This is a genomic window from Vibrio mexicanus (genome assembly GCF_001012815.1).
GTDB lineage: Bacteria > Pseudomonadota > Gammaproteobacteria > Enterobacterales > Vibrionaceae > Vibrio > Vibrio mexicanus.
The window spans coordinates 1-57,671 of the sequence record NZ_JYJP01000090.1 but is presented as its reverse complement, the minus strand read 5'-3'; the positions used below and the strand labels follow the sequence as shown (position 1 = coordinate 57,671).

Below are 57,671 nucleotides of genomic sequence, written 5' to 3'. Positions count from 1 at the left end.
CTAGTGTCGCCGTCATGATGCCGTAACCAACGATCGCAGCTAGACCTGCAACACCGTCGTTATTTGTAAAGCCAAGTGCTACACCTACAGCGAATAGTAGCGCCATTTGACCGAATACTGAACCACCCGCTTGTTCCATTAGGTTTGAAACAATTTCTGGGATAAAGCCAAGGTCCGCCGCACCTACACCAAGTAGGATACCTGCAACAGGTAGAACGGACACTGGCAGCATCAGCGATTTACCTACTTTCTGCAGGTTAGCAAAAAGGTTCTTAAACATGTTTATGCTCCTGATAAATTTATAAGAATTCTCGGGTTCTAACGGCACACCCCCGTAGCCTAAATGTTAGCACCCAATGAAAATGTAACCACATATTGCATTATATTTTCGAGATACAAATATATCTTGACGTCTCTCTAACTTTCTAGCGGCACGCGAAATTAAGTTTCAAAACCCTAGATAGATCACAGTAAACATACCGCCTTGAAATGCTTTACATTAACCCTATCTCATTGTTAATAAAGCTCTTTATCACTTTATCAATTAATTTCGACCCGTAAATAAAAAACATCTACTTGTTATTTCATGTAACAAAATTACATTAGACGCTTTTTAACCACCCATCTTCAACAAATTTAGTAAACACTAAAATTAAAGCAACATCCGGTGATTTGAAGCACAAAAAAAGGGCTTTTCGCCCTTTTTCTCTTAGTTGAAACATTTTTTATCGAAAAAAAAGTTTTCGGTAATTTTCCGTTGTTTTTTTCGCCACTTCGCTCAAAGCAACACCCTTCAGCTGAGCTATGTACGCAGCAACCTCTACTACATAAGCTGGCTGGTTCTGTTTACCGCGATGAGGAACTGGTGCAAGGTATGGCGAATCTGTCTCAATGAGCAGTCTTTCAAGTGGCACTTGCTTCACCACTTCTTTAAGCTCAGTGGCCTGTCTGAATGTGACAATACCAGATATAGAAATGTAAAAGCCCAGCTCCATTGCCGCTTCTGCAAATTCCAAATCTTCAGTGAAACAGTGAATCACGCCACCACATTTTTCCGCATGGTTTTCACGTAAAATACGCAAGGTATCTTCACGGGCATTACGAGTATGAATAATCAATGGCTTGTTTAGTTCAACGGCTAACTTAACATGCTGTTCAAATCTTAATTTCTGTAAGTCAGCAGTTTCAGGTTGATAGTGGTAATCAAGTCCAGTCTCACCTATCGCAACAACTTTTGAGTGCGTTGCGTATTTTTGCAAAACGTCTAACGCGAACTCACTCTCCACATCAAGAGGGTGGACGCCACAGGAAGCATGCACGTTATCAAACGGCGCTATCATCTCAATCATGTTTGGAAAAGCATCAAGCGTCACACCAATCGACAGTAGCTCTGTCACCTTGGCTTGCGCGGCTTTTTCGATTACGTCAGCCACACCATTGTGCAGATCGTTATAATCGAGTTTGTCTAAATGACAATGGGAATCTACGAACATAAATCCTCAGATAAATGATTAAGCCATTGCATGACCATCAGTTCACTATTCAAACCAGTGAAATCGCGCATTTGGCTGATAAGTTCGACTAACTGCTCTGTGTGTTTATGCAGTAAGTCATACTCTACTAGCTTAGCAATAACCTTTGCACCCGGCTGCATGAAGTCATTTTGCAGTCTGAAATGAACTTTCTGGGCATCCACAAGGATCATCCACAACCAACTCAATCTGCGTATCGGCGCTTCGCTAATAAGTTTGGCCAAATCCATTGACGCTAAAAGATCTTGCCTCAATGTCGAAACAAACAGCTTGGTCAATTCTTGATATTTTTCCGCTTCCTTTTCTTCAATGAAAGCGAGTGTCTTGAGTGGTGCATTGCCATTGAGTGGTGCAAGGTACTTAGCGACAGTTTGACTGGTTTCCGCTTCAACCCAACTCACGACAGTTTCACTAGACGGCGCAACCACGTTCCATTGCTGACATCGGCTCACAATGGTTGGAAGCAGTTGGCTTGATTGTTCTGCCACTAACAAGAAAAGACATTTTTCGCCCGGTGACTCCAATGTTTTTAGCAAGGCATTGGAAGCCGCCTCGTTCATTCTATGTGCTTGGCGAATCACGATGAGTCGATACCCAGAAAGCTGTGAAGACTCTAGGGCGAAATGATTACACTGGCGAATCATATCGACAGTGATTGCTTTTCCCTCTTGCTCAGGGGCAATAACGTGATAATCGGGATGGTTTGAGGACTTCATCAAGTCACAGCTATGACAAAAGCCACAAGGCTCTGATCCTTGGTCACGGCACATAAGCGCTTTAGCAAAATGATCGACAAGCGTCTCAACACCCAAGCCATCTTCTGCAACCAACAAAGTGGCGTTAGCAAAACGATCCGCTTCGATATTCTCAGCCCAACGCTGCCATACCGAGCTTAACCATGGATAGGGTTTAGCAAACATATTATTTGCCTAACCAACGTACAAGAGCGTTTTGAATATCTAAAGCCACTTGCTCAATGCTTTGCTCAGCTTTAATGGTAATAACGCTCTCATCGCTAGCAGCAAGCTCTTGGTAGCGTGCTCGGGTGCGTTCAAAAAAGCTGATATCCATTTTTTCGATGCGATCGAGTTCCCCACGACCACGAGCTCTTTCTAAACCAACTTTAGGATCAATATCTAGATAGAGGGTCAAATCGGGTTTGAAGTCGCCCAAAGTCGTCTCTTTAAGCGAAGACATTGTTTTAGCAGACAACTGACGACCGCCCCCTGATAAGCTTGAGATGACATATCGTGACGATCCCCGACCACCCAAGTGCCATCAGCGAGAGCCGGTTTGATTACGTTCTCAACTAGTTGAACACGTGCGGCGTACATCAAAAGAAGCTCTGTCATATCTTGCAGTACTTCACCTTCATGTTCTTCTTTGACTAGGGAACGCATTTTCTCAGCTAGGACCGTACCACCAGGCTCGCGAGTGTTCTTAATCTTGTCGATGCCATTTTGTGCTAGAGTTTCAAGCACCGCTTTAATCGCGGTACTTTTCCCCGCACCTTCTAACCCTTCTACAACGATAAACTTTGCTTGGCTCATTAGTTACTTCTTATATGTTTTAAATAGGCTCTTACTGCTCGGTTGTGATCAGCAAGATTTTTTGAAAATACGTGACCACCTTTCCCGCTTGCAACAAAATACAGATAGTCACTGTCTTCTGGGTTCAGTGCGGCTAAGACCGACGCTCTGCCCGGCATAGCGATAGGCGTTGGCGGCAGCCTCTAATAATATAGGTATTGTATGGGGTTGGTGTGTCTAAACCTTTACGGCCGATGTGGCTTGGTACTTATCGCCCATGCCATAAATCACCGTTGGGTCGGTTTGTAAACGCATCCCTTTATTGAGTCGATTCACGAACACCGCGGCCACACGCTCTCGCTCTTGGGCAACAGCAGTCTCTTTTTCAATGATCGACGCGAGAATTAATGCTTCATAAGGCGAGTCTAAAGGTAAGTTGGCCTGCTTCGCTTCCCAAGCTTTAGTCAGAATCGTATCTAACTGCTTATAAGCGCGAGAGAGTATTTCAAGGTCCGATGTGCCCGCCGTGTAATGATAGGTCTCAGCTAGGAACAAACCTTCGAGTTTCTCGTTCTCAATCCCCAACTTTTCAGCAATCTGCTCTTCGGTCAGGTCCTGAGTAAGATTCTCAAGTTGAGGGGCTTTGCTTAATGCTTCGAGCCACTCGTCAAAGCGGCTGCCCTCAACAAAGGTGATCGAGAATTGATGCTCTTTACCTTCAACAATCTTTTCAACGACTTGGTAAAGCGTTTGAGAAGGTTCGATAACATAAGTACCCGCTTTTACCTGAGTCAGCTCTGGATAGAATCGTCGTAGTAGTCTACTGCTCAGCTCGTCGTCTTCAAACCAGCCTTTATCTGTGAGTTGATTAATCACTGAGGTCAGACTCGCCCCTGTACGAATGGTAACTACTTCTTGTTGCCCTATCTGAATAGGCTGACCTACGTAGCTGTCAACTTGCTTTGCTACGTAGAAAAAACCACCCGCTGCAAGTGCAGCTAATACAAACAGCAGCGATATAAGTTTTTTAATCACGTGTTCACTTTCTCCTGATAACGCTTGGTCAATGGTCCTATTTTAAATTCTTGGTCTGCAATTCTTGTCACAGGAACAATGCCCATTAAAGAATTACAAATGAAAACTTCGTCTGCTTTCATTAAGGCCTCAAGCCGATACTGACCCACTTCTACGGCTTGGGAAGTTTTTTCTGCAACTTCAAGAACACTTCTTCGAGCAACACCGGCAACACCACTCAAAGTCAAATCGGGCGTATACAAAGTGTCACCGATCACCCAAAAGATATTGGCAATCGTCGATTCTATAACATTGCCATTGATATCCAGCACGATACCATCGACAAGTGACTGTTTTTCGATATCGGCTTTCGCAAGCACTTGCTCGAGTCTATTGTTGTGCTTGTGCCCAGCAAGTATTGGGTTAAGACCAAGCTTTACTTGGCTGACGCCTAACTTAACCCCTTCCTTGCGCCATGCACTGTACTGTTCGGGAAGCGCAAAAGTGCTAATGGTAACATTGGAAGGGCCAACTTGAGTAGGGCTGTAGCCTCGGCCACCCTCTCCGCGGCTAATGTGAACTTTTACCCCCGCTTTCCCACTAGGCAAAGCCGCCTGCTCAATCCATTGAAGAAGCAAGCTCCAATCGGGGTGTTCAATTCCCAATACATTTAAACACGCTTCGATACGTTCTTGGTGCATCATCCACAATAACGGCTTCCCTTCCTCAGTCATTAAAGTTGTGAAACAACCATCGCCATACTGAAAGGAACGATCCGTCAAAGAGATCATATCTTGTTTAACGCCATTGACCCAAAACATGCGCTTTCCCTGAAAATAAAAAAACGGCTTAATGCTATGCATCAAGCCGTTCTATGACAAGTCTTTATCTGAAGATATCGAATCAGCTAGATCTTTTTAAAGATCAAACAGCCGTTCGTGCCGCCGAAACCAAATGAGTTACAAGCAGCGTACTCCATATCTACTTTACGAGCAGTATGAGGTACAAGGTCGATATCCAGTCCCTCTTCAGGGTCATCAAGGTTGATCGTTGGTGGAACAATTTGGTCAACCAATGACATCGCTGTAATGATTGCTTCAGCCGAACCTGCTGCACCTAGTAGGTGACCAGTCATTGACTTCGTTGAAGAAACAAGAACTTGCTTAGCACCAGCTTCACCAAGTGCACGTTTAATGCCTTTGATTTCCGCTACGTCACCTGCAGGTGTTGATGTACCGTGAGCGTTCACATAACCCACTTGTTCACCAGTGATACCAGCATCACGCATAGCCGCTTCCATCGCTAGTGCACCACCAGAACCATCTTCACTTGGAGAGGTCATATGGTAAGCATCACCAGACATACCGAAGCCAACTAGCTCACAGTAGATCTTAGCGCCGCGTGCTTTCGCGTGCTCATATTCTTCAAGAACCATGATGCCAGCGCCATCGCCAAGAACAAAACCATCACGGCCTTTGTCCCAAGGGCGAGAAGCTTTTTGTGGCTCATCGTTACGAGTAGACAAAGCTTTTGCTGCGCCGAAGCCAGCCATACCAAGTGGTGTCGATGCTTTTTCAGAACCGCCAGCTACCATCGCTTCCGCGTCGCCGTATGCGATCATACGCGCCGCGTGGCCGATATTGTGAAGGCCTGTCGTACACGCAGTTGAAATAGCGATGTTAGGACCACGAAGTCCACGCATTATAGATAGGTTACCTGCAACCATGTTTACGATGGTTGATGGTACGAAGAAAGGGCTCACCTTACGTGGACCTTTTTCTACCAAAGCAGAGTGACCTTTTTCGATAAGATCCAGACCACCAATACCTGAGCCAATCGCAACACCTACACGTGGCGCGTTTTCTTCGGTAATTTGAAGGCCAGAATCGTCTAAAGCTTGAATGCCCGCTGCTACGCCGTATTGGATAAATAGATCCATTTTACGAGCGTCTTTTTTAGACATGTACTCTTCGCAGTTAAAGTCTTTAACTAAACCTGCAAAGCGAGTTGAGAAATTGGTTGCGTCAAAGTGATCGATATTAACGATACCGCTTTGACCTTCAAGCAGGGCTTTCCAAGATGATTCTACAGTGTTGCCTACCGGTGACAACATACCCATGCCAGTGACAACAACACGACGCTTGGACACGATCTTATTCTCCGGAATTGAAATGATTCTATGAGAGGTATAGAAGGGTTAGATAAAACACAGGCGGCCAGAGGGCCGCCTGGGAGAGATAATTACTGAGCGCTGTTTACGTAGTCGATTGCAGCTTGAACAGTAGTGATCTTCTCAGCTTCTTCGTCTGGAATCTCAGTGTCGAATTCTTCTTCTAGAGCCATTACTAGCTCAACAGTGTCTAGAGAATCAGCACCTAGATCATCAACAAATGAAGCTTCGTTTTTAACTTCTGCTTCGTCCACACCTAGCTGTTCAACAATGATTTTCTTTACGCGTTCTTCGATGTTGCTCATTTTTCTTTTCCTTTACAGATGTCGCCTAATGCGATGTTTCCGTAGTTTATTCGAACTATTGAAAGTTGCAAGGGGGTCCTTGCTGGTCAAACCACAAATTTAGCGATTTTAACCGAAATTCAACTCATTTTAGCCTTAATTCATGCATAAATGTTGCGCAGACGCACACATTTCAGACCAGAAATCCAGCAATTCATTAACATTTAAACCGCATTAAACTTCTGGTTTGTGCATTAAACCATATACATGCCACCATTTACATGCAAAGTTTCACCCGTGATGTAAGCACCTTCTGGTGATGCTAAAAATGCGACCGCAGCGGCAATTTCACGTGGATCACCTAAACGGCCAGCAGGTACGTTTGCAAGTGTTGCCGCACGTTGCTCATCATTTAACGCTTTAGTCATGTCAGTTTCAATGAAACCAGGGGCTACCGTGTTTACTGTTACACCACGAGACGCGACTTCGCGTGCCATAGACTTAGTGAAACCAATCACGCCCGCTTTAGCCGCTGCGTAGTTAGTTTGGCCAGCGTTGCCCATAGTACCTACAACAGAACCCACGTTGATGATGCGACCTTCGCGCTTTTTCATCATACCGCGTAGTACCGCTTTAGACATACGGTAGATCGGAGTCAAATTAGTATCGATGATGTCGCTCCACTCGTCGTCTTTCATACGCATAAGTAGGTTATCGCGAGTAATACCAGCATTGTTTACTAAGATATCAATAACGCCGTATTCGTCGTTGATTGTCTTCAAAGTTGCCGCGATTGAGTCTACATCAGTCACATTGAGTGCAAGACCTTTGCCGTTATCGCCTAGGTACTCGCTGATAGCAGCAGCGCCGCCCTCAGACGTTGCTGTACCAATAACAGTAGCGCCGCGTTCTACAAGAAGTTCAGCGATAGCGCGGCCAATACCACGGCTAGCGCCTGTAACTAGGGCAATTTTGCCTTCTAGATTCATCATTTGTCAGATTCCTTTTACCAGCAATTATTTTGCTGCTTCTAAAGATGCTGCATCATTAACCGCTGCAGCTGTCATCGTTTTTACAATACGTTTCGTTAGGCCAGTCAAAACTTTACCCGGGCCTAGCTCTAGTAATTTCTCTACACCTTGCTCGTTCATAGCCTGAACACTTTCGGTCCAGCGAACTGGGCTGTATAGCTGGCGAACCAGTGCATTCTTGATCGCCGCAGGATCTGTCTCGGCTGCTACGTCAACGTTGTTGATAACAGGCAGTGCAGGTGCGTTAAACTGGATGTCCTCAAGAGCCACTGCAAGTTTGTCTGCTGCTGGCTTCATCAGTGCACAGTGAGATGGTACTGATACAGGCAATGGAAGCGCGCGTTTAGCGCCAGCTTCTTTACATAGTGCACCTGCTCGCTCAACCGCTGCTTTGCTACCTGCGATCACAACTTGACCTGGCGAGTTGAAATTAACTGGAGAAACCACTTCACCTTGCGCTGCGTCTTCACATGCTTTTGCGATCGCATCGTCATCTAGGCCAATGATTGCATACATTGCACCCGTACCTGCAGGAACTGCTTCTTGCATTAATCGACCACGAAGCTCAACCAGTTTAATTGCTTCTTTAAAATCGATAACACCTGCACAAACCAAAGCAGAATATTCACCAAGGCTGTGACCCGCTAGGTTAGCAGGTTGCTCTAGGCCAAGCTCTTGCCATACACGCCATATAGCCACAGAAGAAGCTAGTAGTGCAGGTTGAGTACGGAAAGTTTCGTTAAGGTCTTCCGCTGGGCCATTTTGAACGAGTGCCCATAAGTCGTAACCTAAAGCGTCAGACGCTTCAGCAAATGTGTTTTTTACAACATCGTACTGTTCGCCTAGTTCACTAAGCATACCAACAGCTTGTGAGCCTTGGCCCGGAAATACAATTGCAAACTTGCTCATTTTCTTATCCTTAAAGCAAACGAAAAGTGAAGCAGTTTCCTGCTCCACTCTAATCTAAAAATTCTTATTAAAACTTAACGAGTGCAGAGCCCCAAGTAAACCCACCACCAAATGCTTCAAGTAGCAGTGTTTGGCCTCGTTGGATTCTGCCATCACGCACCGCTTCGTCTAGCGCAGTCGGAACCGTTGCTGCCGACGTATTACCATGACGGTCTAATGTGACAACCACTTGATCCATAGACATTGAAAGTTTCTTAGCGGTTGCAGAAATGATGCGCAAATTCGCCTGATGTGGCACTAGCCAGTCAAGTTCTGACTTATCCATACCGTTTTCTTTCAGCGTTTCTTTTACTAGGCGAGACAGTTGAGTTACAGCAACTTTGAATACTTCGTTACCCGCCATGTGTAGCCAACTGTTAATGTCATCGCTATGCTCAGACTCACTTGGCACTTTTTCACGGCGATTAGGGAATTTAAGGCTCAGTAGCTCACCGAATCGACCATCGGCATTGATGGTTGTCGACAGAATACCCGGCTCTTCACTTGCCCCTACCACCACGGCACCTGCAGCATCACCGAACAAGATGATTGTAGAACGATCATTTGGATCACACGTTTTAGACAGTGCATCTGCGCCAATCACGAGAATATTCTTACAGTGGCCTGTTTTAATGTATTGATCAGCAACCGATAGTGCGTAAACAAAACCAGAACACGCCGCCGCCATATCAAAAGCTGGGCAGTGTTTAATACCCAAAAGCGCTTGAACTTGACACGCCGCAGAAGGAAAAGCGTGTGAGCCGCTGGTTGTTGCCACAAGAATCATATCAATATCGTTTTTATCGATACCGGCCATCTCGATAGCATTTTTCGCCGCTTGATAACCCATATCTGCCACTGTTTCATTCTCAGCAGCAATACGACGCTCTTTAATACCCGTGCGAGTAACAATCCACTCATCACTAGTATCTACCATTTTCTCTAAGTCTGCGTTTGAACGCACCTGAGATGGCAGGTAGCTGCCAGTACCTAAAATTTTGCTATACATGAAGACTAATAATGCCTCTCGAGTAGAACCGCTTCCAAGCGATCGCTTATACGGCTGGGTACTTGTCGCTTGACTTCGTGTAGCGCCTCGCCAATCGCATTGACGACTGCATCTACATCAGACTTCCGTGACTTTTTATTACAATGCCGCGCAATCCTAGCAAACTTGCGCCATTATACTGGTCGGGGTTCAGTGTTTTTAGCTCATCAAACAGACCAGAGAAGAGTTTTCGCGCAATCCATCCTTTGATTGAAGATGACGCAAAGTATGCTCTGAGTTTCTCGATGAACAATTGCGCGGTCCCCTCACAGGTTTTTAAACAGACGTTCCCGACAAAACCGTCACAGACAACTACATCAGCATTATCTGTTAACAGCTGATTGCCTTCTATATAACCTGTAAAGTTCACTGATTTGGTTTGAGACAACATTTCTGAGCAACGTTTCACAAGATCGTTGCCTTTAATCTCTTCGGCGCCGATATTGAGGATGGCTACTTTGGCTGGTCGCTCTAGATACTGCTCTGCAAGTGCACTGCCCATGACGGCAAACTGAAACAGCGAATCGGCGTCACTGGATACGTTCGCACCAAGATCTAACATCCACGTTTTTCCACCGGATGCTGTTGGCAACGCGGAAATCAATGCAGGTCTTTCTATGCCTGGGAGAAGTTTAAGACGAAAACGCGACAATGCCATTAGAGCGCCAGTATTGCCGCCACTCACACACGCATCCGCAGAATTATTGGCAACATGATCAATTGCCATGCCCATGGAACTGCCGTGGCTGTTGCGAAGCGCTAAGGATGGTTTTTCTGAATTCGAAATGGTTCGGTCGCTATGTTCGACGACGAGTCGGTCATTCGCTTGAATACCGAGTTGGGATAATTGCGTTGTGATCGAGGTCCGATCACCGATTAGGATAACTTTCAGCTCTGGGAAATACGACAGTGCCTGCACGGCGGCAGGCACTGTAACACGAGGACCGAAGTCCCCGCCCATTGCATCAAGCGCAACGGTAATAGTTTGCAAAGGTCAACCTTACTTGTTGATAACCTTTTTGCCGCGGTAGTAACCTTCGGCAGTCACGTTGTGACGTAGGTGAGTTTCACCTGAAGTTGCGTCTACAGATAGTGCAGCTGTAGTTAGGGCATCGTGTGAACGACGCATGCCACGCATTGAACGTGATTTCTTGCTCTTTTGTACGGCCATTGACCCTACTCCTATGTTAATTCTTAATATAGCTACTTTAGAAAAAGTTACTTCTTTAAGCTTTTTAAAACATCGAATGGATTCGGCTTTTCTTCCACAATTTCTTCTGGAATTTCACCAAACACCAAATTGTCTGATTTAACGCTACAATCCGCTTCGTCGTGCATAGCAATTTGAGGCAATGCTAAGATGAACTCGTCTTCAACTAATTGAATGAGGTCTAACTCACCGTACTCGTTCAGATCTACCAAATCGTACTCTTCCGGTGCTTCCTCTTCACTTTTCTCGCTATAAATAGGAGTACAAGTAAATTGGACATCACACAAATGTGTGAAAACTTCATTACAGCGTTGACACTCTAAGTCGACTTCGATGTTAGCTTTACCAGAGATAACAACAAGTCGCTGCTCATCAAGCCCAAATGATATTGAGACTTCTGCGTCGCGTTTAACGCCTTCGACTGAGTCAGCTAAGCGCTTAAAAAGACTGACTTGGATGATGCCATCGAAGTCGAGACGTTTCTGAGCGGTTTTGGCTGGATCAACCGTTCGCGGTATTTTTACCTTTTGCATAGGGCGCGAATTCTATCTTCCTAATTGTTTAGAGTCAAAGGAAAAGGGCAAAAAGTTAGACTTTTTTTCCTTCCAACGAACTGGGCTAGTATTGGATACATAATATGAATTAAGCTTTCTCTAACCCATGATTAGATTGTAAATATTAATGCAAGATTACCAATTAGTATTGGCTTCTACCTCACCATATAGGCAGCAACTGCTCAATAAACTCGCAATTCCGTTTGTCACGGCTTCTCCCGACTTTGATGAAACACCATTAAGCAATGAAAGTCCGACTCAGCTCGTAACACGCTTAGCTGAAGGCAAAGCGCGCTCTTGTACCATCGACAAGCCAAGCCTTGTCATTGGAAGTGACCAAGTCTGCGTCATCGACAACATGATCATTGGCAAACCGCTTACTCGTGAAAATGCGATTGCTCAACTTACCCAGCAAAGCGGCCGCTCCATCACTTTTTATACGGGTCTTGCGGTGCATAATACTGCGTCAAACGAAACTCAAACTCGCGTTGACACCTTCACGGTGCATTTTAGAACGCTTACCCAACAGCAGATCGAAAACTACGTCGACAAAGAGCAGCCTTTTTACTGTGCTGGGAGTTTCAAAAGTGAAGGACTTGGAATTTCACTGTTTGAACGGTTAGAAGGTAAAGATCCGAATACCCTAGTTGGACTTCCGCTTATCGATTTAATCGATATGTTAGCCGAACAAGGCCTGTACATCCTCTAGGAGAGTCCTTCTAGAGTCTTATTGAACTGTGAAAACGCTTGTACGATAAAAACGAGAAAAGATTTGGAGTACCATCCAAACCTTTTTGTCTAAAATCTATCGAAGTTATAAGGCTCTCAAGCCTTTCAGCGCTTTCTCTAGCCTATTTTCCATCGGAGCATTAATTTCCATCCATTCGTCATTAGATGGGTGTTGGAACTTAATATTCGCGGCATGGAGGAACAATCGGTCCAAACCAACCTTGCCAGTATAAGCATCAAATCGACGATCTCCATAACGATCATCCCATGCAATTGGATGCCCGGTATATTGGGTATGGACACGGATCTGGTGAGTGCGGCCAGTGATTGGGCTTGCCTGAATCAACGTCGCATCTGCGAATTTTTCAATAATCTTAAAACGCGTTTCAGACGGTTTACCCTTGGGGTTTACTCGCACAATACTATTGACTTCGTTTTTCAGCAGGGGCGCGTTAACGACTTTACAGCTTGGCTTCCACTGCCCCATCACAAGAGCAAAGTAGAACTTCTTCACTGTTTTTTCGCGAAACTGCGCTTGTAGGTGCCTTAACGCCGATCGTTTCTTAGCCACCAAAAGGATACCTGAGGTGTCACGGTCAATACGATGAACAAGTTCCAAAAAGCGCGCTTCTGGTCTTAACGCTCTAAGAGCTTCAATTGCACCAAACTTTAAACCACTACCGCCGTGTACCGCAGTACCTGATGGTTTATTGAGAATAAGCATATGATCATCTTCATAGATAATTTTATTCTCAAGCTCGGAAACCTTGTTTAATTTAACGCTTGGCGCGACCTCTTCAGGTTTTTCCTCTACCGTAACTGGCGGGATACGAACCAAATCGCCCGCTTTGAGTTTGTATTCAGCTTTGATGCGCTTTTTGTTTACGCGCACCTCCCCCTTACGCACGATTCGATAGATCATGCTCTTTGGGATGTTCTTGAGTTGGTTGCGTAAGAAGTTATCTATACGCTGTCCAGCCATGTCTTCATCAATGTCGACAAACTGAACTTTTGTTCTGATTTCGTTCATTTCGCGATTGTATCATCCAAAGTGATTCTATTTCACATTTTCTTGATGCAGATTTGCATCTTTTAACAAAACTAAGTTTATCAAAGTGTTTTTTTAATGAGCTGTGGATAACAAACAACCACTTCGGAGAAAACACATCAAAAATCAATTATAAACAAACACTTAACTCAGCCACACTAACACTTGTACCGTTTTTTTTTGCCTGTTTATAACAAAGCAGATTGCTGACTTTACCCTGCACTGCTATAGTTCACAGCTGCGATAAGTGTTTTGGTTGAATTTTATACAAAACCCAATCACTTTAGAGCAATAAAATGAGTAGGTTACCCAGAATCATCGTGCTGCATATGGCGTAAGACACCATTGAGCTGGGTTGTCTTGTTACTCTACTCATCGTCAATCATGTTTGAGTATTTACCGCCAGACTGCGGCTTACAGGCGATACAGAAATACGTTTGTAAGGACTGAAGTGCCCCAAGAGCATCCCCTCCAGCCGGGAGGCTGCAAATTATAGCCATGGGATCAGGCACCGTGACAACGACAACAAGTAGCAAGAGCAATTAAAACAAAGAATATATAACGAGATTTCTAATGAAAAGAATGTTAATCAACGCAACTCAGAAAGAAGAGTTGCGTGTCGCTTTGGTTGATGGCCAGCGATTGTTCGATCTTGATATCGAAAGTCCAGGTCACGAATCTAAAAAAGCGAATATCTACAAAGGACGTATCACCCGTATTGAACCTAGCTTAGAAGCTGCTTTTGTTGACTACGGTGCTGAAAGACACGGTTTCCTCCCTCTCAAAGAAATTGCCCGCGAATACTTCCCTGAAGGTTACACATACCAAGGCCGTCCAAGCATTAAAGAAGTGCTTAAAGAAGGCCAGGAAGTCATCATCCAAGTTGAAAAAGAAGAACGTGGTAACAAAGGCGCCGCCTTAACTACCTTCATTTCACTTGCGGGTAGCTACCTTGTACTGATGCCTAATAACCCTCGTGCTGGCGGAATTTCTCGCCGCATCGAAGGTGATGAGCGCACTCAACTCAAGGCAGCTCTAGACACGCTTGAACTACCAAAAGGTATGGGACTGATTGTTCGTACTGCTGGTGTTGGTAAGAGTGCAGAAGAGCTAGAGTGGGATTTGAATGTACTTCTCAACCACTGGGGAGCAATCAAACAAGCGTCTGACGCAAACCCTGCGCCTTTCCTTATCCACCAAGAAAGTAACGTAATTGTTCGTGCTATTCGTGACTATCTACGTCGTGATATTGGTGAGATTCTTATCGATAGCAACACAATCTATGAGCGCGCACTAAACCACATCCGTTTAGTACGTCCTGATTTTGTTAATCGCGTTAAGAAGTACGATGGCGAAGTGCCACTGTTTAGCCACTACCAAATTGAAAGCCAGATTGAATCTGCTTTCCAACGTGAAGTACGCCTTCCATCTGGTGGTTCCATCGTAATCGACCCTACAGAAGCGTTAACCTCAATTGATATCAACTCTGCCCGCGCAACAAAGGGTGGCGATATCGAAGAGACAGCACTCAACACCAACTTAGAAGCTGCAGAAGAAATTGCCCGTCAATTACGTCTGCGCGACCTAGGTGGCCTTGTCGTTATCGACTTTATTGATATGACGCCAGTTCGTCACCAACGTGAAGTAGAAAATCGCCTAAAGGACTCTGTTCGTCTAGACCGTGCTCGCGTTCAAATTGGCCGTATTTCACGCTTCGGTCTTCTAGAGATGTCTCGCCAACGCTTGAGTCCGTCTCTTGCAGAAGCGAGCCACCATATCTGTCCTCGCTGTTCAGGTACGGGTGTTGTCCGTGACAATGAATCACTGGCACTTTCTGTTCTACGTTTGATCGAAGAAGAAGCGCTGAAAGACAATACGGCTCAAGTACTTGCTGTTGTTCCTGTTCCGATTGCTTCTTACCTTCTTAACGAAAAACGTCGTTCTGTTAACCACATTGAGCGTATTCAAGAAGTTAAGATTACTGTCGTTCCAAATTCAGACATGGAAACCCCTCATTTCGAGGTAATTCGTGTTCGTGAAGGTGAAGAGTTCGATCTGCTATCTTACCTACTTCCTAAGAAGCTAGATGCGCTGAAAGAAGCAGAAAGCAAAGAGCCAGCAGAGCAAGATATCAAGCCTAAGAAACTTGAAGAACCCGCTCTTAAAGGCTTTGCAGCACCTGCTCAAAATGCACCGACGCCTGCTCCTCAGCCGAAGCCAGTTACGAAGCCACAGGGTAAAACCGAAGAAGGTGCCTCTGAGCAACCTGGCCTTGTTAGCCGCATTCTAAAAGCTCTAGGCAATCTGTTCTTTGGCTCTGCTGAAGAAGAGAAGAAAGAAGTAGAGAAGAAAGAAGAAGAGAAGCCGAAGCAAAATCGCAACAACCGTCAACGTCGCAACCGTAACGATAATCGCCGTCGCAATAATCGAGACAACCGCGATAATCGTGACAGCCGCGATAAGAATCGTCGCAACAAGCCAGCTCGCGATGAGCAAGCTTCTCAAGAGAATGGTTCAAATAACCAAGAGCGTAAGCAAAGCCGTAAGCCACGCCAAGACCGTCGCAATAAGCGCGATGACGCTAAGCAAAACAAGCTAGCAGAAGAAGGTCAACAACTGGCTGCTGAAGCGCAATCAACTAAGTCTGAAGCGCCAGCTGAAGAGAAGGCAGCTAAGGTACGTGAACGTCGTCAACGCCGTAAGCTCAACAAGCAAGTTCGCGTAAAGGATCAGCAAGCAAACGCAGACGAAGAAGCAAAAGCATCTCAAGCTAAGCAGGCCGTTGAGAAAGCCAAAGCTGCAGAAGCACCAGAAGCTGCTGATTCAGAAGAGCCTAAACAGCGTCGTAACCGTCGTTCACCACGTCACCTAAGAGCAAGTGGTCAACGCCGTCGCCGCGGACGTGATCGTCGCCCTAACCCATTCCGCCTTCGCAAAGGTGGCGTAGCGTCACCAGAGATGGCAATGGGTAAAGTGATGCCTCGTTACGATATTCAGAAAGGTAAACCTAAGCGCGAACAAAAACCTGTAGAGCAAGTTGAAGTAAATGCAGCTTTAGCTCCTGCACTGCCGGGTTGTGCATTCCCAGAAATGGCAATGGGTAAAGTGATCATCCGCAAAGAAGAAGCTATCGCTCCAGTTGAAACTGCACCTGTCGTTGAAGAAGTAGCACAAACGCCAACTCAAGCTGAATCAACTAACGTTGAATCAAACACTGTAGATACAACAGCTGCTGCGCAAGAAGTTGTTGCTGAGAAGCCTGTAACTGAAGCACCTGTTGTTGAAGCTCCTGTTGTTAAAGAAGCAGTGGCACCTGAAGCTAAGGTTGAAGCTGAAGTCAAAGTTGAAGCACCTACTACGAAAGAAGTCGAAGCGACAACTGATGCAGTAGCAACTTACAAAGGCCACGCTACTGCACCGATGGCAAAAGCGGCTGGACCAGAAGAACTGAAGGAAATCTCTGTTGTAGCGGCACCATTCCGCACAGAGCGTTATCAGCCAAAAGGCGCAGGTAGCCAAGTTGCGACTAGCCAAGCTGGCGCAGCAATGGCTTCCCCATCCGCTAACTAAGCTTTGACTTGGATTATCATCCATACTGCAAAATGCCGCTGACTATCAGCGGCATTTTTTATTCATTCATATTTATATTGATGAAGGACTGTTTCATTATTGAACTTAATCACACTTTTCTGTAGCATTCGGCTCTCGATCTGAACATCTCTACACATTTTAATGCGCTAAAATGGCTAGAGTGAGCAAATTGACTTATGTTTCTTTTCTACTCGCACCTAACAACAAGCTTACGCTTCGTTCAATCGCTAAGTAGTCACTACAGTCACATGGAAGTTAATCAATCATTTCTCTATTGCTAACAGCAATTTTTTCAGCGCTTTTGTGTTTTATTGTCCAGAATAAATACATTACTTACTAGCACTGAGCACCCATGTTCGAATTTCCTCAATTTTCTAAGCACTCAGTTAAAAACGACGTTCTTTCTGGTTTAACTGTTGCTTTAGCCCTTGTTCCAGAAGCGGTAGCTTTTGCCTTCGTTGCCGGCGTAGACCCAATGGTGGGTTTATACGCGGCATTCATCGTTGGCTTAATTACATCCATCTTTGGCGGCCGTCCTGGCATGATCTCCGGCGCAACTGGCGCAATGGCCGTTGTTATGGTGAGCTTGGTATCCGTTCATGGTGTTCAGTACCTCTTTGCCGCTATCTTACTGGCCGGTATCCTGCAAATCACAGCCGGTATCTTTAAACTGGGTAAGTTCATTCGTATGGTGCCACATCCGGTTATGATCGGCTTTGTAAATGGCCTTGCGATTGTTATTTTCTTAGCACAATTGGGCCAGTTCAAAGCCCCAGACGCCAATGGTGTTATGACTTGGTTGCAAGGTGCAGACCTATGGCTAATGCTAGGTTTAGTAGCAATTACCATGGCAATTATCCACTTCTTACCTAAGTTGACGACGGCCGTACCCTCTTCGCTTGTAGCGATTGTTTCAATCACATTAGTTGTACAGCTAATGGGCCTCGATACCAATACAGTTGTCGACTTCCTTCGCACTATGTCTGGTAACCCAGAAGCGACACTGGCAGGTACTTTACCGACTTTCGCAGTACCGATGGTTCCATTCACCTTTGAAACACTAGAAATCATCCTTCCGTATGCGATTATCCTAGCGGCGATTGGTCTGATTGAATCTTTGTTGACACTCACCGTGCTGGACGAAATGACCAATACTCGCGGTCAATCAAACCGTGAATGTGTTGGCCAAGGTATGGCGAACGTAACATGTTCAATGTTTGGTGCAATGGGTGGTTGTGCGATGATCGGCCAGTCAATGATCAACGTAAACTCTGGTGGCCGTGGCCGTCTATCAGGTATCGTTGCAGCCGTTGCCCTACTGTTCTTTATTTTGTTCGCATCTTCACTGATCGAGATGATTCCACTGGCGGCACTAATTGGTGTTATGTTCATGGTGGTTATTGGTACGTTTGAGTGGGCGACCTTTAAACTGGCACGTCGCGTACCAAAGCAAGATTTCTTTGTGATCGTACTTGTGACGGTGGTGACAGTACTAACCGATTTAGCGGTAGCGGTAGCGGTTGGTGTGATTGTTTCTGCACTGATGTTTGCTTGGGAGCACGCAAAACACATCTACGCGAGCAGCAAAGTTAACGAAGAAGGCTCGAAAGAGTACCATGTCAATGGCCCTATCTTCTTTGGCTCGGCGGCAAACTTCCTTGAGCTGTTCGATGCTCAGAATGATCCAGAAGACGTGATTGTCGACTTCGCGAACTCTCGCGTTGCTGACCACTCCGCCATTGAAGCGATTGAAACGTTGGCAGAACGTTACTCTTCTGCAGGTAAGACATTGCACCTTCGCCATTTGAGTCCTGACTGTCGTAAGTTACTCGATAAAGCGGGCAGCCTTATCGAAATCAACGTAAAGGAAGACCCAAGCTACAAGGTTGCAACTGACGTGCTTGCTTAACATACTAACTGTTTTAGAAAAGGGCTTGAATTTGTTCAAGCCTTTTTTTTATGGATTCTTTAGTCTAATTCAGAACGGTATACCCGCGGTTAGTCATACAATTGCGCATGACCTGATGTACTTGGGCTTCGTAATCTGCTTGGTTCGCTCGTCGGTCACGGCTTCCACCGACGACCCCAACAGCGCCACCCACTGCCGCGCCTGTCTTCGCTCCTTGAGAACCAGAACCACCCGCAATTGCACTCCCTGCTGCACCAACCGCCGCACCTCTTAACGCACCTCCTAGCGCACCACGCGAGCGCGTGTCTTTCTGTACTTGGCTAGCCATTTCTTCACACTGATGCATGTCGTAAACAAAGTCTTTTTCATCGACACCTGACTTGTCGACGATGAGATTTGCGCTCGCACCAAATGAGAACGCCATTGCGATAGAAAAAACAGTCACATGTTTCATTGTTTTAACTTCCTATTGAACAGTCTCTAAGCAAGTGATTATAGGGAGTCATAAAAACTATCTTGGAATATTACAAATTCCAGAGACATGCTTAGATCCACACACTGTTTATGTGCCTAACCACTATCTAAAGCTCATTGCTGGTCGCCGAGTTCAAAAAAAAAGCCCCAACCTTTCGGTTGGGGCCTGGTTCTTTAGGATGTTTTCCCGCTAGCGAAAACTATCCCATAACTTAAGCTTGATTAAGCGTCCGCTTTCTCTTTCTTCGCTTTAGCTGGTTTTGCTACTTGGTCAGCTTTCTTCTTGATTACAGTAGTGCCTTCGAAAGTTTCACCTTCAACGAATGCTTTACCGTAGTAAGAAGCCAGTAGAACTTCTTTCAGCTCAGTGATTAGAGGGTAACGTGGGTTCGCACCAGTACATTGGTCATCGAACGCTTCAACTGCTAATTCATCTAGTTTCGCGATGAAGTCAGCTTCAGATACACCCGCAGCTTGGATAGAAGTTGGGATGTCTAGGTTGCCTTTCAGCTCTTCTAGCCACGCTAGTAGACGCTCGATCTTCTGAGCAGTGCGGTCACCTTCTTGGCTTAGGCTAGGTGGTCAGCAACCTCAGCGTAACGACGACGTGCTTGTGGACGGTCGTATTGAGAGAATGCAGTCTGCTTAGTTGGGTTGTCATTCGCGTTGTAACGTACAACGTTCGAGATTAGTAGTGCGTTCGCCAGACCGTGTGGTAGGTGGAACTCAGCACCAATCTTGTGCGCCATAGAGTGACAAACACCTAGGAATGCGTTCGCGAATGCTACACCAGCGATAGTTGCTGCGTTGTGTACTTTTTCACGAGCGATTGGGTCGTTTGCACCGTTCGCGTAGCTTGATGGTAGGTACTCTTTAAGCATCTTAAGCGCTTGTAGAGCTTGACCATCAGAGTACTCGTTCGCAAGAACAGATACGTAAGCTTCTAGAGCGTGAGTTACTGCATCGTAACCACCGAATGCTGTTAAAGACTTAGGCATGTTCATTACTAGGTTAGCATCAACGATAGCCATGTTTGGCGTGATTTCGTAGTCAGCTAGTGGGTACTTAGCACCAGTCTTGTCGTCTGTAACAACCGCAAATGGAGTAACTTCTGAACCTGTACCTGAAGTTGTAGTGATACATACAAGCTCAGCTTTTTGACCCATTTTAGGGAACTTGTAGATACGCTTACGGATATCCATAAAGCGCATCGCTAGTTCTGCGAAGTGCGTTTCTGGGTGCTCGTACATTACCCACATGATCTTAGCTGCATCCATTGGAGAACCGCCACCTAGAGCTAGGATAACGTCTGGCTGGAAGCTCTTCATTGCTTCTGCACCTTTCTCAACAACAGATAGTGTTGGATCCGCTTCTACGTCGAAGAATACTTGAACTTCGATGCCTTGAGCTTTAAGTAGTTGAACTACGTCGTCCGCGTAACCGTTGTTGAATAGGAAACGGTCAGTTACTAGGAATGCGCGTTTCTTACCTTCTAGGTCGCCAAGAGCGATTGGAAGGCTACCACGACGGAAGTAGATAGACTTAGGTAGTTTGTGCCACAACATGTTTTCAGCTCGCTTCGCTACAGTTTTCTTGTTGATTAGGTGCTTAGGACCTACGTTCTCAGAGATAGAGTTACCACCCCATGAACCACAACCTAGAGTTAGAGAAGGTGCAACGTTGAAGTTGTACAGGTCACCGATACCACCGTGAGTAGTCGGGATGTTGATCAGGATACGTGCAGTCTTCATCTTGTCACCGAAGTAACGGATGCGGTCAGCGTTAGTATCTTGGTTAGTGTAAAGACCAGAAGTATGGCCGATACCACCGATTTCAACCATAGTTACCGCTTGAGCAACAGCGTCTTCGAAGTTGTCAGCACGGAATAGACCTAAAGTTGGAGATAGTTTCTCGTGTGCGAATGCGTCGTCGTAAGACACTTTACCTAGGCCTTCACCTACAAGTACTTTAGTGTCAGCTGGAACTTTAACGCCCGCTAGTTCAGCGATAGCTGGAGCTGGTTGACCAACGATTTTCGCGTTAAGCGCGCCGTCGATAAGTAGTACTTTACGTACTTTGTCAGCTTCTGCTTTAGATAGAACGTAAGCTTTGTGAGATGCGAAACGCTCTTTCACTTCGTCGTACACTTCGTCAACAACGATTGCAGCCTGCTCAGAAGCACATACTACGCCGTTATCGAACGTCTTAGACATTAGGATAGAAGCAACTGCACGTTTCACGTCAGCAGTTTCGTCGATTACGACAGGAACGTTACCTGCACCTACACCGATTGCTGGCTTACCAGAAGAGTAAGCAGCTTTAACCATGCCTGGACCACCAGTTGCAAGGATAAGAGCGATGTCGTCGTGCTTCATTAGAGCGTTAGAAAGCTCTACAGATGGTTGATCGATCCAGCCGATGATGTCTTTTGGTGCGCCCGCTGCTACTGCTGCGTCTAGAACAAGTTTTGCTGCGTCGTTAGTAGAGTTTTTAGCACGTGGGTGTGGCGAGAAGATGATGCCGTTACGTGTTTTAAGAGAGATTAGAGATTTGAAGATTGCTGTAGAAGTTGGGTTAGTCGTTGGTACGATACCACAGATGATACCTACAGGCTCAGCGATAGTCATTGTGCCTAGTTGTCGTCTTCTTCTAGGATGCCACAAGTTTTCTCGTCTTTATATTTGTTGTAAATGAACTCTGAAGCAAAGTGGTTCTTGATAACTTTGTCTTCAACAATACCCATACCAGACTCTTCAACCGCTTGTTGAGCTAGCGGGATACGAGCGTGGTTAGCTGCTAAAGATGCTGCGCGGAAAATTGCGTCTACTTTCTCTTGAGAAAAAGTTGCGAACTCTGCTTGAGCCGCTTTAACGCGTGCTACCATTGCATCTAGTTCAGCCAGATTAGTTACAGGCATAGTGAATCTCCTAAAATAAATAAATATTAAAAACTTTTTACTAAGGCTGCTGCTTGTCGTTTTAACTATTTGTTAGCAAATTATCAGCAATCATACTTAGTAAACCGCTTTCAGGACTGAGTATAATATTTCATGCTATGAAAAAAATTGACTTGGATCAGTTCTCGCACGCGAAATAACCCTTTAGTAGTGGTTTACCACAACAACAATCATAACCAACTGATTTTAATGAGTTTATTTCTGGTGATAATTTTGTTCAAAAAAAGAGCAAACAGTTATAGTGAATAAATTAACAACAACATTCTGTAATAAAGTTTCATTTTTATACTAAAAACACCACACTATCTGTGTTTTTACGTGCTACTAATACTATACACCTCTCACAAAAAATCACGCGAATTCAATCAAATTTTCATTAAATTTGCGTAACGATTTGCAAACATTGATAAGCAATCACTATTACATGACTACTATACGTAACAAAACTTCAAAATGGTCCAACCTTAAGGTCCAAAAGATTAGATTTTCTCACTTGTGACACCTTTTCGTGTTAGTTTTTTTCATTCGATTTGTCCCCTCTTTTCCACTACATTAGCGCGGTTAAAAACTACCCTACCTCTGTTTGTTTCTTTGCTTAGGACAATCGCTATGCAAACTATTGAGTTCGCTATTTTTCTGCAGTTCTTTCTTGGTCTTGTGGCCGCCGTCAACCCTGTCGGTATTATGCCTATCTTTGTATCTTTAACCGGTCATATGACGCTTGAAGAAAAACATAAGACAGCGACGACTGCCAACATCGCCGTTGCAACGATTCTTATTGTTTCGCTACTGGCCGGTCAGGTACTGCTGGACATGTTCAGCATCTCGCTAGACTCGTTTCGTGTCGCAGGTGGTCTTCTTTTACTTAGCATCGCTTTTTCGATGATGAGCGGTAAGCTAGGTGAAGATAAACAAAACAAGCAGGAAAAGTCAGAATACGTCAGCAAAGAGCAAATTGGTGTGGTACCACTTGCGATGCCACTCATGGCTGGCCCCGGTGCAATCAGCTCAACCATCGTCTATGGCGCTCGCTACCCGAGTACATTAGATACAATGGGTATTATCTTGACCATCATTGCTTTTGCTTTGTGCTCTTGGCTACTGTTTCGCTCTGCACCTTTGATTGTTCGCTTCCTAGGCCAAACGGGCATCAACGTGATTACTCGTATCATGGGCCTGATCTTGGGTGCGCTAGGTATTGAGTTTATAGCTAACGGTCTAAGGAACCTATTCCCTGGTTTAAGCTAGTCGAAGTTTGGTCAATCAAACTTTCTCGTTAAGTTCTTTCTCGTTATGATATGGCGACGTGTATTAATCGTCGTTATATCATGCATAAACCCCCTCTCAAGCATCATCTCTATATCATTATCTTTGGCACCCACACCCGTGGCGGGCGCATTTTTGATATTGGCCTTATCATCGCAATTATGCTGTCTTTAATCGTACTCATACTTGAGTCATTGCCAGCCGTATTCTCTCGTTGGGGTGAGCCTTTAAGATATGTCGAGTACACCTTCACTGCGATATTTACCATTGAGTACTTGTTGAGGCTGTATTGCTCTCCGAAACCAGCAGCCTACGCGAGAAGCTTCTATGGCGTGGTTGATCTGTTAGCGATTCTCCCCACCTATCTCGCTCTGTTCTTCCCGGGCGCTTCATTTATGGGCGTAATTCGTTTGCTACGGGTAATGCGTATTTTCCGCATACTCAAACTGGTGAGGTTCTTACAAGACTCCAACATCTTGTTGCGCTCTCTTCTCATGGCGAAGCGTAAGATCTTTATATTTTTCAGTACGGTCGCGATTCTAGTCACCATTTTTGGTGCGCTTATCTTTGTTATTGAAGGGCCCGAGCATGGCTTTACCAGTATTCCACAAAGCATTTATTGGGCAATTGTGACCATTACAACCGTTGGGTATGGCGATTTAGTGCCACAAACTTCGATTGGTAAAGCGATTGCTTCCATGACCATGCTACTTGGTTATTCAATACTCGCGGTTCCGACTGGCATTATTACCGCCGAGCTCAACCAAGAGATGAGTTCACATAAGTCTCTGGTTAAGTGCCCTAACTGTTCTAAAGCAGGCCATGAGTCGGATGCGATGTATTGCAAACATTGCGGTAGCGAACTTGCTGATCCTGATAATCGAGTCGTCACACCGGAAGAGTAAGCCTACTTTTTTAAGTCACATGCTTAGGAAACAAGGTTAAGCAATCCGGTTAAATAATATAGCTAAGTAGCCAGCTGCAGCTTAACCACGTTGCTGAGCGCGGAATGAGGACACAGCTTGTTAACTAAGGCTTCCGCTTGCAACGGTTTAGTCAGATAAAACCCTTGGCCTGTGGTGCAGCCCATCTCATAGAGATCCGACTGATGCTGCACCGTCTCCACCCCTTCTGCGACGACAGACACTCCCAGTTCACTGCCTAATTGAATAATAGATTTAAGCAAAACTTGAGACGTATTGCTGGTTGCATAATCCATCACAAAGCTGCGGTCGATCTTGATGGTTTGGAAATCAAAATCTTTTAAGTAAGAGAGAGAAGAGAACCCTGTACCAAAGTCGTCTAGCGCGATACGCACCCCGAGCTGTTTAAGCTCTGCAAAGATCACTTGAGCGACTTTTATATTTTCAACCATAACGGTTTCAGTAATCTCAATTTCAAGCTTGCTCGTCGGTACATCAGAGTTAACAATAATTTGTTTCAAACGCTCGAAAAAGTCAGGGTGTTTAAGGCTGCTTGCAGAGATATTAATACCGACAATACCTAAGTCGATGCCTTGTTTGATCCAAGTTCTCTGTTGAGAAAGCGCTTTTCTCGCGATGAGCAAGTCTAGCTGTTGAATTTGACCTGTAGACTCAGCCACTGGAATAAAGTCATTAGGGTACAACAATCCTTTCTGCGGATGACGCCAACGCACTAACGCTTCCACACCTTCGATGTGCTCTGTTTTGAGATTCCACTTCGGTAAATAGTGAAGCTCAAACTCATCACGGTCGATGGCCACAGCCAAAGCATTCTCTGTATGCTTGTGCGACATTGCGATGCGATTGAGCTCTTTCGAGTAAAACTGGAAGTTGTTTTTGCCCATCTTCTTAGCGTGGTACATGGCATTGTCAGCATAGCGAATCAAAGTATCTTGGCTCGCGCTATCTTCCGGATAGATAGAAACACCAATACTTGCCGAAACATTCACACTGACTCGCTCCAATTGGAAAGGCCGAGACAGCGATCGTGTCAGCTTAGATGCGATCTTACTTGCAACATTAATCGCACTGCTAACATCTTGAATATGTCCAAGCACCACTACGAACTCATCCCCGCTGAATCGTGCCGAAAGATCCGTGACTCGAATGCATTGATTAATACGTTTAGCGACCTGCTTTAACAGCATATCCCCCATGTCATGACCATGTTGGTCATTCACATCTTTAAAATGGTCAAGGTCGATAAAGAGCAACGCAAAGGATTTTTTAGATCGTTCTGCATTCAATATCGACTGATTGAGCCGATCAAGAAATAGAGTTCGATTGGGGAGATTAGTTAAGGGATCAAAGTAGGCTTGATTGTGAAGTTGGTTATTCTTTTCTTCAATCGCGGTTTTAGCATCTGTTAATGATTTTAGTAATAGGTCCCGACTTAGTTCATGCTTGTGTTGAAGACGTATAGAATAAGCCGCAATCACCATTACAGCGACGATTAGAGTTATACTTGTGGTGGTGTAACTTTGAATACCCGAGTCATAACTCGCTTTAATCACTCGCTGAATATCGTCTGCCTTGCTGGCAAACTCGAGAAATTGCTCGTCTCGACCAACCGCATTCACCGCATACGCTCGATCCGATAAGATATGCTGATAATTGGATTCCGCGGTGACTCGAAATTGCGCTAATATCTCCCGGAGCTCAACAAGACGCTCTCGAATTTCAGGATCATCCACTGGCTGATAGTTGCCCATGATGCTTTCTCCCCCTTCGAGAAGCGCAACCACGTGCCAATCAGCAATTTCCAAGTAATACCACACTTCTTGAATAGATTGCGCAGTATCTCCGGACATAATCTCATCGAACCACAAGTAGGCTAATGTTCCATTCACTTTGATCTCCGCTGCCGCCTCAGCCAAAGGGGACTTCTTGACTAATAGGTGAGTCGACTGAGAAACCAACACCGTTGTTATCGATATAACGAGAAGTGCTAGTAGGGAGGTGAATAGGAACTTACGCTTCATAAATATTCGGTTCTTAAGTGAAATCTTTGTTATCTACTTTTCTAAAGTCGACAACCTTAACTGATAATTATTTCAGCAATATGAAAGAGATAACTATTGATTACCGTTATGAAATTTTGATGAATTTTGCTGCACCTGCGTTGTATCAATTCACTTTATGATTTAGTTTTTGCCTTTATACGAACCATATGTCCACATCCTATATTGATAAGTGCTACGCCGTCTAAACTATGCATAAACTGATTCTGCCAATCACATACTTTCTACTTTCACTCGCGCCAGTAGCGGCTTGGGCAAAAGATCTGATCAAGGTGGAAGGCTCAAGCACGGTTTATCCGATTACCTATCAGATTGCCCAGCAGTTTATGCTCGCAGAGGGATCGCAAACACAAGTCGTGGTCGGGATTACTGGCACTGGTGGCGGTTTTAGAAAGTTCTGTCGTGGGCGAACCGATCTTTCAAACGCATCCAGACCAATAAAAAAAGCAGAGAAAGAGCTGTGCTTAGCAAATGGAATCGAGTTTTTGGAGCTACCGATTGCTTTAGATGCCATCACTGTCGTCGTTAACAAAAACAATGAATGGTTAGACTCACTGTCGCTTGATGAGCTCAACAAAATTTGGCGCTTTGAGTCAGAAGGTAAACTCAATACTTGGAATAAGGTTTCCGAAACCTTTCAGACGACTCCCTTAACTTTGCATGGGCCCGGCCCAGACTCCGGCACCTATGATTATTTTGTCAACGTTGTATTAAACAAAGAAGACAGTCGCAGAGACTATGCCGCGAATGAAGACGATACGGCAATGGCGGCAGAAGTTGCTGCAGATGAAACTGCCTTAGCGTTTCTCGGTTACGCATATTACGTCAAAAACAAAAATCAGCTCAAAGCGCTTGCCATCTCAAACGAAGACAACGAACCCGTTCTCCCAAGCGCTGACAATGTCACCAGCGGGCAGTATAGCGCCCTTTCCCGCCCTCTCTTTATTTACGTTAATAAGTCTGCACTCAATAAACGCGCCTCAGTCAAACGATTCGTTAACCACTATTTGCAACCACACAACATACGTTTGTCGGTCATCCGATCGGGCTACATACCGCTTTCACCAGACATGTATACGGTAGCCCGAAGTATTCTACTCCAAGGTAAATCAGGTTCGGTGTTCGATAGTGATGATTTAAGTGCAAACTTTGAACGGTTTTTATATCAGCAGCAATAACGATATCTATTGGAAACACGTTGCCGCTCCCGATACTTACTCCCGATACATAAAAGTACTGACATAAAAAAAAGCGCCGGAAGGCGCTTTTTTAGACTCAATGCTGACTATCAATTCATTACTGCTTTTCAGCAAGAATGATACGCAATGTGCGACGTAGAGGCTCAGCAGCACCCCACAGTAGTTGGTCACCCACTGTAAATGCGTTTAGGAAGTCATCGCCCATTGCCATCTTGCGCAAGCGACCTACAGGAATTGACAATGTGCCTGTCACTTTAGCCGGAGTTAACTCTTGAGCAGTGATGTCGCGATCGTTTGGAATCACTTTAACCCAATCGTTATGAGTTGCGATCATCTCTTCAATCTCATCCATTGGTACATTCTGCTTAAGCTTAATCGTTAGAGCTTGAGAGTGACAACGCATCGCACCGATACGAACGCAAGTACCATCAATTGGCACTGGTGCATCTTGGAAGCCCAAAATCTTGTTAGCTTCTACGCCCGCTTTCCACTCTTCTTTGCTTTGGCCGTTTTCACGCTTCACGTCAATCCACGGGATAAGGGAGCCCGCCAAAGGAACACCAAATTTGTCCGTAGGGAATGAACCACTGCGCATTGTATCAGCCACTTTCTTATCGATATCAAGAATAGAGCTCGCAGGGTTAGCAAGCTCAGTGCTTACCGCGTCGTTAATCACACCCATTTGAGAAATTAGCTCACGCATGTTCTGTGCACCGGCACCTGAAGCCGCTTGGTACGTCATTGCGCTCGTCCATTCCACTAGGCCTTTCTCAAACAAACCACCTAGACCCATCAGCATCAAACTTACTGTACAGTTACCGCCAACGAACGTATTCGTGCCGCCATGGATGCCTTGCTGAATTTGGGTTAGGTTGACAGGGTCAAGCGTGATGATTGAATCTTCAGCCATACGCAATGTTGAAGCTGCATCAATCCAGTAGCCTTTCCAACCAGCTTGACGAAGTGCTGGGTAAACTTTCTCCGTGTAACCACCGCCTTGACAAGTAATCACCGCATCAAGTTGCTTTAGACTTTCGAGGTCAAATGCGTCTTGCAGCATGCCCGCGTCTTTACCAAGGTTAGGCGCTGGAATACCGACTTGTGATGTACTGTAGAAAACAGGCTCGATCAAATCGAAATCTTTCTCTTCAACCATACGCTGCATTAGGACTGAACCTACCATGCCACGCCAACCAACTAGACCTACTCTCATCATGTACTCTCCATGTAATCTTTAAAAAAGTGAATACGCCATATTTGAATTTTCACACAAAAATCTCAAGCGAAAATTGGTCAAACCTGTAACTTTTTCTTGCGACAAACTCCAAAACCTAGTTAAAACGGCTCTAACTCGCTAAAATTAATAACTTTCGCGAACCTGAATACGAAAAAAGCGCCTCGAAGGGCGCTTGTTCCACAATGTTAACTTTGCAGTCTACGGTTTGTTGGCAGAACGTTTACCTAACGCATAACCCAACAGCAATGGCGCAAAGAAAATGACCAGAATAAACAGAACGAAATAGATAATGGTGCTCTTAATTAACTCCACCAACTTATCCATTGCTAATGACACAACATCTTGAGAAAGCTGATCCATCTCTAACGTAAACTGCCTGCGCTCATGAGAAACAATCTCTGACAACGCAGTACGCTCTCGCTCGATCATATTGATTAACTCAATGCGTTCACGAGCCACCATGTCTTCAAGGGCTTGGCGTTCAACGCCAAGCTGCTGCAACCTCTCTCCCGTTTTCGCGTCGATGTCGTTAACCAACGGCTGCAATTTCACTGCCATCTGGGCGGCAAGGTTTTCCATATATTCAGGGTTGTTGGCAATAAAATCTTGCAGAGCAATTGACGTTCTTTGCAAGCTCTCAAGAGTCTGAGTCAGTTGCTCTCCGCTCAATGTGCTGTTCAAAGCCACCACTTGCGCCTTCCACTTCATTAGCTTTGGAGTCTGCTCAGACACAAGACTTAATCGGTCAGAAATATCGCCCAATGCTTCAGGCATAGTACCCATGGTAGTGACGGCTTCATCGATACTAATATTGTTCGCCTCTAACCAAGCCATATAGGCTGGCGTCCTTGTAAAGGAAAGGTCGACAAATGGGTTAGCTTTGGAGAATTCGACGACAAATGATTGAGAAGATGAGAAAGCGCTCGATTTTAAAATCGCTTTCGCTAATTCATCAATTTGAGCGACCAGTTGTTCCGAAGCCTCAAGTGGCAAAGAAGAGTCGAATAGCACCTTGCCCTGATCAGATTCAAAAAAGTTTCGCATTTGATAAGTGAACACCCACGTTTCTATTAAACCAGCCATCGGAGATGATTGATAAGCGGCGCTTTGCAGACCTTGATGAGCGTTAATTTTCCAAAGTAATGCGTAGGATTGGTGAAGCGTGTCTTCTGGTGGATAGGATGCGGCGACCTCATCGGCAGTCTGTTCGACTTTAATAAAAAACTGCTGCGCATACTCTCGAGTGAGCACTCGCATATTTAATTCTTGCTGGGTTAGCGGCGTAGTTTGGCTGTCGATTTTTAACTCTAGTAAAGAGCAACCAGAAAGAAACATGGCTGCGAAAGTGAGTAAAACACCGATAGCTTTTTTAAAGTACATGAAAACCTCTTATTGTCGAACGCTGTACGGGCGCATTCTAACGATAGGAGCATGATGTTGCGAGATAAAGATAAGTCACTCAGTTAATAATTAGCTGAAAACTAACAATTAAGACAATCCAATCCGTAAGAAATAAAAGACCAACTCTATCATGCTCCCTGAGCTAAGTGAGACTTCGCCTCTGCGATGGTTTTTGCCAACACGGACGCGAGCTCCTCTATCGTACTATCATCGACTTTCTCACCAGCTTTAAGAGGCGCTTCAACCTGAAGAGCTAATGAGCTCAATCGCTCTGAACCAATACTGCCACCTACCCCTTTTAGACTATGAGCAATTCGGCAGGCTAACTCATGATCCTCTTCCATTGCTTTATGCAAGCGCTCAATATCAGCCTCGTGATCTTGAACAAAAACAGACAACAGAAGTTGCACCGATTCCTGGTCATCATTTAGAGCATCAAGCATCTTATTCATGTCTATCATTTTGCCATCCATAACAGGATTCTCTTTTACCACTTTTTCAACCACCTTAGCGGCATCACCGCTTGATCCAGCTTTCACAGACACGAGGTCCGTCTCCATCGCAGGCTGGCTGATTTCTCTATTTTCTTTAGCTACCAGATTGTCTTCGGCAACAGGGCTTTCCTCAGCCACTTGAAAATTCTGCTCTTCTTGCTTCTGAACTGGCTGCATAACAGTGCGTCTTGGTAAGTTTAGTAGCGCCAGTATCATTAACCCAACTGCGCTTATCACCATTGCAAGATAAAGGTGCTTATTGACGAGCGAGATGCACTGACTCTCGTAGCGGATCATCTCTTCATGAATAGGGTGAGTAACCAGTTTATCAATTAGATGACTGCCTTCAGCATAAGTGCTTAACACAGAAGAAGCTTCGCCCAATTGCTGCTGCAGCTCTTTCTTTTGCGTATCAGCTAGTGTTTCAGAAATCAGATACAGTCGGTCGAGTGCTCGGTAAACTTCAGGGCTTTTGGGAGATGAACTGAAAAGCGCCTCGAATACTTGGGCACTCAATTGATTGTAAAGGCCCAGCTCGAAGTCATCCACTTCGTATTTAGAACGAATAAAAGCAATCTCATCTAAAAAATTCACCAACGGCACTTCTGCGCTAGGTAAGCTTTTGCTTGATCGATAAACTGATCGGTCGTGAACAACAATTGATAGATATCGGGCGTTAACCAACGACTTTGATGATTGGCTTCAAGTTGAATTCTCAAGGAGTACACTATTTGTAACTTAAGCTCTTGAGCATCGAGATAATTACTTCGGAAAGGAACATTAAGTTGCAGCGCATTGCGCATATCTTGAATCGAGTGATTCAACTCTTGAACGGCTTCTAGTGTTGTCTGATTACGTTGATTGCTTACCACTAAGCTGACATGCACGCCAACCACACCACAAACACCGCACTCGCCCACTTCCATTGAATTCGCATTAAAAGATCCGTTTAACTCTCTAAATCCATTAACTCTTAGCATATAACAAAATCGGTCAAATACATGACCTTAAACGAAAAAGAGAGCCATACGGCTCTCTTTTTTAACTATTTCGTGACAGCTGATCACGCAAGTTAGGTGGTGTACCTTTAATGGTTAAGGTATCCGTTTCTGGATCGTAGAAAACACGCTCACCAAGTAATAAGCTATCAAAACTCACATTCAGACCGCCGCCTGCGCCAACAAACTTAGTCAATTTACGTACAGTTGAGCGATCCGCTGGAAAACTTTCCTCTAACTCATAACCTTGCTCGTTAGTGTAGTCGAGGAAGCTTGTCCCATCTTGGCTCGGAGGCAACTCACCCGACAACTCGCGAACTTGAACTTCTTCACCCGCTTTAATCTGCTCATTACAATAGTCATAAACCTGCTTCTTGTAATTTGTTGACTCTTCTTTGTCCAGCTTCGAGTCTGAGCAGAAGTCTTCTACCGCCTGCATCAGTACTTGGTTTTGCTGTTTGGTATCTAGACCAACTTCCGCTTGCAAGAAGTCCAAGAAAAAGTCCGCGACTTTGCGGCCAACGCGACCCTTAATGTAGGTTAAGTAACGATTAGACTCTTTATCTGTCTCGTAGCTAGAAAGGTCAATACGAGCAGCAATATCCATCTTCGAGATATCTAGGTAATCCGTTGCGCCAATACCCAGACCTTCTGTCACTTTAAGGCTAACGTTTGACGGCAATAGGCCGATAAACAGATAGTCGGTTGCAAGAGACTGATACTCTGCAAGCACTAAAATGCCTTCATCTGCAAATGGATACTTGGCAAGCTCATCTTTAAGACGAGTCGCACTCATTTGTGAGAAATCGTAAAATGGACGCTCATTGTTGCGAAGTTCATGCAACCAGATTTGAAATTCGCTGTCAGACTTAAAGGCACCGAAGCCTTTTCCCGCTTTAGAGTTGAAAACTCGGTGGAGTTCGGCCACTAAATTTTCACTTGAAGCGTCGTTTTCTAGTGCTTCTGGTCTAAAGTTAACTTTAAGCTCTTCTTGTTCATTTTTAACAAGTTGATGCAATATAACGTTGGAAAGATGAAGGCTCATAATGAATTTATGTTCGTTCTAGGTTTCAGTTGTTTGGCATTGTAGGTTATCATAAGCCGCTTTTACTATCATTATTAGAGTCTTTATGCCGATTACATCTAAATACAGTGACGACCAAGTAGAATCAATCTTAGCGGAAGTTGCTGCTGTGCTTGAAAAACACCAAGCAACTCCAGAGTTATCACTGATGATCGCTGGTAATATCGCAACCAATGTCTTAAATCAGAACGTCGCTGCTTCACAACGCAAGGCAATTGCGGAAAAATTTGCTCAAGCATTGATCTCGTCACTCGATGAGAACATTCATTAATTTGTAATGGATAATAGAACTTTACATGGTAGATAAAGGAAATACATACGGCGAACGTGTATCGCGTTTGGTGGGCTGGGGCCACTGGTTTGCTTTCTTCAATATCATTGCAGCCATGCTCATTGGTACTCGCTACATCGTGCAGTCACCATGGCCGGAATCATTGCTTGGCCAGTTTTACTTAGCCCTGTCTTGGGTTGGCCACTTTGGCTTTCTTGTATTTGCTTTATACCTGTTGGTTCTATTTCCGTTAACTTTCTTGGTGCCCTCAAGGAAGTTGTTCCGCTTACTCGCGGTCATATTCGCGACAGCCGGATTAACCGTCCTGCTGATCGACACTCAAGCGTATCAAACCATCGGACTTCACCTCACTCCTGTTGTGTGGGAGGTTCTATTTAACGATGGGACCAATGCCATCAGTGCCGATCTTCAGCACTTATTCATTGTTCTACCTCTTATATTCTTACTTCAACTTGGATTATCCGAGTGGGTATGGCGTAAGCAACGTCGCTTATCACATAAACATGTTGGCCGCCCGATAACGGCAGTATTCTTTATCAGCTTTATTGCCTCGCACCTGATTTATGTTTGGTCAGATGCCTATCTCTATGGCCCAGTGACGTCTCAGAAAGCTAACTTCCCACTCTCCTACCCGATGACCGCTAAGTCGTTCATGGAGAAACATGGTCTGTTGGATCGTGAAGAATATCAGAAGCGTCAAGCTGAGCTAGCTGGGTCAGAGAACATTCTTAGTTACCCTTTAGAAACATTGGAATTTAGTCGTCGCGCTAATCCTCTTAACGTTCTGGTTGTAAGCGTCAACAGCTTACGCGCGGACTCTCTAAACGCATCGTTGATGCCAGAAACCAACCAGTTCGCTTCAAAAAGTCTTAACTTCACCAATCATTACAGCTCAAGTAACGACATGTTTGGGCTATTTGGATTGTTCTACGGCCTACCAAGCAGCTATGCCGATAGCATCAAAGCTCAGAGCTCTTTGCCGGTACTCGTGACATCCTTGAAAGATCAAGACTATCAGTTTGGTTTGTTCAGTAGCGATAACTTCGAAGACAACCTATACGCGGAATCTATATTCCGAGGACAGAGCTTTACGGGCATCGCTTTTGATGAAAGCCGCAGCGTAGACTCTCAAACCATTGAGCGCTGGGAAGAATGGGTGAAACTCAACCCAGATGGTACACCTTGGTTTAGCTTCATTGAATTGGTCACCGTTGCCAATGCATCTAGCCTAGATGGCGGCGAAGGCACAGCGGAACAGAAACTTCGCAACGCCTACAATAAAGCGGTTAATGTTGCTGATACTGAGCTAAGTGCGCTGTATCAAAAACTTGAAGAATTAGAAATGACAGACAATACCGTCGTCATTATAACCTCCAATCATGGTACTGAGTTTAATGAAACTAAAACCAACAGTTGGGGCGCGAATTCAAACTACAGCAAGTACCAATTACAAGTCCCGCTGATCATTCATTGGCCTGGTAAACTTGCCGTTGAATATACGCATCGCTCAAGCCATCTCGATTTCTCTGTGACGATTTTACAAGATTTACTCGGTGTTTCTTCAAACCCGACAGAGTTTAGTAGTGGCCGAAATCTGTTCGACGAAAGAAAGCGTAAATGGATTTTAGCAGGCGATGCGAGAGAGCTTGCCCTGATTACCGATAAACGAACAACTGTGGTTGATAAGTTTGGTAACTACAAGGTATACGATGCTCAGTACCGCCGGGTGAAAGATGAAAATCCATCACTGCCAATTCTAATGCAGGGCCTAACCGAGCTTCAGCGCTTTTATAGCCGCAACAACTAATACAAATTTATTCGGACTGTAGCGCAGCCTGGTAGCGCACCGTCATGGGGTGTCGGGGGTCGCTGGTTCAAATCCAGTCAGTCCGACCATACCTATAAAAGAGAGCTTCGGCTCTCTTTTTGCTTTTCTTGGACTACCCTCTTTGAAAAGTGACATCTGTTGTGATTTTCAATGATAAACATATACCCATCGCCCTCGCCTGCACTCTGAATTGATCTTTTCTTGTACCAAACCAAACTAGTGACATCGCTTTTTAGTGGCAAAATCGACTGAATGAAAAACCTGACACAACTCAAAAGTCTTTACTGCTCTGAAAACTTAAGTTCATCTGCCCTTATCTTACTCACCGCCATCCCGGTAAGCTTTCTTGCCGAATACTGGTTTAACTTAAGTTTGAGCAGTCGCCTTTCCAGTCATGAGTATGGAGATTATAAGGTCGCCTATTCCTACGCTGCTTTAGCCTCAATGTTAATTTTACTTGGAGGCGATAGAGTCGCGCCCAAACTACTTTCGGCAGAGCTAAGTCAAGGCAACAATAAATCGGTATGGAGCTTTGTCCGTTTTTACTTACTGATTGCCACGGGCCTATCCTTTCTGCTTGTTGCCGCGACTTATGCAGTCAGTTACCTTCACCTATTTATGAACGACCACGACGAGCATCATCCATTGGTGCTGATGTCCTTTGTCCTTCCCTTGATCGCGGCAGCGGCGCTGCTGAGCCGCATACTGCAATCTGGCAAGCAGCTGATTCTCGCAAACTTACCTTGCGAATCGGCCTGCCAGCAATGAAAACACTGTTTGTTATCACGCTGTTTGGGTTACTAGGGAGCATTGAACTTTGGCAAGTCATAGCTTGTGGGGCTCTATCGGTACTTATTTTGGTTAGTTGGCAATGGTATAAGTTGCGCAAACTCAATCTTATCTCCATTTCTGATCAATTGACTCCTATCGATCGCATCCAAGTACTCAAGCAGTCGATTCCAATGATGGCTGCTGTGTTAGTTACCTTAGCATTGAACCAAATCGACTTATTCATGTTGGAATGGTTAGCCTCGGATCAAGAAGTGGGATACTTCGCTGCAGCTACCACCATCGCTCATATTCTTCCCACCGCCCAAGCCACAATTGCGGGCCTGTTTCTCCCAATACTTGGTATCGCGGTCAGCCAAGGAAGCGACCAGTGCCTACCGGTATTTAAACGAGCTCAGAAGGCGATATGCGTTGTCATAGGAACACTATTCCTAGTGCTTATGTTATTCCATCATCAGCTACTAGCGATGTTTGATCCGGAGTACGGGCAAGCAGCTACCTCATTGACTCTATTATGCGGAACTTATGGCATCTGGGCTCTCGCTGCATTTTCTTCAACGTGGCTGCAGTATCTCAAGAAAGGCACCAAGGTGGTTTGGATAGGGTTGTCCGCTTTAACTTAGGACTTTGGCCTAAACCTTTGGTTAATACCCCTATATGGTATAGAAGGTGCAGCACTAGCCACTCTAATGACAATGTCGACTTGTAGCCTAATGCTATGCCTTTACCAACATCATGTTTCGAAAGGCCTAACCCGAATAGAAGTCGTTGAGTAAGAACCTAAATGTAACGACTCATGCGCCTCACAAAGGGCAGAAAACCGACCTTTGACAAGTTTTTTATCTTCAAGCGCTCATTATTAAAGCAAACAGCAAAATTAGGGGTTTACAAGTTTTCTCAACCTCTATATTATTCGCTGCACCAACGGAGAGATGGCTGAGTGGTTGAAAGCACCGGTCTTGAAAACCGGCATACGTTAATAGCGTATCTAGGGTTCAAATCCCTATCTCTCCGCCACATTTAGAAAAAGCCCACTAAGAAATTAGTGGGCTTTTTTGCGTCTGTGCATTCAAAGGGATTTGTACAAATCCCTCCTTGGATGCAAGCCCAGTTGAGTGCAAGCCCAGCACTCCGCCACATTCAGAAAGCTCGCACTTGTTGCGAGCTTTCGTCGTTTTAGGGAAATGCAGTTTAAAACGAAATTTTAAATCCCTATTTGAGTGCAACCCGAACTAGGCGTCCCCGCACTCAGCCACAAATATAGAAAGTTAACCTAAGAGCAATTACATTTTCTTCTCTAGCTGAAGCAAATAAACATTATCCACTTCAATATTACGCTCATAAGATTAATAGACTACATTTAAATATATAATTAACTATAGTTAGATTAATCACTAAATCATTACGCTTTTACACGTCAAAATATATATATCATTTTCATTATTTCAAACTTTATTTGAGATCCACTTCCTTATTACAATCCTGATAAACCAAGAATTTTCGACGTAAATTCAAGCTTATGACTTCCACTCTTGAGGAAATGTAACTGCAAAGAGTAATGTAAAAATAATGATTATTAAACTTGCGATACTGTCTATTCTATAAATAAACCATCACCTTTTAATATTACGCAAGGTGATTACCCAGTATTGCATCAATAACATACTTTTGCCGTATTTAAAGAAACCCAAACAGATCAAAGGATATTGAAATGTCATTAAATGAAGTAAGCGAAATTCTTGTAGAAGTTCTTGGCGTTGAGCCAGAAGAAGTAACAGTAGATGCAAACCTAGTCGATGACCTAGCAGCTGAGTCAATCGATTTTGTCGACATTATTTATTCAATTGAACAACAATATCAATTAAAGATCTCAGCCGGAGATATATTCCCAGCTTTCTTACAAGAAGAAAGCTTTTTAGACGCCAAAGGTAAGGTTTCGCAAGAAGTCGTTTCTCGCCTTGAAACTGAATATCCTCACCTTTCATCAGAAACTATTAATGAGTTTATCGATAACCAAGCAGCAGAAGTATTTTTCAAGGTAAGCTCTTTGGTTAATTTCATCGATCATAAACAAGCTCAGGCTGCTTAATATGCGTGAGAAAGATGTCGTTATTACCGGTTTAGGGGTATTTTCTTCTTTGGGTAACAATGTTGACTCCGTCTGGGAAGATATATTGGCAAACCAATCCGGAGTTAAACTGATCCCTCATGACTCTTGGCTTTCCGGTCATGGCGTACATCTTTTATCTCAAGCCGTGCCTTCATCTGATTTTTCACAGTTTTACTCTCGTTGGAATGTGAATAAAAAGGTTGTAAGAAACATGAGTAGAGCAAGCAACATGTTTTGCTACTCTGCTTTATGTGCTCTGGAGCACGCCGGCTTTGCCTCACCCTCTGATTTACCTGAGACACGTTCCGGCATTATTATTGGAACGGGCACGTCGTTGTGTGATGAGCACCAATCAACGCCGACTCAAGATCGTAATCCCACTTGGTTTTTGGATACTTATCCGAACATTACCCTCGGCCAAACTTCTCTAATTACCGGAATTACTGGTTTTGGCACGACGATCGTTAACGCATGTACCAGTGCAAGTTTAGCGATTGGCCAAGCCTACCGAATGCTAAGAAATGGTGAATCGGACGTAATGTTAGTCGGTGGCAGTGATAGCCGACTTTCCCCTTCGTTCTTGTCAGGATTCAGCCAACTTAACATGCACACGAGAAGTGATGATGCAGACCGAGCGATGCGTCCATTCGACAAGCTGAGAAGCGGATTTGTTTTAGGTGAAGGCGCAGCAGCGCTCGTTTTAGAAAGTCGTGAACACGCAGAGCGTAGAGGCGCAACTATTTTAGCCAGTATCTGTGGTTTTGCTTCGTCTATGGACGCCTATCGTATGACAGACCCTTGCCCGAAAGGCAAAGAAAAGGCCATGCGTTGGGCCCTTGAAGATGCAAAGCTGTCTGCTCAAGATATTGATTATATCAATGCTCACGGCACCTCAACGTTAGCCAATGATCGAGAGGAAGCCATCGCGACCCAACGTGTATTTGGCCCAAATACCCCGTTAACTAACAGCAGTAAGACTATGTTTGGGCACACATTGGCTGCCAGCGGCGCTATCGAGTCGATTGTTTGCATCCAAAGCCTCTTATCCCAGACCTTACATGCCAACCCAAACTATGAGCACCTCGATCCCGCGTGCGATATCAATCTTGTTGGGAAAAAGCCGATGAGTACAGCGGTTCGGTACTGCATGAACAATTCCAGCGGAATTGGGGGCACCAATACGTCACTGATCTTTAAAGCCGAGAACACTGCTTAGGCAACCTTCTTGCGCTTCATCATTTGAACAAAACTTAAATAAGGAAATTTTAATGTCTACACCTATTGCGGTTATCTCCGGATTAGGCGGACTTTCGTCGCTCGGAATAGCACTCGAACATCACCTTGCAAGCCACCAGCAAGGCGAAACAGGCATCAGCCATACGGAATCATTTCCGTATCCACTTGGTCCAGCTGCCAGTTTCAATCCCAGAGATTTTATCAAAGATAGAAAGTCGATTCGCATGATGACCCATCAGGTTAAGTTAGGCGTAGCGAGTGCATCATTAGCGTTCGAAAACGCTAATATGACCACTGATTACTTCGAACAGCATCAAGAGACTTGCGGCGTTATCTATGGCTCTTTCTTCAGCCAAGGCTTTCTGAACAGTACAGAGCCTTACATGGCGAGCTTACGTGAAGATCTTACCGTGGATTATGATCTATTAGGCCATGAAAACTACCGCATGTTCCCCCCCTTTGGATCCTACCTAGCTTCCTAACACCGCTGGTGGACAAGTCTCCATACAGCAAGGCTTGCGTGGCATGAGCTACAGCGTAGTTAATGGCCCCGCTGGCGGCATGATCGCAACGGGTGAAGCGATGGAAGCGATTCAGGACGACAGAGCAAGCATGGTACTCGCGGGCGCAGCAGAAGGTGAAGCCTGTTTGGACCATGTCTACCGTCTAGAGCAGCGTCTACCCGTTGCCCAGTTTCTCGGAGATAAAGGCATCATCGCAGGTGAAGGCGGTTTTAGTTTTGCCATAGAAAACGCAGGTATTGCTCTGAGCGAAGGGCGCACCGTGTACGGCATTGTGTCATCTTACCAAAACAACTACTTGCCTAACCTTCTCAAAGATGACCATAAATCCGTGACGGATCGGGTTGCTTCAAACATGCAAAAAGCAATTGCTAAAGCGGGCCTAAAGATAGACGACATCGACTCGGTTCATCTTACTCTTGGTGGTATTCCAGCCATTGATAACATCGAAACTGCAGCTGCATTAGCCGTCTTTGGCAACAACACTCCAATAACAAGCTCAACCGACTACACAGGTTTCTCGTTCGGCGCAGCAGGAGCAAGTTCACTTTTCTACGCTTGCTTACAGCTAAAGCACGACTATCTAGCGCCGGTACTCAACCTCAGCAACAAACCTCTGGTTGACGAACTCAGCTATGTCATACAGCCAAAGCTCAAAAAACCAGCCAAACACATTCTTTGCCATCACATTGATTATCTCGGTAACCAAGTGAGTCTAGTTCTATCCAAGGAGGGTACATCATGAAACGCGTAGTGGTTACAGGTATGGGCGCAGTCAGTGCATTTGGTTCAGGGAGTGAAACCTTATGGCAAGCCTTGTTAGCCGGAGAAAACGGCATCAAATCTGTTCAACAATTTCCACTTAAAGGGGACATAGTCGCTATTGCGGCTTCAATGCCTGAACTATCGCAAGAGATTGCTGCAAATAAGAAGTTAGCTAACACCGACACTGAAGATCCGGCCATCAGAAAATTCTTCTTGGCCGTCGAAGAGGCGGTCAATCAGTCAGGTATAAACTTTGATGACCCTGTCTATCAAGAGAGCGCCTGTATGATCGCAGACAGACCCTACAGCCCAACGCTCGATGTTGATACCTACATTAAAGACTATGCCCTAGCCTGCCCTGATGGCAACACCGATCTTGATCGATGGTTAGCACAGTTAAAAAGAAGTCCTGAAATGTATAAGCGAGCCGCTCTGGACGATGTCGATAGCATCAACCATTTCGCAGCGCGCTACTACAACCTCACAGGCCCAAGTCTAAGCATCGGCACCGCGTGTGCGTCAGGAAACAATGCGATTGGTGAAGCTTTTGAGAAAATTCGCCGTGGAAGACTCACCTCTGCCATTGTCGGTGGCGCTTACGATTTTGACGTCAACACCATGATTGGATTTACCCGTATTGGGGCGCTAACCACCAACCCAGATCCAGATTCTGCTTGTAGCCCTTTTGATGCGAAACGCAGTGGGTTTGTGATGGGTAGCGGTTGTGGCGTTTTGATTCTAGAAGAACTTGAATCAGCGCAGCGCCGAGGTGCAAAAATCCTCGCTGAAGTAACGGGTTACGGTTCTTTCACCGATGGTTATCGCGCCACTGACCCAGATCCTGAGGGCAGAGCGGCTATAGAACACTGGTTGGTGCCCTCGAGACAGCAAGTCTGAATCCTGAGCAAATTAGTTACATTAATGCTCACGGTACCTCAACCAAAATGAATGACAAAACCGAGACAACGGCGATCAAAAAAGTATTCGGAGAACACGCTTACCAAATCCCCGTTTCCTCTACCAAATCGATGATTGGCCACGGAATCATGGCAGCTGGCACCCTTGAAGCGGTGGCATGTATCAATGCGATTCGCGACAACAAGATTCATGGCACGCGCAACTATCAGAACGCTGATAGCGAGCTTGACTTAGATTACGTAGGCGAAGGCGCGCGAGCGATGCAAGTCGATCACGTCATGTCCAACAACTTTGGTTTTGGCGGTCAAAATGCCACGGTCATTTTCTCTCGCTTTGGAGACAGCAATGACGTCTAACCTAATCAGCCAGAGTATTGTCTCTCAACAGGTTGATGAAACCGAAGCGAAGTATGAGCTCTCTATCAACCTTACGGAGCACCGCTATCTGTACTCGCATATTGTTCAAGACATCGCGGTTATTCCCACAGTGTTTCTTCTCGAGTATGCAATCACTTTGTTGCGCGAGAGCCCTCTTGTGGATGCGCTCGAACTAGATAGTTTCTCTGTCCGAGAGATTGATTCCAAGCGACTCGTGCAGGTATATCCCGACGTCGACAACAAACTCTACCTCAGCCTAACAAGAGTCGGAAATACATTCGAAATCATAGTGGGCTGTGACAAGGTAGCCAAATCCGGTAAGGCGATTCGTACCAATGTCACCGCCTTTACCGCCTCTTTGCATTTTGACAGAAGTGAATCCGCTGATTTCGTCGACTTTGACAACTTTGAACAGGTTGCTATTTCGCGTATCAATGGCGAAAACCGAGTCAAACTCACCTTCATTGGTCAATTGTTTGATACACGAAATTATGACTACCGTTGGTCAGATGAAAACAAATGTTTGGTTGGTTATTCGGACATGCGTGACACAACCAAATACTACTTGGGCAGCACCGCCGACGTCCAACTCTCTACTCCTGTCGATGCGTTGATTTCGGGTATTTACAATCTTGCTTCTACAGCCTGCTCTGTGAGCGACCTGCGATTCCTTCAAAAATAGAAGAAGTTTGCTACTACGGCTTGCCAAAAGGTCGCCTTGTACTGACTCAAATCCAACCGGGCAAGGATGAAGGGCATGTACACATGACGCTTAGAAACGAGCAAGACAATAGCCTCATTGCTGAGTTTAAAAACTATCAATTACAGGAGTTCCGAGCACGATGAACCCAATAGAACCTTTCTTTATTCACTGGGCCGATTCAATTGAGCAGCACGAGAACAAAGCTGAGCTGAACATCACTATCGACCCAAACAAAATGGTTGGCCTTAAACACCATGTCTTCAATGGTGTTTGCTTGGTGCCATTTGCCTATAGTACGGAGCTAATGATTCAGACGGTTGTTCACTGCTCAGGTGTTTCATCCCCTTATCCCATTTTTTTAAAGCAAGTAGAGCAGCTGCGCGGTATTCCAATCCCTTTTGGCACAACCAAGCCGGTGAAAGTGTCTTGTGAAAAGCTTAATGATGGCAGTTGGTCAGTTCGATTAGTCATGGATCTGACCAACAAAAGTGGCAAAGTCATTCGCAAAGACTGCACCGTTGCCACCGCCGTCATCGAGACGAATAAAGAGATAAACCAAGAAGGCCCAAGTGTTAATACGCAGGGCCTGAACGCTCTCGATATGCCACCAGCGTTATACTACCGATGTATCCACCCAACTCATGGGCCGCTATTTCAAACGCTCACTGGCCAGCTTTATATCGATACCGAACTCGAGCGAATAGGTGGTACGTTCAACTTGAAACAACTCGATAACTGGCAGTCCATCAAGCCAAGTTTGCCGTTTTGGGTATCACCGCTTGCCTTTGATTCAGTGCTCCAGCTGTCGGTTCTTAAATGCATTCAAATCGAAAGTACAACCAAGCCCGAGTTCAACGCTAAGCTGCCAATTAGGCTCGAAAATGCATACTTCTTTGAACCGTTTAATCCTGAAACTGACTATCTTGCTAGCGGCGTCATCACAAGCTTGACGATAAGGATCAGCAATCACGCTTCGTAGTCGAAGATGATCAAGGCCGAAATGTCGCTTCGCTCGAAACCGTCACTTTACGTCGAGCGTCGAACAAACATTCTGCCTCCAACTTATTGGAAGATTTCGCGCAGTTTCGCAAAGAAGAGGAAGCGCTGTGAAGTTTACAACGCCAGAGTTCGCGATGAACTACACACTGAAAGGTAATCAAGAGGCAGAGCGCACCTTGGTTTTCCTAAATGGGATTTTTCATGGGGAGCCTTCATGGATTAAGCAAAGCCGTTATCCATTTATCAAGAACAAGCACAGACTGGTATTTATCGACTACCCCGGTTGTGGCGACTCTGAGATATACCAACCCTTTACCTATGACCAGCTGTGCCAAGCTATTCATGCTCTAATTAAAGAGCTGCAGCTGCCTAATGTCACACTGATAGGCTATTCATTTGGTGGCATTCTTGGGTTGGAGTTAACCAAACGCTATCCCAACGATATCGACCACCTCATCATGATTAACTCAGGTTCAGATATCTCGACCAAAGGTAAAAAAATGATGGGTAGCGTGCGCCACATGATGGAAACTGATGTGGATCTTTCGACTATTTTCCTCTCAGTTTATCCATGGTTTTTCAGCGATGACTATCTACGCCAGCTCAACGATTTTCAAACCATAGTCTTGCAACGTTACGTTGAGTACAACCATTCAAGGCCGTCTGTCTTAGCCTTCTTGGATGCCATCAGCCAGAAGACATCCAGCGCCCCAGAGAAGCTAACTGCACCAGCACTGCTGATTGGTACTCAAGGAGACATCATTTGCTCTCTTGAACAGCAGCAATCGTTGATTGACTCACACCCATCTTTTGAATGGGATTGCTTACCGATTAACACTCATGCCGCCAATATCGAAGCACATCTGGTCGTCAATAAACGTATTCAACAGTATTTGGAGGCTCACTATGAAGCATGAACTCAATCTCTACATTCAGCACTCTGAATCGGATGTGAGCATTTACTCCGTTACAGGACATGATCCACTCAGCGGGGAAGTCACCAAGGCTATCTCTGCAACGCACTCACCTTTGGTACTGGTTGCTTCAGGGGATAAGGACGCCAGCACGCTAGACGATCTGTTCTTACTAATGCAGCAGCTCTATCGACCGTTAATGAGAAAGCGCGGATGCCAATTTTGGGTGTACTGGGAAGCGAAAGGCTGCACCACACTTCAAAAAGGCGCGCAGGCCCTGTGCCAAATATCCGCAATGGAGCTGGCAGGTAAAAAAGCTCGCATCAACTTTTTACATGGTGATCAATCCTTTACTCAAGAGGACTATATGAAGCTAACCGAGCTTGCGGGCGTTGAGTATTTAACGGCTCAATCGCTCAACTGGGTCCAAACTTTGGAGAGTTCACTATGAAGACTGTACTGATTACTGGCGCTGCAAAGGGAATTGGAGCTGCCATCGCCAAACATTTCGCCCAGAAAGACTTTGTGGTTTACATGAATATTCGTCAATTAACCCCTGACCTTTCAGCAGAAATCGAATCACTTGAAGCAGCAGGCGCAGTCGTTAAACCTGTCGTTTTTGACATCAACGATCAACAGCAAGTTGAACAGGCGCTAAGCTCTATCACTAAACTCGATGTGCTCGTAAACAACGCGGGTATACTGCGCGACAACTTGATCCCACAAATACCGTTGGAAGATTGGCAAAGCATACTGAACACAAATTTCTATGCTGCTCAGAGGTTGTTTACGCAATGTATACCACTGCTCGAGAAATCTGACAGCCCTTGCGTGATCAACATAGGCAGTATTTCTGGCGTTCGGCCTCGTGCAGGTCAAGGAGCATACGCCACTGCGAAGGCAATGATGATTGAATGGACAAGCAATTTGGCGAGTAGCCCTCCCGAAACGCTGCCTAACCTTATCGCTTACTCTATCTCTCCTGGCCCAGTTGCCACTGAGATGATCAAACAAGCTCCTTGGTACACACAAAAAGGCGCGTTTGATCGTATCCCACTCAAGCGCTTTGCCGAGCCAGAAGAAGTCGCACAATTAGCGTTCGGATTAGCGACTCAACGACTGTTCCAAAATGGCCATAACATTGTGCTCGACGGCGGATTTATCCAAACCACAAAGTCGGCATAAATCGAATTCCCTCCACATTTCGCTAATCAATCTCTCCTAGCTCAGTTTTGATGTCTAGCTAGGAGAGCGCGAATCGCGTCCCTTTTCTTACTTTCCTTTAGATTGCTTACCGAAAGTTCTTCTAACTTCACTCACTCGCTTGCTCTCACTAATATTAAACCCGCTATTCGCTGAGTATGATAAAGTACTCACGCTTGCCCACTCTTTCTAAAAAAAATCAAATGAATTCAATATCTCGCTTTTCTTTGCCCGACGGCGTGAAATACATGCTGATATCAGCACTTGGCTTCGCCTTGATGTCGGCCTGTGTCAAATACGTCAGTACTTATGGCATCCCTGTGTTTGAAATCGTCGCAGCTCGCGCCCTTGTCTCATTAGTGATCAGCTATCTTGACGTCAAACGCAAAGGTATATCGGTTTGGGGTCACAACAAGCCATTACTGTTTGCCCGTGGATTGGTCGGTACGCTCGCCCTGATGTGCGTCTACTACTCGATTACCAGTTTGCCATTGGCTGAAGCCACTATATTGCAATACGTCCATCCGGTGTTTACCGCCATACTTGGTCTCATTTTCCTTAAGGAACGTTTGCAACGCTCCACCATGCTGTGTATTGCGTTTTGTTTAGCTGGCTTGTTTGTCATTATTCAGCCGAACATCATCGATGACGTGAACTATGAACTGCCTATGTTTAGTGTCATGATCGCAATTATTGGCGCCTTGGGAAGCTCTATTGCCTACGTCATAGTAAGAAAGCTCAGCCAAACTGAAGACAGCTCAGTGATCATCTTTTACTTCCCATTAATTGCCCTGCCAACATCTCTGTTCTTGGTGGCGGATGACTTTATTTGGCCTAGCCTATTTTTGACCTTCATGCTGATTCTGGTCGGCATTTTTACTCAAATAGGCCAAGTTGGTTTGACCAAAGCGATGAAAACCCAATCTGCTGGGAAAGCGTCTGCTTATTCCTATATTCAGATTGTTTTTTCTGCGCTATTGGGTGCAGTCATCTTTAACGAGATCCCATCCATCTACACCTTCATTGGCGGTGCGCTTATTGTGATTGGTGCTTTGATAAATGTGCTAGGTTCAAGAAAAGCAGCCCCAAAAGCAACGAGCAAACAAAAGTAAGGAGAGGCTATGAATACCGTTGTCATTACTGGTGGAAACCGCGGAATCGGCTTAAGCCTTGTGAAGCAGTACCTGGCTATGGGTTGGAAAGTCGAAACAACGTATAGAGACCCAAATAGCGCCCAAGAACTACTGGCACTTGAAGAAGATCATCTCCGCTGTCACCAACTGGATATAACCGACTACGACGCCGTTAACCGTTTTGCTCAAAGCATAAACGCGCTTGATCTGTTGATTAACAACGCAGGTTACTACGGCCCTAAAGGTTATGGCTTCGGCAATACCGATGTGGAAGAGTGGCGACGCGTATTTGAAATCAATACCATCGCGCCGCTTAAACTGGTTGAAGCGCTGCACGCCAAGCTATCTCGAAGCTCAATTAAGAAGATTGCGTGCATATCGTCGAAAGTCGGCAGCATGACCGAAAATACCTCCGGGGGCGGCTACATCTACCGCTCATCCAAAGCGGCGTTAAACTCAGTGGTGAAAAGCCTGAGCAACGACCTCTCCCCTCAAGGTTTTACGGTTCTCGCTCTGCACCCAGGTTGGGTCAAAACCCAAATGGGCGGACCAAATGCTTTGATTGATACCGAGACTTCAGCGTCAGGACTCATCAAAGTGATTGAGCAAGCCACTCAGGAAAACTCGAGTCAATTCATCAACTATGATGGTTCATTACTGCTTGGTAGGTGATGATTAACTTCGGATTCAATAACCAAAAAGTGAGCCACATTGGCTCACTTTTTGGTTACTCTTTTTGCTGTACTCGGTTTTCTCGCCCCCTTGGCAGAACTACGACGACGCTTCTTAAACGCAGGCCGCTCTACTTTTGGCAGATGCTGAAGTGATGTTGGAACTGGCGAGGTTCGTACCTGATCCATCAAACCATCAATACGCTGCTCTAGGGTTTGCATAAACGGTTGATAGGCTTGATTACGTTCGGCCATTCCTTGCAGCTGATGCTCCCAATGAGCAGTCATATCTGGGTATGTTGACTCTTTGGGCAAAGCATGGATTAAACCTCGCCCTGCTGGCGTGCTGAGTATCGTTTTCCCTTGCCGTTTCAACAGCTGGCGTTTAAACAAAGTATCTAGAATGCCCGCACGTGTGGCTTCAGTACCTAAGCCATCCGTCTCCTTAAGGATTTTTTTCAGCTCTTTGTCTTCGACAAAACGCGCAATTCCTGTCATCGCTTGGAGTAAAGTAGCTTCTGTAAAATGTTTAGGCGGCTCGGTTTTACGATCCTTAATTTCACCCTCTCGACATGTTAATACCGTCCCCTCAGTGAGAGGTGGAACATTGTCGACACCAGTGTCTTCGTCATCACTTTTGCCCATCAGAGCTTTCCAGCCAGCAGAGACAAGCTGCCTACCTTTTGCAATAAAAGTGCCACCAGCAATGTCAAACACTAGCTTAGCATCAGCATATATTGCTGCTGGATAAAACTGCATTAAATACTGCCTAGCGATCTGTTGATAAATCTTCATTTCATCGCCAGAGAGTGCATTCATCGACGCATTCTTGGGAGTAGGAATAATGGCGTGGTGCGCATCGACTTTGCTGTCATTCCAAGCTTTAGACTTCAAGGATGTATCTGCGCCATTGGCCGCCGATTGCAGCTCTTTGGCATTATTGGCAATCGCATTAATCACACTTGGTGCTTGCCCATAATGCTCCTTGGGCAGATATCGACTGTCGGACCTTGGGTAGGTAATAAGCTTGTGTTTTTCATACAAGCTTTGGCACACATCGAGCACTTGCTTAGCACTCATTCCAAAGCGCTTAGCAGCATCGATTTGAAGTGCTGATAGAGAATAAGGTAAAGGGGCAGATTGCTTGGTTTGCTTTTGCTCTGACTCCACCACTTTCGCTGGTTGGCCAGCAATACGCTGGGCCACATTTTCAACCAACTTTCGATTAAGAACTCGGCCTTCTTCATCTTGCCAAGGCTTGCAGGCTTCGCTTGGTTTCCATCGCGCACGAATATCAAAAGCCTGCCCATTTCCTTGGTAAGGAATCAAAGCATGAAGAGTGAAGTAATCACGAGGAACGAACTGTTCAATCTCTTCATCTCGACGCACCACCAACCCAAGCACTGGCGTTTGAACTCGGCCAACCGACAGCACGCTTGATAACCGCCTTTTTGCCCAAGCAAGGTATAAGCGCGTGTCATATTCATACCATAGAGCCAATCGGCTCGTGAACGCGCCAATGCCGACACCGACAACGGGACAAATTCACTATTACTACGCAGTTGATTCAGTGCGCGCTTAACCGCTGGTAAGTTCAAGTCGCTAATGAGTAGCCGCTGTGCAGACGCTTTTTTGGCTTTAGGCACTTTGCAGTAATCCAGCACCTCATCCACCAAAAGCTGCCCTTCTCTATCTGGATCGCCTGCGTGGATAATTTGTGTTGCATCTTTAAGGAGCTTTCTAACTACCGTGAGCTGTTTGCTTGCCGATTTCCGAGGTCTTAATTGCCATTGTTCGGGAACGATGGGTAGATCAGCGAGATTCCATTTCTTATAGCGGTCATCATAAGCATCCGGTTCTACTTGTTCCAACAGATGGCCGATACACCAAGTGACAATGTCGCCATTACCGCAACGAATAAACCCTTGATCCTTTTTCTGAGGATTAGGCAAAGCGGCTGCAATCGCGCGTCCAAGGCTCGGTTTTTCAGCAATAAAAAGGCGAGACATAAAATTGTAGGGTCGATAGAAACAATTAGGGCCACATTATCGAATGTGGCCTAATAAAGCAAGAAAAACTGTTCAGATATACAGTATTTTATTACTCTGCGTCACCTTCTGTGCGCGCTGCAGCTTCTTTGATTAGCGGCTGAAGTTCACCTTTTTGGAACATTTCCAAGATGATGTCACAACCACCGATCAGCTCACCTTCAACCCAAAGCTGTGGGAATGTAGGCCATTGAGCGTATGCTGGTAGCTCAGCACGGATATCAGGGTTTTGAAGAATATCTACGTAAGCAAACTTCTCGCCACACGCCATAAGGGCTTGTGATGCTTGAGAAGAGAATCCACAGCTAGGCAGCTTAGGAGAACCTTTCATGTAAAGAAGGATAGAGTTTTCTTCAATTTGCTGTTTGATTTTGTCGATCGTTTCCATTGCTTCCTCTTAATGGATGTACTGCTGTCAATCTTTACATTCTAAAGCATTGACGGAGAATAAAAAGCACATAATCATTATGGTTAATGTCGGCTATATGCTTTTTTGTCACAGTTTAGAAAGCTATATTCAAAAGAAAATTATCTAAGACTCTTTTAATAAAGTAAAAACTTGCTAAACTAGTCCGCAAGTCAGTCGTATCGACGATAAATAATAATATACATTGGAAGCAATCGAGAGGTTAACCCCTCTTAAATAAACGGAGAATCGAGTAATGGCATTTGAACTACCAGCTCTTCCTTACGCAAAAGACGCACTAGAACCACACATCTCAGCAGAGACTCTAGATTTCCACCACGGCAAGCACCACAACACTTACGTTGTTAAGCTAAACGGCCTTATCCCTGGTACAGAGTTTGAAGGTAAATCTCTAGAAGAGATCATCAAAACTTCTACTGGCGGCGTATTCAACAACGCAGCTCAAATCTGGAACCACACATTCTACTGGCACTGTCTAGCGCCTAACGCAGGTGGCGAACCAACAGGTGCAGTAGCTGACGCTATCAACGGTGCATTCGGTTCTTTCGAAGAGTTCAAAGCGAAGTTCACTGATTCTGCAATCAACAACTTCGGTTCTTCTTGGACTTGGCTTGTTAAGAAGGCAGACGGCTCTCTAGAGATCGTAAACACTTCTAACGCAGCAACGCCACTAACAGAAGAAGGCACTACTCCACTTCTAACTGTTGACCTATGGGAACACGCTTACTACATCGATTTCCGTAACGTTCGTCCAGACTACATGAATGCTTTCTGGGCACTAGTTAACTGGGACTTCGTAGCAGAAAACCTAGCAAAATAAGACCACTTTCCCCTTAGGTCTCATTTAGTCATTATTCAAAAGCCTGCCTTGCGCAGGCTTTTTTAATGCACCCGCCACACCGCATAACATCATCCGCCTAATAAATAACCACTAAGCTCTTTAAATCACTCAGTATTTTCTAGATCGCACTAAAGCTTCTCCGACTCTTGCCGTTAATAAGACATCAAGCGAGGGTTTCATGCAGATACATACTTTAGACAAAGCTGCCATTATAAACGAACTGCAGTTCGGCAATGGGATTAACCATGCTGTACACGCAGGGCGTAGGGCCGACTTTGCGCTAATTTTGTCCATGTTCTCTGATGATGTTCGTGACAACACGCCAGTTGAAAAAATCGATGAAGTTGAGATCACAGACGCGTTACTTAGGAAACGCTTTGAGCTATCTGAACCTCAACAATTGCGTTCCGATTCTAATTCCTATGCCACCTCTGCTGTCCAGTCTGATGCCTTTCATAAAGCCGGACTGCCGAGTGCCAAACTCAATCACTACCTCAAGCCTGAAGTCTTAGCTTACTTACCCGAAGAAACTTTCGATCTTCCTGAAGAGGTTTACCACAACCTGTCTGGACACCAACGACGTTCATTGGCAGAAAAACAACCTCGAAATCTCATGCCTGCCGATCTTTATAATCAACTGGTCGTAGCTCAAAGAAACTTCCAAATTCAAGCCCAAGTGTAAGGTTTTAGTCTCACTTTTTTCACAGATACATTTGTCACATGAAGAAACGTGAAATAGAGCAAAAAATGAACAAATCATTTCTCTACAAGCCACTTAATTTGACGTTATTCACACTTAAATAACAATTCATCAACCATCCTATGTGGACAACTTTTTTGCTTGCTGACCAACCAAGTTGTTTCTATGGAGCTCATAATGAATATAAAAAGTGCTGTAATATTAATAACTTCCGCTGGTTCTGTGCTAGGTGGAACCCTAGCCTCTCACTTTGTGAACCTAGGGGCCAGAGTGATACTTTGCGACCAAGATCTCACCTCTTTGACACAAACTTATCAACGCTGCAAAGCACTAAGCAATGATGTCCATTTTTACCAAACTAACGACTATTCGCTTGGCTCTATTCAACGCTTATTCGACTTTGTAGAAGAGAAATATCAAAGCTCTCCAGACGTGGTCGTCAACAATTGGGCAAACAGTCCTATGCCAAGCCTGATTGACCTGTCGAACCACGCTAACTTTACTCAGCAGTTTTCAATGATGGCTTCAACGCTGTTCGCGTTTGGACAGGCTAGTGCCGAACGAATGCGCCAAGAACATAAAAAAGGCGTGATCGTGAATGTCATCTCTCATGAAGACAGGGATCTATCCGGTTTTGAAAGTGCAACATCTATGGTGGCTGGTTTTACCCAAAGCTGGGCCAAACAACTCACCCCTTTCAACATTCGAGTTGGCGGTGTTGTACCCGCACTAAGCCACAGTAGTAACGATGACTACCATTGGGCTGAGATTCAAGATGAGCTGATTAGAAACACAGAATACATTGTTTCTAACGAGTATTTTAGTGGAAGAGTAATGGCCGCTCAGGCATAGACTTCAAGTTAGCTAGAGGACTACAGCTTAGCTAAGATCTCATCTGACGCCTCTTCAATCAGATCAAGAACATGCTCAAATCCATTCGGTCCACCGTAATACGGATCTGGAATTTCTTGCTCTTTTGAGTTCGAGTGCGATAAAAATAGCGATACTTTGTGCTTTAATTGGCTTGGACACCGACTTAATAAATCACTTAAATTGTCGCGATCAGCCGCTAAAATCATATCAAAGCGCTCAAAGTCTTGATCAACTACCTTTCTTGACGTGATACCCCTAAACGAATAACCTCGCCTTTCTCCCGCTGCTTTCGAACGCGAATCAGGCCCTTCACCTTCGTGGTAACCAATGGTTCCTGCGGAATCAACTGCAACGTCAATTCCTGCGGCAGCGGCTTTAGCGCGCAATATCGCCTCACCTGTTGGTGAACGGCATATGTTGCCCATGCATACTACCAGTATTGATGGTTTCTTTATATTTTTCATATAATTAGCCTTTAAAAATCGCAAAATTTCATGCCCAACATACAAAATATTTTAGCATTAAAATCAATGAGTTAAACTTCATTTTGGAGGGAGATTTTCTTCTAACTTGAGCTCAAATTTCTATACATTATGCTAGTGGATTAAAACCAATACTCACTAAGTAGTTGAAATATATAATCTTTAAAATCTCAGTCTTGAATATTAAGCCCACAAGTTCCTATCTAGACTTTTGTTTTGGAGTGATAGCTGAAATAAGCTAGTCAGTAAAATTAGGATTACTGATTTTTCTTCACTTAAACAACTAGTTAAATCATTCTTAGTTTTCTAACTCAGTCCTTTGACGGCCCTTTCAGCTCTTTATCTACTTTACACCCTATCGAGGTTAATTTTCCGATACACACAAAGTTGTCCGCTTATCTGGTATTTCTGTCCTGACTTCCCCCTAACCTCTAGTTAAACAATAAGATAAATGAGGTTTTTATGTACGTAACTCTAGCAGAGTGGGCAAGAATCCATTTTGGTTATGTGCCAAGCATGGCCACCCTATCAATCTACGCGCGAACTCAACAAATTCATCCACTACAGTTAGTCGGACATTACTCTTCAAAAGGGACAGGAGAAGATTCACCTTTACCATCAAATAGAACAACGACATCAGTATGCCCAGTTGGCGACTTAACTACCCACCTTGTGGGTTGCTATTTTCTGTAGGTGCACAATCATCATAAGGCTCATGACATTTCTTAGTAAACATCACTTGAATCCGCTCCTCATCAACCACTACCTGCATAACACCATTTTTTCGCTCATGGTTTTGATAGTAGTTTTGCAGGGTTCGCATTTTTTGCTCGGCTAAATCAGAGTCAATGGGCGCATCAATTCGGTAGTAAGTTAACGTTTCACCTTTGTCACTTCTCCCTTTACGCCACGTCCCTTTAATGTGAGTAGGAACGCCCATCTTGCCAATATCTGCGCTCGCACCAGGGTAGCCATTGACGCCACCATAACCAAACCCCGTCCAACCGCCACCGGTGGTTTGTATCGCAACATCTCTAATTTCATAGTTGCCACTAATACTGCCCGCATTGCCAATGGTCGCTTGTATCAAAGGTGGCTCTTGTTTACAGCCGGTTAATACGCACGGTTAATACGCTCAGAGTTACCGCCAGTAAGACAAATACATATTTATACATTATCCCAAATTCTCCGCTCTGGCTTTTCACCGGTTTCTATATCGGTTGTAATGCTACTAACAATGGTTTCCATCAGCGTCTTATACGGTGGATTGATTACCGTGTCATGTGAACGATGAATATACTCATCAAAGTTGGGCGTAATCTCACTTTGCCAATCACAAGCAGTAATAGTGCCTAATAGCTTCTCTGAAAGCTTTTGCCACCTTTTTCTGTTTTGAAGGGCATAGCTATCTTTTGCTTCAATAAGTTAGATGAAACACCAAAAAATTGTTTATTCGATCCAATTAGTTGTCCAACATTGCACAACCACCCTCTAACTCATTGATTAATATAGCCTTAACAATGGCTTGCTTTTTGCTTAATACATTGCAGAAAACTAAACAATTTAAACATAATATCAGTCAGTTAGGTTATTTCATGAAGATGCCAATTCCTCCTAAAACATCCATGATGTGGGTGAACTCAAAAAACTCCTTTGCAGAAAGTTATGCGATTTATGCGCGTGATGGCAACTTAATTTCCTTAACTGAAAAGTCCGAACAAGAATCCAACGATGTTGATGGCTCACCACCCGAAACCAGCATGTTTTGGGAAGGCGGTACAGAAAAAATTGAACCCAATGAAGCCGAACCTGAACTGTGTGACTATTCGCGAAAAGAGGACGAACAGGAAGTAGAGACTGTCCACTTCATTCCTGTTCGGTACGCCATTGACGAACTTGCTGACGATAATACTCAACCATTCCACCTACCAGAAGGTTGGGTTGGAACTGGCCCAGCTAAGCTCAAAAACCATAACTACACCCTTCGCCAGTTAAGAGATGGATGGCTTTATGTATATGATGCGAAAGCGAAAGCACTCGATGAATATAAGGTTGAAGGTAACCAACTTACAAACTACAAACTTGGTGCGTCTGAAGATGTAGAAACTGATATTGTCAGAGGCGTTGCACAGGAAGAGAAACCTTACTTAAGCTATCCAGAAGGTAGCGTGCTTTCACTGTGTTTCTCACCTCACCGCTGGTCATGGACCTTCTTCGAAATGGTCGCAAATAGCCCTGATAAACACATCAGTAAAATGCAAACTGTCGTTTTAACACCCGGTGATTATCAGCCTCACCTTGGTGAACTTGACACATTATCAGATGTCGCGGATATCGAAGAGTCTGCCGTTGATGACCAGCGGTTTGCCTTTTCTTGCGTCAAGACATCCGAGCCCGAGCCTATCGAGGGAATAGAGGACGAAGCGCCACTCAAACCAGTCACCGTGCATGCGGATCTTATCTCCTACTTACCAGAAGATGAAACCGCGTTTGTGGTTGCCATTAATGACCACATGGCCGACATCGAAGACATGGCTCTGCACTTTGCAGGTTATGCCAGCCAATTCAGAGTATTTGAAGAGCAGTTCAATAACCAGTGGATGCTGATGCAAACCACAATGCAGCTGTGCATGTTCGGTGCAACGCAAGACACCGATCTACCCCACTCGCTAAAAACGGATGCTGAAAAAATCGATTTCTATTCTGATATGGCGGACTACTATGACGCGAGCCAGAATGTCGATAGAGCCACTGAAAATCAATCTGCCGTAAGCACCGGCTATCCTGCCAAGTTCTCAGCAGGAGCCAAGGAGGCGCATCAAACCAACCAGGAGCGACTTGCTCAGACCATTCGTGACAAATATCGCATTTCAGAAACACGCTTCGACCGCTATGACAGTTGGATAGCATCCGATCGGTGGCGAAAACAGCTTAACTGGAAACACATGATGGCGGACATGCGCGAGCTAACAGCAGAGAAAGAGCGCTTACTTGAGCCCGCACTGGCCAGTAAGCTCGACTTTATTGCCGCTATGGATGCTCTAACTCCGAATCACTTAGAGCGTATTGTCGACCTGTGGGGTCATGAAACCCAATTTGAACTATTTAAACTGCATCAAACCGTCGTTGACGCCTTTTCACTAGCCGGTGAAGAATCGGATGCTCTTTGGGCTAATAGGCAATGGGAAAAACCAACTAGCCTATGGGCACTTTCTGGTGCAGGGTTCAGCCAATCAATTTTTCAACAGATTGGTAAAGCCTTACCCGAACCTTTACCTGAGCTACCACTTGCCGCTGCAACGAAATTACCCGAATCAAATGAGTTTGATGACCCTGAAGCCAGCAATGCGCTCAATGCCCGCCATGTTAACTGGGGAATGGGAGTGGGCGGATACTCTAAAGTCGTTGATTTCATGACTAACCCCAACACCCATGAAACGCTGATTTTAAAAGATCTGGGGCGTGGATTCATGCGGTTGGATGAAATATTCATGTCCTCCAAAGCCGCGATTGGCCGAATAATTAGTGAGCTAGGTGCAGACTTCATTTCTAAAACCACGATTCTAATGCTGTCGTCAGTGAATCAACCGTTAACTCGGTACTCTTTTTGCTTTCGCGCAGTAATTGTTGAGCGTTTAGCGTCTGCCGCAACCATTCCAATCAACAAAAACTTTGCGTCTGATTACTCAGGTTGGAAATCACGGCTTGATAGCAGCGAAGTAGCCTTAAAAAAGCAGAATGCACTCATCGTCTCTTTTGAATCGAATGAGGGAAAAGTTTCGCGCAATCAGTATAAAAAGGCACTTGAAAAGAAAGCAAGTTTAAGCCGTTCGCTCAATGCCAATGCACTCGACTACAAGCTCAGAATTCCTATCAAACCCGATGCAGCCGAATCCATGAAAAAGGCACACTTAGCCATATTAAAAGGCAAAGTGGAAGATATTCATCGCCACTACAACAACCTTGGTGGTTTGGGCGCGATCGCACTTATCTTCAATATCATCTCACTTTACGATGCAATAGAAGGGCTGCGACAAACAGGACTCATGAGCACCGATGAGGGCCTAAATATTCTACAAAGCTTCTTTTATGCGTCCAGTGCCTGGACGGGACTGACCACCAGCAAAGCTTGGGGGCTGTTAAAGGAAACCAAACTCTAAGAAGTCATTCACTGAGAGCTATATCGCAACTTATTAAGGACGATGCTGACTTTAAAAAAAGGAGGCTCCCAGTCAATGATTTACGATATTTCAATCGCTGGTTGGCTAGAACGGCATCACTCGGTCTTATCGGTGCAGGTTTTGAATCAATACGAATAGTTAGAAATATAAATAACAGCTCAGGCCGAGAAAGAGTGTTGCATGTGACTAGCCTCTTAAGCATTTTGTCCCAAGGGGGCATTAGTTTAGTTCAAGCTCTCGGAGCTTCGTTTGGCCGTTTGTCAGCTAATTTCATGGTTGGCGGTGTTGTTACCGGTATGCTTCTAGTAGCAACTATTACTTACATAATTGTTAACATATCAATCAATAAGCTTAAGAAAGGGGCATACGAAATCTGGTTATCAGAAACGCCATGGGGAGTGGGCAAAAACAGAGCGGAATGGAGCACAAAGTCAGGGCTACTAGAAAGCGCTCGCGAAAATCAACAAGTTGTTTCAGAGGCAATTGCAAAACTTGAAACCATAGTGAAGCAACCAACAATAAGTCATGAGGTTATCGAAAAGGTTACCGCCTACCCACAATACACTCATAAAGAAACACTTGGTATTAAGCTCAATATCCAAGTGCCAGAACAGGCTACTGGCCTACCTATTAGATTAAAATCCAACTTAGAAACTCTCGATGAATCAGCTAAGATAGCGAGAAGCGAGAACGGCTATTTCGTCGATGTATCGACCAAAGAGTTGCCACAATACTTATCAATTAATCTGGAATATCAATTAGGTGATGAGCAAGGAAAAAATCATGCGTACTGGTTCCAACACGCTGTGAAACAGAGTGCATCTTATTCCTCCATCATAGATACTGATAAACAAAAGAAGATAGACGCATCGATAACGTCTGACTGGCTAGTTTTATAGGAACAGGAGTTACCCTTGGCTTATTTACCTTTTTACCTCACTCCAGAAGAG

50 protein-coding genes, 2 tRNA genes and 5 pseudogenes (1 of these 57 running past the window's edge) are annotated in these 57,671 nt (G+C 44.9%); 30 read left to right on the top strand and 27 right to left on the bottom strand.

The window, feature by feature from the left end; all coding sequences use genetic code 11:
• From ptsG to yceD, 14 genes and pseudogenes are all read right to left on the bottom strand, one after another.
• Window positions 1-280, bottom strand: partial view of a PTS glucose transporter subunit IIBC gene (gene ptsG / locus UA76_RS12645; RefSeq protein ID WP_047046695.1) — the beginning only. 1,151 nt of this gene lie to the left of the window's left edge; only the first 280 of its 1,431 coding nucleotides appear in the window; it begins with the start codon at window positions 278-280; the stop codon falls past the left edge of the window.
• Between the two features lie 445 nt (window positions 281-725).
• Window positions 726-1,493: a TatD family hydrolase gene (locus UA76_RS12640; protein ID WP_047046692.1), complete on the bottom strand. Its 768-nt coding sequence runs from the start codon at window positions 1,491-1,493 to the stop codon at window positions 726-728.
• A complete protein-coding gene (gene holB / locus UA76_RS12635; RefSeq protein ID WP_047046689.1) occupies window positions 1,484-2,452 on the bottom strand; it encodes a DNA polymerase III subunit delta' in 969 nt (322 codons plus the stop codon). Before holB ends, UA76_RS12640 begins: the two co-directional genes overlap by 10 nt.
• 1 nt (window position 2,453) lies before the next feature.
• Window positions 2,454-3,082, bottom strand: a pseudogene (gene tmk, locus UA76_RS12630) (dTMP kinase).
• A pseudogene (mltG, locus tag UA76_RS12625) lies at window positions 3,082-4,096 on the bottom strand (endolytic transglycosylase MltG). Before mltG ends, tmk begins: the two co-directional pseudogenes overlap by 1 nt.
• On the bottom strand, window positions 4,093-4,896 hold the full coding sequence (gene pabC, locus UA76_RS12620; protein ID WP_047046686.1) for an aminodeoxychorismate lyase: 804 nt from the start codon (window positions 4,894-4,896) through the stop codon (window positions 4,093-4,095). The pseudogene mltG and the gene pabC overlap by 4 nt, the downstream one beginning before the upstream one ends.
• An 86-nt stretch (window positions 4,897-4,982) precedes the next feature.
• Window positions 4,983-6,224, bottom strand: coding sequence for a beta-ketoacyl-ACP synthase II (fabF, locus tag UA76_RS12615; RefSeq protein ID WP_047046682.1), 1,242 nt, complete (start codon window positions 6,222-6,224; stop codon window positions 4,983-4,985).
• A gap of 92 nt (window positions 6,225-6,316) precedes the next feature.
• Window positions 6,317-6,550: an acyl carrier protein gene (gene acpP / locus UA76_RS12610; RefSeq protein WP_004406112.1), complete on the bottom strand. Its 234-nt coding sequence runs from the start codon at window positions 6,548-6,550 to the stop codon at window positions 6,317-6,319.
• Window positions 6,551-6,783: 233 nt separating this feature from the next.
• A complete protein-coding gene (fabG, locus tag UA76_RS12605) occupies window positions 6,784-7,518 on the bottom strand; it encodes a 3-oxoacyl-ACP reductase FabG (protein ID WP_047046854.1) in 735 nt (244 codons plus the stop codon).
• Window positions 7,519-7,545: 27 nt separating this feature from the next.
• The gene (fabD, locus tag UA76_RS12600) at window positions 7,546-8,469 is read right to left on the bottom strand and encodes an ACP S-malonyltransferase (RefSeq protein WP_047046665.1); all 924 of its coding nucleotides are present in this window, start codon (window positions 8,467-8,469) and stop codon (window positions 7,546-7,548) included.
• 67 nt (window positions 8,470-8,536) lie between these two features.
• A complete protein-coding gene (locus tag UA76_RS12595; RefSeq protein WP_047046663.1) occupies window positions 8,537-9,517 on the bottom strand; it encodes a beta-ketoacyl-ACP synthase III in 981 nt (326 codons plus the stop codon).
• Window positions 9,518-9,522: 5 nt separating this feature from the next.
• Window positions 9,523-10,547 (bottom strand): annotated as a pseudogene (plsX, locus tag UA76_RS12590) (phosphate acyltransferase PlsX).
• A gap of 9 nt (window positions 10,548-10,556) precedes the next feature.
• Window positions 10,557-10,727: a 50S ribosomal protein L32 gene (gene rpmF / locus UA76_RS12585; protein ID WP_004414666.1), complete on the bottom strand. Its 171-nt coding sequence runs from the start codon at window positions 10,725-10,727 to the stop codon at window positions 10,557-10,559.
• 47 nt (window positions 10,728-10,774) lie between these two features.
• Complete coding sequence (yceD, locus tag UA76_RS12580; protein ID WP_047046654.1) at window positions 10,775-11,299, bottom strand: 23S rRNA accumulation protein YceD; 525 nt, start codon at window positions 11,297-11,299, stop codon at window positions 10,775-10,777.
• 148 nt (window positions 11,300-11,447) lie between these two features.
• Between yceD and UA76_RS12575 the strand changes: the two genes are divergently transcribed.
• A complete protein-coding gene (locus UA76_RS12575; RefSeq protein ID WP_047046652.1) occupies window positions 11,448-12,029 on the top strand; it encodes a Maf family protein in 582 nt (193 codons plus the stop codon).
• Window positions 12,030-12,134: 105 nt separating this feature from the next.
• Here UA76_RS12575 and rluC read toward each other — a convergent pair whose 3' ends face one another.
• On the bottom strand, window positions 12,135-13,079 hold the full coding sequence (rluC, locus tag UA76_RS12570; protein WP_047046649.1) for a 23S rRNA pseudouridine(955/2504/2580) synthase RluC: 945 nt from the start codon (window positions 13,077-13,079) through the stop codon (window positions 12,135-12,137).
• 591 nt (window positions 13,080-13,670) lie between these two features.
• On the opposite strand from rluC, the gene rne reads away from it, so the two are divergent.
• Together rne and UA76_RS12560 are read left to right on the top strand one after the other, a co-directional pair.
• On the top strand, window positions 13,671-16,667 hold the full coding sequence (rne, locus tag UA76_RS12565) for a ribonuclease E (protein WP_047046647.1): 2,997 nt from the start codon (window positions 13,671-13,673) through the stop codon (window positions 16,665-16,667).
• A gap of 373 nt (window positions 16,668-17,040) precedes the next feature.
• A complete protein-coding gene (locus tag UA76_RS12560; protein WP_047046643.1) occupies window positions 17,041-18,597 on the top strand; it encodes a SulP family inorganic anion transporter in 1,557 nt (518 codons plus the stop codon).
• A gap of 64 nt (window positions 18,598-18,661) precedes the next feature.
• Here the strand turns inward: UA76_RS12560 and UA76_RS12555 are convergent, their stop codons facing one another.
• Window positions 18,662-19,051: an RNA polymerase subunit sigma gene (locus tag UA76_RS12555; RefSeq protein WP_047046640.1), complete on the bottom strand. Its 390-nt coding sequence runs from the start codon at window positions 19,049-19,051 to the stop codon at window positions 18,662-18,664.
• Window positions 19,052-19,293: 242 nt separating this feature from the next.
• Window positions 19,294-21,988 (bottom strand): annotated as a pseudogene (adhE, locus tag UA76_RS12550) (bifunctional acetaldehyde-CoA/alcohol dehydrogenase).
• Between the two features lie 648 nt (window positions 21,989-22,636).
• Between adhE and UA76_RS12545 the strand changes: the two are divergent.
• A complete protein-coding gene (locus UA76_RS12545; RefSeq protein ID WP_047046637.1) occupies window positions 22,637-23,275 on the top strand; it encodes a YchE family NAAT transporter in 639 nt (212 codons plus the stop codon).
• Between the two features lie 80 nt (window positions 23,276-23,355).
• Window positions 23,356-24,198 (top strand): ion transporter, encoded by an 843-nt coding sequence (locus UA76_RS12540; protein WP_047046634.1) that lies wholly within the window; start codon window positions 23,356-23,358, stop codon window positions 24,196-24,198.
• 62 nt (window positions 24,199-24,260) lie between these two features.
• Here UA76_RS12540 and UA76_RS12535 read toward each other — a convergent pair whose 3' ends face one another.
• Window positions 24,261-26,258 (bottom strand): putative bifunctional diguanylate cyclase/phosphodiesterase, encoded by a 1,998-nt coding sequence (locus UA76_RS12535; RefSeq protein ID WP_047046632.1) that lies wholly within the window; start codon window positions 26,256-26,258, stop codon window positions 24,261-24,263.
• 230 nt (window positions 26,259-26,488) lie between these two features.
• Between UA76_RS12535 and UA76_RS12530 the strand changes: the two genes are divergently transcribed.
• On the top strand, window positions 26,489-27,475 hold the full coding sequence (locus tag UA76_RS12530) for a PstS family phosphate ABC transporter substrate-binding protein (protein ID WP_047046629.1): 987 nt from the start codon (window positions 26,489-26,491) through the stop codon (window positions 27,473-27,475).
• Window positions 27,476-27,593: 118 nt separating this feature from the next.
• On the opposite strand, the gene asd is transcribed toward UA76_RS12530, so the two are convergent.
• The 5 genes from asd to yejK all read right to left on the bottom strand — a co-directional run bounded on the left by asd (window position 27,594) and on the right by yejK (window position 32,671).
• Complete coding sequence (asd, locus tag UA76_RS12525; protein ID WP_047046851.1) at window positions 27,594-28,709, bottom strand: aspartate-semialdehyde dehydrogenase; 1,116 nt, start codon at window positions 28,707-28,709, stop codon at window positions 27,594-27,596.
• A 222-nt stretch (window positions 28,710-28,931) separates the two neighbouring features.
• A complete protein-coding gene (locus tag UA76_RS12520) occupies window positions 28,932-30,113 on the bottom strand; it encodes a chemotaxis protein (protein ID WP_047046625.1) in 1,182 nt (393 codons plus the stop codon).
• Between the two features lie 149 nt (window positions 30,114-30,262).
• Entirely contained in the window at window positions 30,263-31,222 is a 960-nt protein-coding gene (locus UA76_RS12515; RefSeq protein WP_047046622.1) for an Hpt domain-containing protein, read from the bottom strand.
• A complete protein-coding gene (locus UA76_RS12510; protein ID WP_047046619.1) occupies window positions 31,219-31,554 on the bottom strand; it encodes a hypothetical protein in 336 nt (111 codons plus the stop codon). The genes UA76_RS12515 and UA76_RS12510 overlap by 4 nt, the downstream gene beginning before the upstream one ends.
• Window positions 31,555-31,669: 115 nt before the next feature.
• Window positions 31,670-32,671 carry a nucleoid-associated protein YejK gene (gene yejK, locus UA76_RS12505; RefSeq protein WP_047046615.1) on the bottom strand — a complete coding sequence of 334 codons (1,002 nt, stop codon included), beginning with the start codon at window positions 32,669-32,671 and terminating at the stop codon, window positions 31,670-31,672.
• Between the two features lie 85 nt (window positions 32,672-32,756).
• On the opposite strand from yejK, the gene UA76_RS12500 reads away from it, so the two are divergent.
• The 19 genes from UA76_RS12500 (at window position 32,757) to UA76_RS12415 (ending at window position 47,170) form a co-directional block, all read left to right on the top strand.
• Window positions 32,757-32,981, top strand: coding sequence for a YejL family protein (locus UA76_RS12500; protein ID WP_047046612.1), 225 nt, complete (start codon window positions 32,757-32,759; stop codon window positions 32,979-32,981).
• 25 nt (window positions 32,982-33,006) lie between these two features.
• The gene (locus UA76_RS12495) at window positions 33,007-34,809 is read left to right on the top strand and encodes a DUF3413 domain-containing protein (protein WP_047046610.1); all 1,803 of its coding nucleotides are present in this window, start codon (window positions 33,007-33,009) and stop codon (window positions 34,807-34,809) included.
• Between the two features lie 12 nt (window positions 34,810-34,821).
• Window positions 34,822-34,898: transfer RNA gene (locus tag UA76_RS12490), tRNA-Pro, on the top strand.
• A 184-nt stretch (window positions 34,899-35,082) separates the two neighbouring features.
• Window positions 35,083-35,598 carry an oligosaccharide flippase family protein gene (locus tag UA76_RS12485; RefSeq protein WP_047046607.1) on the top strand — a complete coding sequence of 172 codons (516 nt, stop codon included), beginning with the start codon at window positions 35,083-35,085 and terminating at the stop codon, window positions 35,596-35,598.
• Window positions 35,595-36,242: a lipopolysaccharide biosynthesis protein gene (locus tag UA76_RS12480; protein WP_047046605.1), complete on the top strand. Its 648-nt coding sequence runs from the start codon at window positions 35,595-35,597 to the stop codon at window positions 36,240-36,242. The genes UA76_RS12485 and UA76_RS12480 overlap by 4 nt, the downstream gene beginning before the upstream one ends.
• Window positions 36,243-36,545: 303 nt before the next feature.
• Window positions 36,546-36,636: transfer RNA gene (locus tag UA76_RS12475), tRNA-Ser, on the top strand.
• Between the two features lie 694 nt (window positions 36,637-37,330).
• Window positions 37,331-37,708 (top strand): acyl carrier protein, encoded by a 378-nt coding sequence (locus tag UA76_RS12470; protein WP_047046603.1) that lies wholly within the window; start codon window positions 37,331-37,333, stop codon window positions 37,706-37,708.
• Between the two features lies 1 nt (window position 37,709).
• Entirely contained in the window at window positions 37,710-38,945 is a 1,236-nt protein-coding gene (locus UA76_RS12465; RefSeq protein ID WP_047046599.1) for a beta-ketoacyl-[acyl-carrier-protein] synthase family protein, read from the top strand.
• A 52-nt stretch (window positions 38,946-38,997) separates the two neighbouring features.
• Complete coding sequence (locus UA76_RS12460) at window positions 38,998-39,447, top strand: hypothetical protein (protein WP_047046596.1); 450 nt, start codon at window positions 38,998-39,000, stop codon at window positions 39,445-39,447.
• A gap of 43 nt (window positions 39,448-39,490) precedes the next feature.
• Window positions 39,491-40,231, top strand: a complete 741-nt coding sequence (locus tag UA76_RS12455; protein WP_047046591.1) for a beta-ketoacyl-[acyl-carrier-protein] synthase family protein — start codon at window positions 39,491-39,493, stop codon at window positions 40,229-40,231.
• A complete protein-coding gene (locus UA76_RS12450) occupies window positions 40,228-41,148 on the top strand; it encodes a beta-ketoacyl synthase N-terminal-like domain-containing protein (protein WP_052772041.1) in 921 nt (306 codons plus the stop codon). The genes UA76_RS12455 and UA76_RS12450 overlap by 4 nt, the downstream gene beginning before the upstream one ends.
• On the top strand, window positions 41,118-41,525 hold the full coding sequence (locus tag UA76_RS23455; protein WP_084705511.1) for a hypothetical protein: 408 nt from the start codon (window positions 41,118-41,120) through the stop codon (window positions 41,523-41,525). Before UA76_RS12450 ends, UA76_RS23455 begins: the two co-directional genes overlap by 31 nt.
• Window positions 41,515-42,228, top strand: coding sequence for a hypothetical protein (locus tag UA76_RS12445; protein WP_047046588.1), 714 nt, complete (start codon window positions 41,515-41,517; stop codon window positions 42,226-42,228). Before UA76_RS23455 ends, UA76_RS12445 begins: the two co-directional genes overlap by 11 nt.
• 160 nt (window positions 42,229-42,388) lie before the next feature.
• Complete coding sequence (locus UA76_RS12440; RefSeq protein ID WP_047046587.1) at window positions 42,389-43,228, top strand: hotdog family protein; 840 nt, start codon at window positions 42,389-42,391, stop codon at window positions 43,226-43,228.
• 127 nt (window positions 43,229-43,355) lie between these two features.
• Window positions 43,356-44,165, top strand: a complete 810-nt coding sequence (locus UA76_RS12435; RefSeq protein WP_047046584.1) for an alpha/beta fold hydrolase — start codon at window positions 43,356-43,358, stop codon at window positions 44,163-44,165.
• A complete protein-coding gene (locus UA76_RS12430) occupies window positions 44,155-44,613 on the top strand; it encodes a hypothetical protein (RefSeq protein ID WP_047046581.1) in 459 nt (152 codons plus the stop codon). The genes UA76_RS12435 and UA76_RS12430 overlap by 11 nt, the downstream gene beginning before the upstream one ends.
• Complete coding sequence (locus tag UA76_RS12425; protein WP_047046578.1) at window positions 44,610-45,347, top strand: SDR family NAD(P)-dependent oxidoreductase; 738 nt, start codon at window positions 44,610-44,612, stop codon at window positions 45,345-45,347. Before UA76_RS12430 ends, UA76_RS12425 begins: the two co-directional genes overlap by 4 nt.
• A 221-nt stretch (window positions 45,348-45,568) precedes the next feature.
• Window positions 45,569-46,477, top strand: a complete 909-nt coding sequence (locus UA76_RS12420; protein ID WP_075202576.1) for a DMT family transporter — start codon at window positions 45,569-45,571, stop codon at window positions 46,475-46,477.
• Between the two features lie 9 nt (window positions 46,478-46,486).
• Complete coding sequence (locus UA76_RS12415; RefSeq protein ID WP_047046573.1) at window positions 46,487-47,170, top strand: SDR family oxidoreductase; 684 nt, start codon at window positions 46,487-46,489, stop codon at window positions 47,168-47,170.
• A 44-nt stretch (window positions 47,171-47,214) separates the two neighbouring features.
• On the opposite strand, the pseudogene UA76_RS12410 reads toward UA76_RS12415, so the two are convergent.
• Window positions 47,215-49,178, bottom strand: a pseudogene (locus UA76_RS12410) (DNA topoisomerase III).
• 91 nt (window positions 49,179-49,269) lie between these two features.
• On the bottom strand, window positions 49,270-49,605 hold the full coding sequence (locus UA76_RS12405; protein WP_047046570.1) for a Grx4 family monothiol glutaredoxin: 336 nt from the start codon (window positions 49,603-49,605) through the stop codon (window positions 49,270-49,272).
• 274 nt (window positions 49,606-49,879) lie between these two features.
• On the opposite strand from UA76_RS12405, the gene sodB reads away from it, so the two are divergent.
• The 3 genes from sodB to UA76_RS12390 all read left to right on the top strand — a co-directional run bounded on the left by sodB (window position 49,880) and on the right by UA76_RS12390 (window position 52,037).
• Entirely contained in the window at window positions 49,880-50,464 is a 585-nt protein-coding gene (gene sodB / locus UA76_RS12400) for a superoxide dismutase [Fe] (RefSeq protein WP_047046567.1), read from the top strand.
• A gap of 199 nt (window positions 50,465-50,663) precedes the next feature.
• Window positions 50,664-51,167, top strand: coding sequence for a VC2046/SO_2500 family protein (locus UA76_RS12395; RefSeq protein ID WP_047046564.1), 504 nt, complete (start codon window positions 50,664-50,666; stop codon window positions 51,165-51,167).
• A gap of 195 nt (window positions 51,168-51,362) precedes the next feature.
• Window positions 51,363-52,037 (top strand): SDR family oxidoreductase, encoded by a 675-nt coding sequence (locus UA76_RS12390; RefSeq protein WP_047046561.1) that lies wholly within the window; start codon window positions 51,363-51,365, stop codon window positions 52,035-52,037.
• A gap of 20 nt (window positions 52,038-52,057) precedes the next feature.
• Here the strand turns inward: UA76_RS12390 and UA76_RS12385 are convergent, their stop codons facing one another.
• Complete coding sequence (locus UA76_RS12385; protein WP_075202575.1) at window positions 52,058-52,522, bottom strand: low molecular weight protein-tyrosine-phosphatase; 465 nt, start codon at window positions 52,520-52,522, stop codon at window positions 52,058-52,060.
• 679 nt (window positions 52,523-53,201) lie between these two features.
• A complete protein-coding gene (locus UA76_RS12380; protein WP_238322282.1) occupies window positions 53,202-53,630 on the bottom strand; it encodes a hypothetical protein in 429 nt (142 codons plus the stop codon).
• Window positions 53,631-54,135: 505 nt separating this feature from the next.
• On the opposite strand from UA76_RS12380, the gene UA76_RS12375 reads away from it, so the two are divergent.
• Window positions 54,136-56,700: a toxin VasX gene (locus tag UA76_RS12375; protein WP_157617629.1), complete on the top strand. Its 2,565-nt coding sequence runs from the start codon at window positions 54,136-54,138 to the stop codon at window positions 56,698-56,700.
• Window positions 56,670-57,620 (top strand): hypothetical protein, encoded by a 951-nt coding sequence (locus UA76_RS23450; protein WP_157617628.1) that lies wholly within the window; start codon window positions 56,670-56,672, stop codon window positions 57,618-57,620. The genes UA76_RS12375 and UA76_RS23450 overlap by 31 nt, the downstream gene beginning before the upstream one ends.
• The last annotated feature ends 51 nt before the right edge of the window (window positions 57,621-57,671 follow it).

Coding starts and splice junctions, on each gene's coding strand:
- fabG (WP_047046854.1), bottom strand. CDS start 7,518: ATGAATCTAGAAGGCAAAATTGCCCTAGTTACAGGCGCTAGCCGTGGT.
- UA76_RS12415 (WP_047046573.1), top strand. CDS start 46,487: ATGAATACCGTTGTCATTACTGGTGGAAACCGCGGAATCGGCTTAAGC.
- UA76_RS12425 (WP_047046578.1), top strand. CDS start 44,610: ATGAAGACTGTACTGATTACTGGCGCTGCAAAGGGAATTGGAGCTGCC.
- UA76_RS12535 (WP_047046632.1), bottom strand. CDS start 26,258: ATGAAGCGTAAGTTCCTATTCACCTCCCTACTAGCACTTCTCGTTATA.
- UA76_RS12430 (WP_047046581.1), top strand. CDS start 44,155: ATGAAGCATGAACTCAATCTCTACATTCAGCACTCTGAATCGGATGTG.
- rpmF (WP_004414666.1), bottom strand. CDS start 10,727: ATGGCCGTACAAAAGAGCAAGAAATCACGTTCAATGCGTGGCATGCGT.
- UA76_RS12470 (WP_047046603.1), top strand. CDS start 37,331: ATGTCATTAAATGAAGTAAGCGAAATTCTTGTAGAAGTTCTTGGCGTT.
- UA76_RS12510 (WP_047046619.1), bottom strand. CDS start 31,554: ATGGAAGTGGGCGAGTGCGGTGTTTGTGGTGTGGTTGGCGTGCATGTC.
- UA76_RS12485 (WP_047046607.1), top strand. CDS start 35,083: ATGAAAAACCTGACACAACTCAAAAGTCTTTACTGCTCTGAAAACTTA.
- UA76_RS12385 (WP_075202575.1), bottom strand. CDS start 52,522: ATGAAAAATATAAAGAAACCATCAATACTGGTAGTATGCATGGGCAAC.
- UA76_RS12395 (WP_047046564.1), top strand. CDS start 50,664: ATGCAGATACATACTTTAGACAAAGCTGCCATTATAAACGAACTGCAG.
- UA76_RS12440 (WP_047046587.1), top strand. CDS start 42,389: ATGAACCCAATAGAACCTTTCTTTATTCACTGGGCCGATTCAATTGAG.
- acpP (WP_004406112.1), bottom strand. CDS start 6,550: ATGAGCAACATCGAAGAACGCGTAAAGAAAATCATTGTTGAACAGCTA.
- UA76_RS12460 (WP_047046596.1), top strand. CDS start 38,998: ATGTCTACACCTATTGCGGTTATCTCCGGATTAGGCGGACTTTCGTCG.
- UA76_RS12495 (WP_047046610.1), top strand. CDS start 33,007: ATGGTAGATAAAGGAAATACATACGGCGAACGTGTATCGCGTTTGGTG.
- UA76_RS12595 (WP_047046663.1), bottom strand. CDS start 9,517: ATGTATAGCAAAATTTTAGGTACTGGCAGCTACCTGCCATCTCAGGTG.
- yejK (WP_047046615.1), bottom strand. CDS start 32,671: ATGAGCCTTCATCTTTCCAACGTTATATTGCATCAACTTGTTAAAAAT.
- sodB (WP_047046567.1), top strand. CDS start 49,880: ATGGCATTTGAACTACCAGCTCTTCCTTACGCAAAAGACGCACTAGAA.
- UA76_RS12480 (WP_047046605.1), top strand. CDS start 35,595: ATGAAAACACTGTTTGTTATCACGCTGTTTGGGTTACTAGGGAGCATT.
- holB (WP_047046689.1), bottom strand. CDS start 2,452: ATGTTTGCTAAACCCTATCCATGGTTAAGCTCGGTATGGCAGCGTTGG.
- UA76_RS12445 (WP_047046588.1), top strand. CDS start 41,515: ATGACGTCTAACCTAATCAGCCAGAGTATTGTCTCTCAACAGGTTGAT.
- UA76_RS12555 (WP_047046640.1), bottom strand. CDS start 19,051: ATGAAACATGTGACTGTTTTTTCTATCGCAATGGCGTTCTCATTTGGT.
- UA76_RS12420 (WP_075202576.1), top strand. CDS start 45,569: ATGAATTCAATATCTCGCTTTTCTTTGCCCGACGGCGTGAAATACATG.
- UA76_RS12640 (WP_047046692.1), bottom strand. CDS start 1,493: ATGTTCGTAGATTCCCATTGTCATTTAGACAAACTCGATTATAACGAT.
- UA76_RS12375 (WP_157617629.1), top strand. CDS start 54,136: ATGAAGATGCCAATTCCTCCTAAAACATCCATGATGTGGGTGAACTCA.
- UA76_RS12540 (WP_047046634.1), top strand. CDS start 23,356: ATGCATAAACCCCCTCTCAAGCATCATCTCTATATCATTATCTTTGGC.
- UA76_RS12465 (WP_047046599.1), top strand. CDS start 37,710: ATGCGTGAGAAAGATGTCGTTATTACCGGTTTAGGGGTATTTTCTTCT.
- UA76_RS12450 (WP_052772041.1), top strand. CDS start 40,228: ATGAAACGCGTAGTGGTTACAGGTATGGGCGCAGTCAGTGCATTTGGT.
- rne (WP_047046647.1), top strand. CDS start 13,671: ATGAAAAGAATGTTAATCAACGCAACTCAGAAAGAAGAGTTGCGTGTC.
- UA76_RS12455 (WP_047046591.1), top strand. CDS start 39,491: ATGAGCTACAGCGTAGTTAATGGCCCCGCTGGCGGCATGATCGCAACG.
- UA76_RS12530 (WP_047046629.1), top strand. CDS start 26,489: ATGCATAAACTGATTCTGCCAATCACATACTTTCTACTTTCACTCGCG.
- UA76_RS12390 (WP_047046561.1), top strand. CDS start 51,363: ATGAATATAAAAAGTGCTGTAATATTAATAACTTCCGCTGGTTCTGTG.
- yceD (WP_047046654.1), bottom strand. CDS start 11,299: ATGCAAAAGGTAAAAATACCGCGAACGGTTGATCCAGCCAAAACCGCT.
- asd (WP_047046851.1), bottom strand. CDS start 28,709: ATGAGAGTAGGTCTAGTTGGTTGGCGTGGCATGGTAGGTTCAGTCCTA.
- UA76_RS12405 (WP_047046570.1), bottom strand. CDS start 49,605: ATGGAAACGATCGACAAAATCAAACAGCAAATTGAAGAAAACTCTATC.
- pabC (WP_047046686.1), bottom strand. CDS start 4,896: ATGTTTTGGGTCAATGGCGTTAAACAAGATATGATCTCTTTGACGGAT.
- fabD (WP_047046665.1), bottom strand. CDS start 8,469: ATGAGCAAGTTTGCAATTGTATTTCCGGGCCAAGGCTCACAAGCTGTT.
- UA76_RS12545 (WP_047046637.1), top strand. CDS start 22,637: ATGCAAACTATTGAGTTCGCTATTTTTCTGCAGTTCTTTCTTGGTCTT.
- UA76_RS12500 (WP_047046612.1), top strand. CDS start 32,757: ATGCCGATTACATCTAAATACAGTGACGACCAAGTAGAATCAATCTTA.
- UA76_RS12575 (WP_047046652.1), top strand. CDS start 11,448: ATGCAAGATTACCAATTAGTATTGGCTTCTACCTCACCATATAGGCAG.
- rluC (WP_047046649.1), bottom strand. CDS start 13,079: ATGAACGAAATCAGAACAAAAGTTCAGTTTGTCGACATTGATGAAGAC.
- UA76_RS12520 (WP_047046625.1), bottom strand. CDS start 30,113: ATGTACTTTAAAAAAGCTATCGGTGTTTTACTCACTTTCGCAGCCATG.
- UA76_RS12560 (WP_047046643.1), top strand. CDS start 17,041: ATGTTCGAATTTCCTCAATTTTCTAAGCACTCAGTTAAAAACGACGTT.